Genomic DNA, 47,864 nt, shown 5'->3' on the forward strand with positions numbered 1-47,864 from the left:
CACGAACAAGAAGTAGAACCGACAAGATCAGTTACACCAGCTTCTTGACAGACCCTCAGGCGGGTTCCTCGCCGCTACTTTGGTGCGCTGCCGCACTTAGCGGTTTCGTTGCTGCCGCAATCAGCTTCTCGATGTACTTCAAGTTCAAAGAACGAGAAACCAATCTCTGCAGACCGCAGAGAGCGTCGAGGCCCAATAACCTCGTCTGGTCTTCAGCAATAGTTGATACGACAGCACCCTGCCGCTCTGATCGGATCAAGTCTGCCGTTGCTGCTCGAAGCTCATGCGGCCGTAAGGGTGGCAGTTAACGCACAGGCAGTCGCAATCTTCGGGTTCAGGCACACCGACGGGTCGGACGGGGCGGCCAATCTTCATTCCCACAGTGCGTCGTGGGATCGGCCTTGGAAGAGGCAGCCACGGCGTACCGGGTGCGCGCCACCAACGGCTGAGTCCTTCAAGTGTGTACACGAGTCCGACGAGCGGACCGCAGGGATCAGTCGGCTCGTACCACATCGGCACGTCGTCCCGGTGCGGCGTTGTGCGGACCTCACCACTCGAAGGGTCTACCCACCCAAGGTGACCTCGGTTCAAGATCGTGACGAAGTTGGGCCACAGTTCGTGAGGGTTTCGCCCGGCCCAGTCACGAATCCGCTCAGCAATGAGACTCAAGCGCAGATCACTGTGGTAGGCGAAAACGCCACCACTGATCGGCACATACGGAAACTCACGATCCCCGATGATCACCTGGAACGTGCCTTCGACATCACACCGCGCAGCGCGTTTGAGCTGGGCGAGGTGATCCAGGGAGGCAACCAGGCTCTTCGAATCCAAGGTGCTCTTGACCTCGATGGCTGCGTGCACGCTGCGTGGGACGATCAGTGCTCTGCCGTTTCGCAGGACGCGATGCGGCGGCACCTATGAATCTGCGAACACAATGTCGTGCTGTTTGTGCGACGTACCATCCAAGTTCTGGACGGTTGCGCGCTGGATGATCGGGTAGCCACGAAAACGAGCCTGCAGCAGTTCCAACAGTGCTGCTTCCCGCTCTGACCGTGTGTCGTCTGGGTGAAGGTTTGCGCTGAGGTGGTACTCGTGGTCAAGCCGGACCACTTCTTCCAGCAAGGCGCGCCAGTCGCCTAGCGCTTCCAGCTCCTCTGACGACAGGTCGGTTTCCTGCTCCATGGCTCCCTCGGCTCCGCTCGAACTCACCGTACCGGCGCACTAGAGCCAAGGATCGACCGCAGGACGGCTCGCCGCGAGATAGTCGTCCCCGTTCCAGCGGTAGTTGCTGACCTGGACCGGCTGGCCGAAGGTCGGGGCGTGCACCATCTTGTCGGCGCCGATGTACAAGCCGACGTGGTGGACGTTGCCGGGTGTTCCGTAGAAGACCAGGTCGCCGGGGAGCAGCGGTTGGCCGGCGGGCACCAGTGGACCGGCGTTGTACTGGGTTTGCGCGGTGCGGGGCAGGTTGATGCCGGCGGCGTTGTAGGCGGCTTTGGTGAGGCCGGAGCAGTCGAAGCCGGCGTGTCCGCCGGCTGGTCCGTTGCCACCCCAGACGTAGGGCAGGCCGAGTTGGCCGCAGGCGAAGTTGATCGCCATGATCGCGGCCGGGTTGGGTGCCTGGATCTTGTTGCAGTCGCCGGTTCCGACGGTGGCGGTGCCGTAGCGTTTTGCTTGTGCCAGAACGCCGTTGACGTACTCCTCGGAGTGGTTGTAGGCGAACAGTGCCTTGCGGATGTCTTTCTGTGCTCCGGAATCGCACAGGTAGAACGCGGCGGCGTAGATGGCGTCGTGTGGGTTGTAGCGTGACGGTGGGTTGGCGCCTCCGGGCGGGATCGTGTGGCGTGTGATGACGCCGTCGAAGGTCGGTTTCAGGAACTGCATGGGGCCGCCGGCTCCCATGTGGTTCTCGCCTTCCTTGATGCCGTCGCCGGAGCCGCGGCCGTGTTTGGATTCGGCGTCGCCGATGGCGGCGAGGATTGTCCAGTCCAGCCCTGGGCACACGGTGGCTGCGGCTCGGTAGAGCGACAGGTAGTCGTTGGGGATCTCGGCGATCGCGGCCTGGCTCGGCTCGGTGCCACCGGTGCCGAACAGGGCACTGACGATGGCTTTGCCGACACCTCCGATGAGGATGGGGATGGCGATGATGGCCGCGACAGCGGCAACGGCGATCTTCATGGGTCACCTCCGGAAGCGGCTGGTGGGGAGCGGTGGTGGAAGTGGGTCCGGTGCGGCCAGTTCCGTGGACGCCTGCTGGGCCTTGGCCGCGGTCGAGGACGGCGCCGTGGTGGGCGGGTCTGTGTGGGGCCAGAGCTGGGCGAGTTCGGCGAGCCGCAGCCGGCCCGGCCGTCGTGACGCCGGGCCGGTAATCGGCAGCCACCGGGCGACGGCGGGGTCGTTCTCGCTGGCCACACCCGCGACATCTGCAGCGCTGGTGGCTACAGGCACGAGCGCGGGCCGGTCCAACTGGGACAGTGCGTCGGCGAGCGCCCTGCGCGCGGTGGTTTCGCGGCGGTTGGTGGGCAGCCACACCAGGACGGGTGTGGTGATTCCTGTTGCGGTGGCGAGCTTTTCGTAGCCGTGCAGCTTGCGGCCGAGCTTGCCGAGGTCCTCGGTGCCGAAGTCGAATTCGAGGAAGAACTCGATTTGGTGGCCGTCTTCGCGCCAGCGGCCGTAGGCGTCGGGGCGGACCATGTCGCCGAAGAGCCGGCCGCAGCGCAGTTCGGACCACCACGCGGTCAGGCGTCCGCGGGCACCGGGCTCCCGGCTCAGTGCGACGAGGCTCGTGAAGAAGCCGTTGACGCCCACGGTGTGCGCGAGTCGCAGGGAGTGGGCGATGCCGATGGCGTCTTCGTGGCGATAGCCGAGTTGTTTGGGGTCGAGACCGTCCTCGTAGGCGAGCGCCACGGAGCCGGCGATGTCGAGCACGTAGTGCATCGGGGCGGTGCCGGAGCTGACGAACGGCTGGAAGCGGTCGACGACGCGCCACTTGAACAGGTCGAGCAGGCGGTGGTTGGCCGCGCGCATGGTCGGGTAGCAGAGCTCGACGATCTGCTGGGTGGTGAAGACCTTGTGTTCGTTCAGCATCCGGGCCAGCCACCGGTCCCGGAGGGTGAGCCGCCCGGCGAGCTGGGCATGGTGCTCCCCGGTGGTGGCCGCCCGTGGTGTGGGGCGCTGGGGCATGTGCCCGCGCAATGCCCTCTGAGGCGTGGGATTCGAGATCATGGGTAGGCACCTCCCAGGCGTTGGCCGGAATGGGGAAGGCGAAGGGCAACGCATGCGGGCATCACCGGAGCGGACGTGCGCAGTCAGTGAGCCCGCATGCGTTGCGGGAAAACGGGATTCGGCGAGTCAGGCCGCGCGGCGCGGGTCCACAGTGGGCTGATCCGCGTGGCGCGTTGCGGCGTCGGCGTCGGTGACGGGCGGGCGCGTGTTGACCCTGGCAGCTTTGCGGATCGCCTTGGCGCGTCCGGGAATCGCGGGCGGAAGCTTCTCGGTCACCGCGGTGAACGGCGGTGCTTCCTCGCCACCCAGGACGAGCCGGGCGGCGACGTGGTAAACGCCGAGGTTGGACAGGTCGTGATCAGAAAGCCGCGGCATGGTGTGCCGCGAGAGTCGTTTCGCGTCCTCGGGGCTGGCGTTGAAGAAGATCTTGCTGCGGGCGTTGGTGCTGATGCCCTCTTCGAGCTCCTTCGGTAGCTGCCCGAGGTACTGGTGCGCCAACGCCATGGAGAGCCGGTAACCACGGGCTTCGGCGAGCATGTCCTCCAACGGATAGGCCAAGTTCAAGAAGTTGTGGCACTCGTCCACGTACAGCCCACAGTCGCGGCGTTGACGCTGCGGGACGCGGGCCCGGCGGGTGGCCGCTTGCCAAGTGCGGGCCACGACGATGGAGCCGACCAATCGCGCGGTTTCCATCCCCAGCGCGTCGCGAGCGATGCGCACCAGGCAGATCCCGCCGGTGTTGAGCACCTCGTCCATGTCCATAGTGGACGTTCCACCGGCGATGGCGGCGCGGACGAACGGGCGCAGCAGGAAGCCGCGGATTTTGTTCATCAGCGGCGCGATCACTTGTGCGCGGCTGGCTTCGGACAGGTCGTCGTACCAGGACCAGAAGCCCTTGAGGACCTCGTCGTCGATCTGGTCGCAGGCTCGTTGCCGGAACGCCGGCACGGTGAGCAGCTTGGGCAGGTCGACCAGGGTCGGCGTGCCGGGCATCGCGGTCAGCGTGAGCAGCCCGGCGCGGAGGATGTCGTCAGTGCGCGGCCCCCACGAGGAGGCGTAGATCCGGGAGAAGATGCTGACGAGGTTGTCGACCGCGCGGGCCTTGTCAGCTCCCTCCAACGGGTTGAGCACCGGCGGGCGGGCTCGGGAGTCGGCGTCGAACAGCACGACTTTCTCGCCCAGTTCCTCGGGCAGGCGCATGAGGATGTCGCTGACCAGGTCGCCCTTCGGGTCGACCACGACGACACCGCGGCCGGCCTCGGCGTCGGCCAGGATCATCCGGGCCATCAGCTCGGACTTGCCTGAGCCGGTGGCGCCGAGGATGTGCAGGTGGTGGCGGGCGTCGGCGACGTGCAGGCCGACCGGGCGAGAGTGCCCGGAGTCCGACAGCCCCAGGGGCTTGATCTGCTCGCCGATCGTGGCGATGCCCGGCGGGGGCGGCACAGCTTTCGCGCCGGCCCGCTGCAGGCCGGGTGTGGACTCGTCGATCGGCAGGTGCGCGATCGCGGCCAGCTCCGGGATCGACAGCAGGTCGCCCTTGCCCAGGCGGCGTTCGGCCAACACGGCAACCGGGTCGCGGCGGATCCGAACCCGGCGGTAGTAGTTGTGCTCGGAGTAGGCGGCGAACGCCGAGGCGATCGCGTGCCCGCGGCCCCGCAGCACCTCCCGCACCGCCTGGACCTCGCCCGAGGTGACGTCCTCGGGCACGGTGGTGGCCACGGCGTAGCGGATGCGGGTCTCGAACTGGTTCGCCCGCAGCTTCTCCACGACCGCGCGGTCCTGGGCGGCGTACTCCAGGCTGGTCTGCCGATCCAGGCCCGGTGTCCGCGTGCTGGTCGACCGCTTCGGGGTCTTGCCCGGCGTGATGGCGTCGAGCAGCCGGCCGACCAGGTGGACCGACCCGCCCGCGTGCACCCGCCGCGCCGCGCGCCGGGCTTTGGTCACCCGGTGGCCGGCGACGGGGCGGGCGAGGATCTGCACGCAAGCCCGCTCGTGCGGGCCGAGCCCGACCGGCGCGCCGAGCATCGCCCGGATCGGGTCGGCCGGGTGCTCGGTGCGGATCGGCAGCGCCTCCGAGCGGGCCAACCGCAGTTCACCGCCGGCCGCTTCGACGCGCCGGCCCGCTGCCGCCGTGGTCGGGATCGGCGGCTTGGCGAGGGTGGTGCGGGTGTGCGCGCCGGGCCAGGCGGCCTCGATCGCGCGCTCGACCATGCCGGGCGGCACCAGGCCGGGCACCCACAGGCGGATCTGCACACCGTCGTCGGTGAACGTCAGCTCGAAGGCCAGGTGCGGCTGCCCGCCGAAGCGGCGCAGCCAACCGGGACGCAGCAAGCCGACGAGGTTGGACCACACGGTGATCGCGCCCGTGGGGTCGACCGTCGGTGGCGCGAGCACGGTGACCAGGCGGGCATCGGTGGCCAGGCGCTGGTGGTAGCGGCGGCGCCACCGGCGCCGCGCGACGACCGCGGCGGTGACGACGACCGCGAGCACCGGCCCGACGATCGGGCCCCACGTGAGGGCAAGGTCGCGCAGGTGCGCCAGCACGTTCTCGAAGGCGCCGAGCGGGTCACGCAGGTAGTCGCCGACCGGTGACGCGAGCCCGTCCGCGGCCTGCTCGACCCGCGGAGGGACGAGGGCGGACAGGGGTGTGGCAGTGGTTGGCCAGGACATCGGGAACCTCCCCACGCAAAGCGGTCGACGGGACGGGCGCGAGCTGCGGTCACGCAGCGCGTGGCTGGTCGGCCTGCGTCGTGCTGGCCTCGGCCGTGGGCTGCTGGCTCTGGTCGGGACGGGTGTTGTCGACGACGAGCCGCAGGTGCCGGCGGCCTCGGCGGGCGGCGCGGTCGGCGTCGACCTCGGCTTGCCACTCGGAGAACCGGCGCCCGGCCAGCCGCTTGAGATAGGTGGGAATGCGGTTGGCCGGCACACCGACCAGCCGCGGGCCCAGGACCGCGAGCAGGTCGCTGGCTTCCTGCGAGGCCCAGCCCGCCTCGGCGATCGCGGACTCGTCGGGAAACACATCCGCGACCCGATCGACGGCAGGATTCAGCGCGACATCCTGTGTCCCGCCATACGAGTAGACCCACAGGAAATTCGGCGGCGGGTCAGGCTCGACCAGCGTCCGGAACCGGGACACCTCTTTGGTGTAGGCGTAGAAATTCGTGTCAGGTCGAACCCGGCAAATATCCAGCCATGCCTGAAGATAGGAGTCGGAAAAGAAATCACCGCTGTCGTGAATTCTGATCCACGCGCCGCAGAACTTGGCCGCGCCGAGTTCGGCGACCATCGCGGCCTGCCAGCCGGCCAGATCGTCGAGGACGTACATCAGGTTCGCCTGGTGCTTGGCGCGGACGACCGGCCAGGTGTAGGTGCCGTGCCGCGCGTAGCACGCCTGAGCGCAGATTCCAGCGCTGAGACAGGTGTTATAGGTACGACCATCGGGCAGTCGCCCGGCCCAGGCCGGCAGCGACCAGTTCCACACGCCGATCTGACGCATCTCGCTGTTTTGCGTCAGCAGCCGAGCGGGCCGGCGAACAGTGGCGGAAATGGGCAATGACGTAGACATGGGATCCCCTAGGTGCGATTCGATGTGAACGGATTAGCGCTTGCGAGCGAGGCGGTCAGGCGGCGTCGAGTTCGATCTGCGACGCGTCGCCGTCGTCGAACGAGTCCGCAATTCCTGCGGTATCGTCCGCGCCGAGTTCGACGAAGGAGTTCTCGATTCCCGACGAGGCGTCGGAATACCCGGCGATTTCCGCGGGGTTGGACGTGACCAACTCGTGCTCGACCGGCGAGGCGATGGACTGGAACGCCACCCGCTGCGTCCCGGTGCTGAGCAGACCTTGGCCGCGGTCGGCGGAGAGCAGGAACTGGCGCTCGCCGAGCGAGAGGTCGAAGGTGCGGGTGATCTCGTCGATCGCCTGGGAGGCTTGCCGCAGCAGGATCTGCGTGGCTGCGTTCGCGACGACGGCTTTGCCGAGGTCCGAACCCAGCACGTCCGCGGTGTCCTGGGTGGCGACCGTGAGGCCGGCCCACTGCTTGCGGCTCGCCTTGGCCATCCGGAACAAGAACTCGGCACCGGCGGGCTCCTTCATCAGCAACCACGCCTCATCGACCACGACCAGCCTGGGCTTGCGGATGGCCGGGTTGGAGACCTGCCGCCACACCGCATCCAGGGTGAGCAGCGTGCCGATGGGCTTGAGTTCGTCGGCGAGATCGCGGAGCGAGAACACCACCAGGTGCCCTTCGGGGCGTGTCGAGGTCGGGCCGGAGAACAGGCCGGAGAACGCGCCGGTGACGTACGGGTGCAGCCGCGCCGCGAGCTCCACCCCGGCGGGATCTCCGGCGTCGGCAAGGACCTCGGCGAGGTCGGCCAGCAGCGGAGCCGGGCGGGTCCAGGTCCGCGGATCCGAGGTGATCCCGGCGCGCTGATAGGTCGCGGTGATCGCCCGGTCCAGCGCCGCCCGTTCGGTCGCTTCGAGCTCAGCGCCGAGCAGTACCGCGATCACGGTGTGCAGGAACAGACTGCGTCGGATGAGCGCGTCGCGCGGCGCGGTGCGCCGGCCGTCCGGGCGGGTGTGGATCGGCAGGTCCATCGGGTTGAGCCGGACCTGCTCGGCGCCGAGGTGCACGTACGTCCCGCCGACCGCGGCGGCCAGCCGGGCGTATTCGTCCTCGGGGTCGATGACGTGGATCTCGATCCCGCGGTACAGCGACCGCAGCAACTCCAGCTTCACCAGGTAGCTCTTGCCCGCGCCGGAGCGGCCGAGGATCACGCTGTTGTGGTTGTCCAGAGCGAACCGGTCGTGATGCACGAGGCCCTGGCTGCCGACGTTGAAGCCGTAGAGCACACCGCTGGGTGCACCGACCGAGGTCGGGTCCGGAGGCGGCAGGTCGGGCGAGGTGAACGGGAACGCCGCGGACAGCGCACTGGTGTCGAACGTCCTGCGCATGCCGACCAGATCGAGGCCCATGGGCAGGCTGGTGATCCAGCCCTGCAGGCTGCGGTACGTGGTCGGTTTGCAGTCCAGCAGCAGCGACGCCGCCAGCGACCGGATCGCCGCGACCTCATCGCCGAGGGCTTCCTCGGTGGGGGCGTGCACGGTCAGGTACAGCCCGAGCCGGTAGAGCTTGCCTTCGCCGCGAGCGACTCGGGCGGACAGGTCGTAGGCGTCCTCGGTGGCGGCTTCGACGTGCGGGTCGATCAACCGTCCTTTCTCGCTCGTGTGCCGCCTGCCGGACTCCAGTTTCGACAGCTGCTTCTTGAGCCTGTTCGCGGCGGTGACCGGGTCGATCGGCTCGATGTGCAGCGAGACGTCGACCCGTCCGGGGTAGGTCAGCAGCGGCTGCAACCAACCGGGGTGGACCTCGCGCGGGTAGCCGACGACGGCGAAGCTGGCGACCCATTCGCCGCCGACTTCCAGCGCGCGGGGGCGCACGGAGATGGCGTCCGGGGTGAACGCGCTGGCCCGCCCGAGCGGCGGCTGCATGGCCTGGGCCTTCCGGCCGTGGCGCTTGGCTGTGGTCTTCATCGGCGGTACCTCCCCGCGGAGTTGGCGTAGTCGTCGGGGTCCTCGGCGGTGTCGTCGAAGCCGTCGTCAGGGCCGTCGTCCCAGGCGTCCTCGGCCTCGCCGAACTCGCCGTCGGCAGGGAACGCTGCGCGGCCGAACGCACCTGCGTCCCAGCCCTCGTCTGGGGCGGTGGTGATGACTTCGTCCGAGCCGGCGAGACCGGAGTTCGGCGGGATCACGCTGTCGGGGTTGCAGGCTGCGGCGAGCACCGCGGTGGCCTGTCCGGCGTCCAGCGGGGTGACCACGATCCCCGACGGGGAGAGCAGCTCGACCGCCTCGCCGAGCCGGCGGACCAGCCGGGCTTCGGCCGCGCGCCGGGTGGCGTCGTCGACCAAGGCGGCCTGCTTGGCGGCCCGGCGTTTCGCCGTCAACGCGGCCAGCGGTGAGGCGCCGCCGAGCCCGTCGGCTGGCCCCGTGGTCAGCAGCGGCTCACGCAGGATCAGCAGCACCTGACGGCGCAACAGATCGGTGGCGCGGCCGAGCTGGTCGAGGTACTCGGCGTGCTCGCGCGCCGCCCGTTCCAGCGCCGGGTGCGGCAGACCGCCGGCCTGGTCGCGGAGCTCGGCGATCTGCCCGGATAGGTCCAGCCGTTCCGCCCGCACCAGCACCTGCACCGGTGCCGTCAAGCTGTGCAGGTAGCGCCCGAAGGAGGCGACGAGGGACTCCTGCTCGGCCGGAGTGCGCAGCCCGAAGTTGATCGTGGAGCAGACCGCGACCACGGCGACGCCGTCCTTGCCGAGGTCGATGACACCGGTGTCGGTGACCGCTTCGGCGGGTAGCCGCAGCGCGGCCGGCGAGACCGTCGATGCCGCGGCATCCGCGCCGCCCGCGCTGTCCTTCCGCTTGGCGCGGCCCGTGCTGCTGGTGTTCGCGACCTGGCTGCCCAGCCACTCGGGGACGGGCCGGATGCCTTCCGGCGCGGCCACCCGGTGCTGCGGGCTCAACCGCTGCCGCAGCGCGGCCAGCACCAACCGGTCGAGGGGAATGCCGTCGCGCTGCCCGAGCGCGAGGAACGCGGCGGTCACCCCGATCGGGATGGCGACGATGAGGAACGCCACCAGCGGCACGAACTCGCGGGTGAGCGTGTACGCCCCGTACAGCACGATCCCGGTGACGGCGAGGATGAGCAGCTGCCGCGCGGTCAGCGGACCGATGACGCGGTCCTCGCGATCGACGTCGGCGGGAATCCTTACCGGCTGACTCATTTCCCTTCACCTCCTGGGGCGGGTTTCGGTGCGCGGAACACCGGCGGCGGAACCGATTGGGTACGCCGGTAGGCGTCCCCGATGCGCGGCTTGGGCTGGGCTTGCCGGAACACCGGCGCGGCAGGAGCGGACGCCGACCTGGGTGGCGACGACGGCTCCGGCGCGGGTGGCGTGGCGGGCCGGAACTGCAACTGCGGGGGCACCGACGCGGTGCGGATCGGGCGGGCCGGCGGTGGGGTGGCGCCGCGTCGACGTGGCCCTCCAGCGGCTTGGAACTGCGGCGCCGATCCGGGCCGAGGTCCCCGCCGCGGCGGTGAGATCGGCGTGGCGGGCGTGGGTGCGGAACTGAACTCAGGAGGCATGGCTGGTCCCTGGTTCGCCGGGGTGACGGCGGGGTCGTGAGTGGTGTCTTGAGGTGAGGGCTGCAGGAACTGCGGCGCCTGCGACGGCAGCCGCGACCGGCGGGCCGCGCGGGCGCGCTCGGCGTCATGGGCCGCCTTGAGCCGCTTGTTGACCATCTCCGGGGTGGGCGCGAGGCGTGGCTGCGCGGGCCACGGCGGGTCCGCCGACCCACCGCCACCGCGGCCCCCACCGCCGCCACCGCCCCCGCCGCTCTTCGCACCGACGGCGCCGCCGACCTTGCCGAGCGCGCCGGTCTTCCCGGCGACCATGCCGAAGGTCTTCGCCGCGATGTAGGCGCGGGCCAGACCGCCGAGGAACGAGCGGCCGTTGCTGACCTTGACCGCCTTCAACAGCCAGAACGGGATCTTGAACAGGATGAAGAACAGGGCGATCGCGGCGACCAGCGTGCCGAGCGCGGACAGCGTCGAGCCGAACAGATTCACGCCGCCGGACAGGAACGTACGTACCGCGGTGATCAGCACCAGGGCCTGAGCGACCTGGATCGCCAGCGTCGCGGTGATCGCCTTCCACCACCAGCGAGCCAGCGGGTCGGTGTGTGGCAGCGCGTGGAACATCAGGAACAGGGGGCCAGAGATGATCAAGACGAGGGTGATGACGATCCGGACCACGTAGACGACCAGCAGGCCCAGGCCGACCACGACGAGCACCAGGCCGACCAGGATGATGAACAGTCCGCCGGTCTGGATGCCGGCGACGGCGTCCTTGAGGGTGTTGCCCAGTGAGGGCGCGTTGACTCCGTCGCCGAGGATGCCCAGGGTCAGGCCGTTGGCCAGTCGGATGAGCTTGTCGGTGAAGAACAGCGACAGCGCCGAGGCGATGAACGCGATCGGGATCCTCGGCCCGATCTCCTTGATCGAGTAGCGCGCCTGGACGCTCTCGTGGCCCATCACGAGGATGCCGCCGAGGAGGATGAGCAGGCCGTAGGCGGCGACCACGAGCTCCCAGGAGTTGTTCCACAACTCGCCGATGCCGGGCAGGTCGCTGATCGTCGGCGTGGACAGCGCGGTGTGCCCGATCAGCTCCAGGATCGGCGAGAGCGCGGCGTCGACGATGCTGCGGAACGCGCCGTTGATGGCCTCGGTGATGCAGGCCCCGATGTCCGTGATCCCACAGTCCGAGTCGCCCTCGCCGCTGCCCGTGCCCGGCTGCTGCGGACCAGTGCTCGGTGGTGGCGTGGTCGGCTGCGGGATGCAGTCCTCACCCGTGCACGGCTGGCTCGGCGTCGTGGTCGGCGTGGACGAGGTGCAGCCGACCTGGCCGGGGAAGCTGCATGTCGTCGGCGCGGGCACCCCGGTCGGGAGTGGCAGCGGCGCGGTGGGCAGCGGCTTGGTAGTGGTCGGCGCGGGCAGTTGGCAGACCGGCAGCGGCGAACCCGGCGTGCACGGATCCACCGTCGGGATCGGCAACGGTGGTTGCGGCGGGGGCTGCTGCGGCGCAGTGGGCGAGGCCCACGCGCTGACCGCGAGGACGCCGACCAGGAGCACGACGATGCTCAGCGCCAGCATCCAGCCCGCGCGCCAGCGCCGCGGCCGACCAGCCGGCGGCCGGTCGGCGCTGGCGTCGGAGACCGGGGAGAGCATCGCTCGGTCCCCGTCGATTCGTCCGGCGGCAGCGGTCGCGACCGGGCCGCCGGACCGGCGGTACGGGCGAACCGTGGGCGGGGTGCTGACGGCCATCGGTCAGGCCCCCACGATCCCTTTGAGGATCTCCACGACCAGCGGCGCGAGCGCCGCAAGGCCGTAGCCCCACCCGGCGGACTTGAACGCGGTCTTGGCCTTCTCGACCTCGCCGGGGTCGCCGCCGCCCATCACGTAGCGGACGCCGCCGATGGACAGGAACACCGTGGCCAGACCGGCCAAGATGCCCATGATCCAGTTGCGGACGTTGTTCAGGACCGTGGTCACCGAGTCCGCGAGGGCGACGACCATCGTGTCGGCGTGCGCCGCCGACGCCGACGCCAACAGCGCGAGGATCGCCAGCTCGACGATCAGCACCACGTGCGACCAGCGGCGGGGGCGGACCGGGGTCCAGTCCTCCGGCGTAATGATCGGAGCACTGGTCGACTCGCTGCCGGTGACATGGTCCGGCGTGCTCGACGCTGGGGCCTCGGCTGGCGGCTGCGGATTGCCGTCGAGGCGGGCGCTGCGCGGTCCGCTCGCGGCGGGGAAGAATCGATCGATCAGGCGCATTGGGGCACCTCCGAAGGTCGGGCTGAGCGCGGGTGTGTCCCGCAGCCCTGAACTCCGGATTTCGCGTCCGTTTTGGACACGCGACCCTGAACTTTCTGCCCCGATTCCGCGTCAGCGACGGACACGGACAGTGACGACAGCGGCAAGTCGCGGACCGGCGAGACCGGGCGCGCGAGGGCCAACGCGGTGGCTACCTGGTCGGTCAGCGGGTCGGTCGGATCGGTCTCGGCGGCACCGTCGCGCAGGTACGCGGCGAGCCGGAGCTCGGCGCGTTTGCGCGTCTTGTAGACCGCCCACTCGCCGGTCTGGTGCGCCGCAGCCCAGTCCGCGACGGACACCTCTTCCAACCGGGTCGCCCCGATGAGTGCGGCCTCGGTCTGGGTCAGGACTCCGTCCGCGACCGCGCGAGCGAGGACTAGATCCGGGTGTCCCCACGGCGTGTGTGGCGGGGTGGATCGGAAGCCCGGCGCGACTGGAGTCGGACCCGCCAGCGCCTCGGCGAGCGCGTCGTAGCCGGACCGGTAGGCGGCCCACCGCAGTCGCAGCATGATCCGCGGCGGACGCAGATCGATGGTCGACAACGCGGTCAGGAAGCCGCGCAACACCTCGGCGTGAACATCGGCCGGATCGCCGGCGAACCGATCGGACAGGGTGGCCGCGACCGAGGTCAGCGCGGGCAGTGCGACCCCGACCGCGGCGACCGTCCAGGTCGCTCCTTCAGTACGGGAGCGCAGCACCAGATGCGCCCACACCGCGTCCCGCGTCGCCTGCGGGCACCGGCGCGCCAGCAGCCGGTCGCGGACCTCGTCCAGCGGGATGTGCCGGTCGGGCAGGCCGGGGAAGAGCCGGCCGTTCAGCGACACCGGGTGCGGCCCGGTCACCAGCCAGGTAAACGTGTCCCGCGCGATATCCAACGAGTTCGGGACAGCCTCGTCGCCACGGCGACGAAAAACGGATTGTGCTGCCATGTCGTGACTCCCACGGCGTCGATGCGAACAACAACGCCGTCAGGAAGCCACGACCGATACCACGGAAATACCACGCCATTACTAGGCGCCAACTAGCAAACCGTTCCGGGGCTACTAGCGAACTACTATTTCGCCTCGCGAACGCGTCGATCCAAGATCAAAAATGGGCTTGGTCAACTACGATCGTTGATCAACTCTAGTAGCCGTTGAGCTGGGGTTATAGTCGCTCGCTAGTACGGCGCTAGTAGTCACGAAGGGCTCCGATGCGGACCAGCGGCGAGATCCACATCGCACCGCCGGAAAGATCTTGAAAAATCTGGCCGCGACTGGTCCAGGAAGCGGTTCGCGGCGGCGCGGGATGACCGGACAAGCGGTTCCTCAGTCACGGCTTTGGCAGAACTGTCCGAATCGCGTCGAGTCGCGCTTAGCCCGAGTGGGCGGTGCAAAGAAATTTGGCGGGACGTGTCCAAAACGGGGTCGAAATACGGAGTTAAGGGGCGTCAGAACGCACGGCACCCATCCGTCGGAGGAGACCCGCGATGACCCCGACACACGGCCACGACTCACCGGGAGACGGCTCCCAGGAGCACAGCCCGACCGACCCCCCGACCGTCCCGATCCCGCTACCGCACAGGCGGCGAACACCGCGCCTGCGCACCCTGCGCCTCAACCTGCGCCACCGGCGTCCCGCTCGGCCGAGCACCGTCTGGCCGTGCGCGCAAGACGACCTCCGCGAGGGCACCGGACTGCTCGCCAACTGGCTGCTGACCGCGGTCATCAAGCTCGTCACCACCTACACCCAGCCCGGCCAGCGGGTGCTCCTGCTCGACCCCGCGCCCTACCTCGCCCCACCCTCGTCGTGGTCGCCAACCGGGGGCCGCAACCAGTCCCGGCCCGGCCCGTACGCCGGACTACACGAAGCGGGCTGGACGGTGGTCCGACTCGGCCGCGGCGTCCAAACCCAGACCGCAGTCGCGCACCCCGACCCGGTAGACGAACACTCCGCTGACGCGTCGGTCGAGTCCGAGTCCGGACCCCGACCGCGCACCGACAGTCCGACCACCGACCAGCCCGCCGGGCCGTCGACACACCGCCGTCCCGGACCGGACTCGACCGCGACCGGCGCGGGTCCGGACCGCTACGACCTCGTCATCACCGCGGCCGACCCGCGCACCCTCGACTGGTTCCGTCCGGCCGACTGGGCCGGTCTGCTCACCCCGACCGGCACCCTCGCCGTCATCACTCACAGTGACCGGTCCCGTGATCGGCTCACCGACCCCGCCGGCTCGTTGGTGCGCGCCGCGCAGCACGCCGGACTGCACTACCTCGATCGCATCGCCCTGCTGCGCGTCCCCGTCCGCGACGGCGCCCTCGCGGTCGCGACCCCGGCCCCGCACCCCCGACCGCAGGGGCCAGCGCGCCCGCTCGCGACGCCCGCTCGGCACACCCAGGTGCATGACGACCTCTTGGTGTTCACCCGCCAGCCGGCCCTGACCGACGCCGCCGACGGGGAGGAGACCTCCGATGACTGACCGCCCCACGTCGCCTTGGCCGCTCCCCCTGCCGCCGGGGGAGGAGCCGCCGATGCCGCCGCTGTCGGTCTGGCCCACCGGCCAGCGCGACCCGCTCGCGCAGCTGCGCGACGCCGGCTGTGTGTCCGGCACCGAGACCGACATCGACCGGATTCCGCCCGCCGTCGCCGCCCACGCGATCGCCACCTACACCCGTCCCGGCGACCTCGTTCTCGACCCGGACTGCGGCGCCGGCACCGTCCTCGTTGAGGCACTGCGCGCCGGCCGTCACGCGCTCGGACTCACCTCCCGCACCCGGTGGTGGACGCTCGCTCGCGCCAACGTCACCGCCGCTAAGACCGCGGGCGCGTGGCGCGACGGCTCGGTCCTCGACGCCCGACCGAAGGTGCTCGCGACCGTCCGGGCCGCCGGGTTGATCGGGCGAGTCGGACTCGTCCTGACCACCCTGCGCACCGCGCCGGACCGCGCGAACGGTCCGGACCGCGACCCGGTCGAGTCCGCCCTCGCCGACCTCGCCACGACACTGCTCTACTGCGAGCCGCTGCTGCGCTCCGGCGGACACGTCGCCATCGTGACGCGACCCCTGCGGAACCCGGACGGCGCGCTGGTCGACCTGACCACCCCGCTCATCGCCGCCGCGACCTCGGCCGGGCTGTCCCCGGTCGAGCGGTGCATCGCACTAACCGCCGGACTGCGCGGCAACCGACTGGTCACCCGCGCCTCACTGGCCGAGCGCCGCGCCGCCGCCCGAACCCGCGCCGCCGGTACGCTGGCCGCGCTCACCGCGCACCACGAGGTGCTCGTCTTCCAACTCGCCCACGACGCCGAACTCGCCGCCGCCGCGGCAGCCGGCACCCCGTGGCCGACCGAGGACGAGGTCATCCGGCCCGCCGTCAACGGCGCCGAGTACCCCGGCTGGAGGCGAGCGGCATGACCACCCGCCTGTACTGCCGCGAGTGCGGCTGGCACCCCGAGTTCCGCCGCAAGCGCACCGCGCTTCGCGCCGCCGCATACCACCATTGCACCGGCACACCGGTGGCCGAGACCCGTCCACCATGGTGGGCCCACCTGTGGACAAACCTGTGGACAAGTCAGTCGGGTGCAACCGCCGTCGACCCCGAAGCACGAGCGGATGACCAGTCCGATGACGACGTATTGGTCGATGCCCGCGGCAACCGAATCCAGTGGGCCCCACTCGCCGCGCACCACGCCGAGACCACCCGCCGCGCCCGTCAGGCGATGGTCGAACTCGTCCGCGCCGGCTACCAAATCGGGCCGCCGCCCTACGGCTACCGAGCCCTGCGCATCCGGGTCACCGACCCCAGCGGACACAGCAAACTACGCGCGGTCCTCGTCCCGGACTGGCAGACCGCCGCCGTCGTCAAACAGATCTTCACCTGGCGCGCCGACCACGGCATGACGTTCGCCGTCATCGCCGCACGACTCAACAGCGACCCCCACCAGTACCCCGCCCCTGTGCCCAACGGGCGCTGGACCGCCAAGGGGGTCCGGCGGGTTGTCACCAACGTCAAGTACACCGGGCGCCAGGTCTGGGCTCGCACCGTCGCCGGCCGCCCGGCGCCCATCGAGCAATGGGTCACCTCGGCGCCGAAGGTGCACGAGCCACTCGTCGACGAGCGCACCTTCCACCGCGCCCAGCCCGGCGCTGCTGAAGGTCCGTCCGGCGCGGCGGACTCGGCCGACTCCCCGCCGAGCGCGGCATGACCTCCCGTCGGTGGACCCTCGCCGTCGCCTTACGCCGACTCAGCGTTCTCATCTATCTGCACGCGAACCCAGTCGGTGGTCACCGACCAAAACAGTGCCTTGTCCCACCGCCCGAGGATGCCCGCCCACACACCGGTGATCCCGTACTTCTCCACGTCCGGGGCACGGCTGGGCAACTCGTCCATCCGCAACGCGCGCAGCGCACTCCACCGACTCTGCCGGGCCCAGAAGAAGACCTGCCGATCAGCCTTGCCGGGTACTTGGAGCTTTCGCCAGTTGTCCGGCTTGTCCGCCAGGCATTGCTCGATCGCTTCCGGCAGATCGTTGGGGCCATGGCACACCTGCCCGTGAGCCAGAGACATGAAGATCTCCGGCGGACGCAGGCCCTTCACGTCGAACGCGGTTGCCGAGACCACCCTCAACCGCGCCAGGCCGTGAAACGGGCACGACGGATCATCACAGAGGCCCTGGACACGAGAAGACCAACGACTCATCTCCGACTCGCCCCGGCGCTCCATCTCCACGAGTTGGTCTTCGATCCGGTCAGCCAGCCCGCGGAACTCGGTGTTCCGCTCGTCAGTCCGAAGTTGTTCGGCATGTCGACCATCACCAGCCAGGTCCTGGTCAACCGAGACGAGGGCCTCGATGTCGTTGCGCGGCTGGCACGCCTCAACACGACCTCCGCGCCTTCATCAGCCAGGCTGGTTACCTCCAGCGCGCCGTCCTTGCCGATGTTGAAGTCGTACCTGGAGCCGCGACCACCACCTTCGTCCCAAGGGGTTACCGGCACGCCGCGCACCGACTCCACCAGCCGTCGAGCTTCTTCCTCGCCCTCCTTGGACATCGCACGCTTCGTCATGGCCACCATGCTGGCATCCAGCCAGCCGCGCACGCACACCACTTCCTCATCTTCGGAGTCCCCGGCGGACTGTCTGCGCTTCGCGCTCAGCTGGTATCGGCTGATTCGAACCACGTTGGTTCGGCAGGACTGTTTGCGGACAGCGTGTCCCCCGCAGGTATTGGGGAGGGCCGCGTGATGGCCGTCGCCGCATTCGCCGCCGCGGGCTCACTGCTCGCCGCGGGACTCCGTGGTGTCCGGTTCGACGAGCGAGACATCGCGTGGCGTGTCGATTCCGAACAGCTCGTTGGGCGTGCACCGCAGCGTCGTGCACAGCGCCTGCAAGGTCGCCACTTTCACCTGGACCGGCTGCTTCTTGATCAGCACGTCAACCGACTGGAGGGACAGTTCGAACCCGGCGCGTTGGATGAGGAGTTCGCGCAGCTGGGTCGCCGTCCAGACGTCGCGGGAGGCCATGACTTTCCGCAGCCGCCACTCGATCTGCACCCGCTGCCGTCCCGTCCCCGTCGCTCCGAGGCGCTTCGCGCCGTCGCCAACCGACGCTCAGTGTCCCCGATGGCGACCGAAGCCGGCCGCCGCACGTTCGGCGTGTTCAGCAGACACACACCCATGCACAGATGACACTTGAGATACACAGGCTGCACTAGATCTATTCAGGTGTTACCTTAGTTGAATGGCGCACCTGTCCCCGGTTCAACAGAGAGGAGGTGCTTCGGCACCCATCACGTTCATCGCCATGCCGACGCGCCGCCGTTCGCGGTCAGCGCCGGTAGCGATCTTCTGGACTCGCGTCGACCGCCCACCTCGTGCTGACGAGGTGACCCAGCACCAGTTCGGCAAGGCACACAGTCCTACCGAACGGCAAGAGTCCAACACGGCCACGAGCGCCGGCCCCACACAGACGCATGCGGGGAGTAGAGGCCCGTTGGTCGTGACAGCTTTGGCGGTCCCAGCTCATTCAACGCACGTCATGGTGCGTGCCCGCATCGCCGCGAAACCCGCTTCGCGCGGATCGGCGACCGCAGGTGTCGGCAGCTGGGAGTGCCCGCTGTGTCGACGGTTCCTGTCGCCGACCAGCAGCCCTGTGAACCTCCGCCAGCCGCGGGCTTCACGGGCACGAAGGGGGCGCTCATGTGCGCTCAACCTCGCAACCCCGATCAGGCCGACAACAACTGCGCCGACGTTCCTGCTCCGGCCGACCAGGAGCAGCAGGGAAGCCCCGTCAACGCGCCGAGCAGGCAACCCCGACGGCGCGTTGGCGCGAGCAGAGCTGTGCGCAACGTGGTGGTGCGCGGTGTCCGCCGCGATCCCCCCGACATGCGCAAGCTCGCGCGGGTGGTCGCCAGCCTCGCGGCAGACCTGGCGCAGGCCGAAGCCAGCGAGCAAACACTGCCCGCCGAGCCAGGCACCTCAGACGCCAGCCACCCCGATCACCGCCGCGACGCGGCATGACGTCGCGCGTTCGCGTTCGCGCAACGAACCCAGCGGATCGAAGCCACTCGCCAATGACTCGAAAGGAAGGTTCACCACAATGCCGCCTGCCACTTGCGATCCCCGCAGCCGTCGGGCCGCACACCCACGGACTCGACGGCTGGTACGCGTCGGCCTCTACCCGCGGTGGCCCACGCTCCGCGAAAGCGATCACCTGCAGACCTACGTCGCGGCCCAACCCGGTTGGCACATCGCTCTCCGCAGCAGCGACTACGCATCAGGCGGCACGCTGAAGCGTCCTGGGCTGCAACGGGTATTGGCGGCAGCCCGATCCGGAGTCATCGACGTGCTCGTCGTCAACCACCTGTACAGCCTTTCCCGCAAGACGCAGCACCTCGCCTTCGTGCTCAACGAGCTGACGTCCCGAGGCGTGCGGGTCGTCTCGGCCGCTGATCCCGCCCTCGACACGGAGACCGCGCACGGCCTCTTCCTCGTACGCGTGGTGAGTGCCGTCGCGGAGATCGAGCAGACCGGCGCACTCGCAGATCGTCGCGACCGTCGTCGCCACGACCAGCAATCCGCCGACGAGTCACCGCTCGCCGGGTAACTGCAAATCCCGCCGGGGCCCACTGCGCCGACCAGCACATCCCCATCCAGACCGACTCGTAACGAGGTGTCATGACCACCGACTACGCCAACTCGGACAACGAACTCCAGCCGTCGGATGCCCCTGCGCCCACCACCCGCGCGGTGATCTACACGCGCGTGGCCTCGCTCGGACGGGCCGAGACCGACCACAGCGTCACGGCCCAGCGTGCGGCATGTCTGCGCAAGGCCAGGGAACTGGGCGTCTGGCTCATCGACGAGTACGTCGACCCAAACGCTCGACTCTGGCGACGGCCGAAACGCCAGCTGTTCCGACGCATGCTCGCGCGGTTCCGCAGCCGTCGAGAAACAGCAACCCGGCCATGAATTCGCCGCTCGCCGGGAGCGCGCGATCCAGCCGCCAGGACCCACTCGCCGGTTGCACGGTCCTCCGTCCAGGCCGCCCTCAGAAGGAGGTGTCATGACCAGCGCCTATGCCGACTTCATCGATGAACTGCAGCAGGACGTCACCATCCCCATCCAGCCGCCGATGGACGACCTTGCCCCCGGCACTCGCGCAGTGATCTACCTGCGCGTGTCCTCGACCGGGCAAGTCCGGACCGACTACAACCCGGAAGGCATCTCCATTCCGGCCCAACGGGAAGCGTGCTTGCGCAAGGCGCGGGACCTGGGCGTCACGGTCATCGACGAGTACGTCGAGCCCGGACGCTCAGCCATGGAGATGACTAAGCGCGAAGCATTCCAACAGATGCTCGCGCGGGTGCGCAGCCAGGGCGACGTTGACGTCATCATCATCTACCAGCTCTCGCGCATGGCGCGGAACCGCTACGACGACGCGATCGTCATGGCAGACCTGCGCAAGCGCGGCGTCACCCTGGTCTCGGCCACCGAGGCCATCGACGACACCCCGGTCGGCCAGCTGATGCACGGCATCCTGGCCACGTTCAACGAGTACCAATCCCGCCAGTCCGGTGCCGACATCGCCTACAAGATGGGCCAGAAGGCCCGCAACGGCGGCACGCTCGGCCGCGCGAAGCTCGGCTACCTCAACCACATCGACCACTCCGACGGCCGCGTGATCCGCACGATCATCGTCGACCCCGAACGAGCGCCCTTTGTCCAGCTGGGTTTCGAGCTCTTCGCCACCGGCGACTACACGCAAGAAGAGCTGGCTGACGAGCTCTACGACCGCGGCCTCCGCACCAGGGCCACCCGGCGACACCCAGCCAAGAAGGTCTCCGAGAACAAGATTTCGCAAATGCTGCGCGATCGCTACTACCTCGGATACGTCGAGTACGACGGCGAAGAAATCCAGGGGCGACACGAGCCCCTCATCGACGAGGACCTCTTCGACACCGTCCAGGAGATCCTCGAATCGCGCATGACGGCACAAGAACGCCGTCGCGTCCACCACCACTACCTCAAGGGATCGCTGTTCTGTGGACGCTGCCAACGCGACGGCATCAAGCGGCGGATGATCATCCAACGGACCATCAACTCGAAGGGTGCCGAGTACCTGTACTTTTTCTGCCGCGGCCGGCAAAAGGGGCTGTGCCAAGCACCCCACGTCAACGTCACACTCGTCGAGGACGCGGTTGAGCGCCACTACTCCGCGATTCGCTTCAGCCAGCCGTTCATCGCTGACATGCGCGACCAGATCGATGCCGTGCTCGGCGAGCAGGAAAAGTCCGCACGCCTGCTGCGCAAGCAAATCACCACACAGCTCAAGGAACTCGACACGAAGGAGGAGAACTTGATCGACCTCGCCGCCGACAGCACGCTGCCTCGGACCAAGGTCAAGGAGAAGCTGCGCGACATCGCCCGCGAGCGCCGCCGGCTGGAGGAGCGCCTCGACACAGCCAACGCCGACCTCACCGACAGCGCCCAGCTCGTCAACGCCAGCCTTGCCCTCCTCGAACAGCCCGACCAGCTGTACCGACGCTGCAACGACCAACAGCGCCGCCTCCTCAACCAGGCGATCTTCCACGCCCTCTACATCGAGGACGACAAGATCACAGACGGTGAGCTCCGTGAACCCTTCGGCGAACTCCACGCCATCCAAGGTCAGCGGACCGCCGCATCCAACGCGGAGGACACAAACAAAAGGACCACCCGCAACGCGGGTGGTCCTTGCACGCCGTCAAGCGTCACGGTCCTACTTCGTGGCCTTCATTCAGGCACTTGTTCTAGTAAGACCCCTAGGGTGGAGCTGAGGGGAATCGAACCCCTGACCTTCTCGATGCGAACGAGACGCGCTACCAACTGCGCTACAGCCCCTTACTGGACTTCCCGAAGGAAGCTCCAGAAGCATAGCAAGTGCCCGGAGGCGGTCGGCGAGGGGGTCTACTCTCCGACCGCGCGCCGGAACGGGAGCTGGTCCGGGTCGTCCAGGTCGTGGAACGCGGGGTCTTCGTCCTCGAGGTCGACGACCACCGCGCGGCCGCGGAGGCGCGACGCGGGCGAGGGGCGGCGCTCGACGCCGGGCACCTCGCGCGGCGGCTCGACGACGTCGAACTCCTCGGCGGGGCGCTCGCGGCGGGCGGGGCGCGCCGCGGGGCGGGAGCCGAGCCGGGCCATGCGGCGCTGGCGGATCTCGGCCTCGATGCGCACCTGTCGGCGCAGGTAGGCGAGGTAGCCCACCAGGACGAGGTCGACCGCGCCGTGCAGCCACCACAGCGACGAGGTCAGGAACCCGGCTCCGGCGGCCGTGACGACCGCGAGCAGGAACAGGCAGAGGACGACCCGCTGGCGGAACGCGTACTTGGCGCGCGCGGCGATCTCCGCGGCCTCCGGGTCGAACCCGCCGCGACCGGGGCGGTAGCGGCGGTCGGACACCGGCTCGTACCGGCGCGCCGGCTCCTCTTCGTACTCTTCGACGTCGTCGTAGTCGACGCGGTCGTCGGCCTCAGCGACCTGCTGGGTGGTTTCGGACATCGCGAACTCCTCCTCCACGTCGTCTGCGCCGCCGCCACTGCGGACCACGCGGGCGGCCAGTTCGGCGTCGGCCGTCTGCGTGACCGCCTGGCGCTTGCGGGCGACCATGGGCACGAGCACGACGAGCCAGGCCGCGGCCAAGGCGACGATGATCAGCGAGCTGGGCAATCCCCTCTCACCTCCCCCGTTCACTGCTACATGTCGTCACGCTAGTCACAGGAGTAACAGATGGGACGGAGCCACGCCGCTCGGAAGCAGAAAAAGGGTCACGCCATCCGGTGAAAAACTCGCCGTTAGGTAACGGACCCGGTCACAGGTATTCGGCGCGTCCGGCGGCGACCAGGCGCGCCACCAGCCCCGGTCCGCTCTCCTCGACCGTCATCGCGTAGCAGTAGTGGTCCCGCCAGTCGCCGGCCACGTCCAGGTACCGCTTGAACAGGCCTTCCTGCCGGAACCCCGCCTTGGTCAGCACTTTGATGCTCGCGGTGTTCTCCGGCCGCACGGTCGCCTCGATGCGGTGCAGGCCGGCGGAGCTGAACGCGTGGTCCACGACGAGCGCGACTGCCGCCGTGGCGACCCCGCCCTTCACCACGGAGGAGGACACCCAGTAGCCGACCCACGCCGAGCGCAGTGAGGCCCGGATCACGTTACCGACAGTGATCTGACCGGCGAACTCACCGTCCAGGGTGATCGTGTACGGCAGGCACTGGCCACGCCGGGCGAGCGACCGCAGCGCCGTCCACTGCGCGGGCCACGACCAGTAGCTGTTCCGGTCGCGCCACGGCCCCGGCCCGGTCGGCTCCCACGGCTCGAGGTGCTCCTGGTCGCGCAGCCGGATCCGGCTCCAGTCGCCCGCGTCGCGCAGGCGGATCGGCCGCACCGCGACGTCACCGGCCGCCACCCGGATCGGGCCCAGCCGGGCCGGCCACCCTGGGTGGCGGGACTCCAGGTCATACGCTGCTGGCTGCACCGGACAGTTCTAACCCCGCTGCGCCAGGAAGGTCACCTTGACCTGCTCGCCCGCGGGCACCTCGGTGAGGTCCTCGTCCACGTTGACCAGGCAGTTCGCCTCGGCCAGCGACGCGAGCAGGTGCGCGCCGGACGTGCCCAGCGGCTGCACCAGGTACTCGCCGGTGCTCTCATCGCGCAGCAGCTGCCCGCGCAGGTAACCGCGCCGGCCCTTGGTCGAGGACACCGGCGACAGCAGCCGCGCGCTCACCGTGCGGCGGTGCGGGTTGCGGGTGCCGCGGGCGGCGCGGATCAGCGGCCGGATCAGCACCTCGAACACGACCAGCGCACTCATCGGGTTCGCCGGGATCAGGAAGGTCGGCACGGAGTCCGGGCCGAGCCGCCCGAAGCCCTGCGCGGACCCCGGGTGCATGCCGACGCGGGTCATGTCGATCTCACCGAGGTCGGACAGGGCCGCCTGCACCTCGTCGCCGGCGGTGCCGCCCGCTCCGCCCGCGACCACGACGACCTCGGACATCAGCAGCCTGCCCTCGACGACCTCACGCAGCCGTTTCGGGTCGCTCGGCACGATCCCGACGCGGCTGACCTCGGCGCCCGCGTCGCGCGCGGCGGCCGCCAGCGCGTAGGAGTTGACGTCGTAGACCTGGCCGGTCGTCGGGGTGCGGTCGATGTCGACCAGCTCGTCGCCCACCGACACGATCGACACTCGCGGCCGCGGGTAGACCAGCACTTTCGAGCGGCCGACCGCCGCGAGCAGGCCCACCTGCGCCGCGCCGATCGTGTCGCCCTGGCGGACGGCCACGTCGCCGATCTGCACGTCCTCGCCGGTCCGCCGCACGTAGGCCGCGGACGGCACCGAGCGGTGGATCGTCACCTTGGCCGGGTGGCCGTCGGTGAAGGCGGTCGGCACGACGGCGTCGGCGAGGGTCGGCAGCGGCGCCCCGGTGGCGACCCGGACGGCCTGCCCGGGCTGCAGCCGCCGGGGCTGCCGTGAGCCGGCCGGGATCTCCCCCACCACCGGGAGCTGGACGGGCTCCTCGCCGTCGGCGCGCACGTCCACGCTGCGCACCGCGTAACCGTCGACGGCGGCCTGGTCGAAGCCGGGCAGCGCGTGCTCGGCCACGACCTCCTCGGCGCAGAGCAGGCCCTGCGCTTCGGAGATCGCGACGCGGACGGGGCGCGGGCGCACCGCGGCCTGCAGGACGCGGGCGATCTGCTCGTCGACCGAGCGGAGGTCCTGCTCGGCCTGGTCGGGCTCCGGGGTGGGGTCGGTCATCAGCGATCGGTCCCGAGTCGTTCGGTCAGCCAGTTGCGCAGCTCGGGCCCGTAGTCCGGGTCGTCGAGGGCGAAGTCGACGGCGGCCTTGAGGAAGCCGCCCGGGTTGCCGAGGTCGTGCCGCCCGCCCCGGTGGACCACGATGTGCACGGGGTGGCCCTCCTCGATCAGCAGCGCGACGGCATCGGTGAGCTGCAGTTCACCACCCGCGCCCGGCTCGATGCGACGCAGGGCGTCGAAGATCGCCCGGTCGAGGAGGTAGCGGCCGGCCGCGGCGTAGGTGGACGGCGCTTCCTCCGGCGAGGGCTTCTCGACCATGCCGTGCACCCGCTTGACGTCGGCGTCGCCGGTGTCCGTGACGTCGAACACGCCGTAGGGCGAGATCTGCTCCTTCGGGATGTCGAACGCGCACAGCACGCTGCCGCCGTGCTTGGCGCGCACCTCGGACATCTTCGAGAGCACGCCGGCCGGCAGCACCAGGTCGTCGGGCAGCAGCACCGCGACGGCCTCGTCCTCGTCGGTCAGGTTCGGCTCGGCCTGGGCCACCGCGTGCCCGAGGCCGAGGGCCTCCTCCTGGATCGCGACCTCGACGTCGATCAGCTCCGGCCCGCGGCGGACCTTCTCCAGCAGCGCGGACTTGCCCTTGCGCTCGAGGTTGGCCTCCAGCTCGGGCGACGGCCGGAAGTAGCTGACCACGGACTCCTTGCCCGGCGAGGTGACGATCACCAGGCGTTTCGCCCCGGCCTGTGCGGCTTCGCTCGCGACGATCTCGATCCCCGGGGTGTCCACCACCGGGAGCAGCTCCTTGGGTATCGCTTTCGTCGTCGGCAGGAACCGGGTGCCCAGGCCCGCGGCCGGGACGATTGCGGTTCGGAACGAGTGGTTGTCGAAGGCGCCCGTCATAGGCGCCAAGCCTAACCTGCGTACATGGGTGCGCAGCGCAATGACGAGGTGACGAAGGCCGAGTGGCGCGCGAAGCTGTCGGCCGCCCGCGCGGCCGTCTCCGTGCAGCAACGGGTCGCCGAGGCCGCCGCGCTGGTCCGCGCGGTGTCCGCGATGTCACTCCCGGACACCGTGTGCTGCTACGTCCCGTTCGGCTCCGAGCCGGGCTCGATCGGCCTGCTCGACGTGCTGCGCGAGCGCGGCGCGCGGGTGCTGCTCCCGGCGATTCCCGCCGAGCCCGGGCCGCTGGACTGGGCCGAGTACACGGGCACCGGGAGCCTGCGCGCGGGACGGCTGCGGCGCATCCTCGAGCCGACCGGTCGGCTCCTCGGCCCGGACGCGCTGGCCGGCGCCGGGCTGGTCCTGCTGCCCGCTCTGGCCGTCGACCACCGCGGCGTGCGGCTCGGGCGGGGCGCCGGGTTCTACGACCGGTCCCTCGCGCACGCCGCGCCCGGCGCCGACCTGGTGGCCGTCGTCCGGGACGCTGAGCTGGTCGAACAGCTGCCCGCGGAGGACCACGACGTGCTCATGACCGGGGCGCTCACCCCCGGCCGCGGGCACGTCCGGCTGCCACTGTGACCAACCCTTGTTTGCGCTGGGGGAATGGTCTCCAGCACAATTGCGTTAGCACTCTTGCGGATCGAGTGCCAATGCGCGAAGGAGCACCTGTGCCCACGTACCAGTACGCCTGCAAGGAGTGCGGCCACCGTTTCGAGGCCGTGCAGTCGTTCTCCGAAGCCAGCCTGACCGAGTGCCCGGAGTGCACCGGCCCGCTGCGCAAGCTCTACGGAGCGGTCGGCGTGATCTTCAAGGGCTCCGGCTTCTACCGGACCGACTCGCGCTCGTCGTCTTCGTCCTCGTCGTCGAAGTCGTCCACCTCCTCCTCGTCCAGCTCGTCGAGCTCCTCCGGCGAGAGCAAGAGCAGCTCCGTCTCTTCGTCATCCTCGTCGAGCGGTACGACGACAACCGCGGCCGCGGCTTCCTGACGGCCGAGTTATCCACAAGTACCCAGTTATCCACAGCTGCCAGATCCGCGTCTTTTCCGCCGGGTGTCAGCACCCCTAGCGTCGATCTCGTCGACGGCACTCCGCCGTCGCGCTCGACGACTGGGGGTGCTTCGCCATGCGCTTCGATCCGCGTGCCCGTTGGAACCGGCTCCGGCCCCGCTTCGGCGGCCGCCGATGGCACCGGCTGCGCAAGCTGGTCGCCGCCGGCCTGCTGATCACCGCGGCCGTGCTGGCCGCACGCCCGGACGCGGCCCAGCCGCGGGCCGCGCCGCCGCCACCCTCCGCACCCGTCCCCTTCACGGGTGATCTTGCCCTTGCCGCGGTCCCGGTCCGCCTCGCGGACACCGGTGTGGCCGAGCTGCTGACCCCCGGCATGCGGGTCGACGTGGTCACCTTCGACGAGTCCGTGGCGGGCAGGAAAGTGCTGGCCAGCATGGCAAGTGTGCTGTCGGTGCGGCCGCCGCCCGCCGCGGCCGGACGTCTCGCGAGCGCGCGGGACGGGCCGCTCGTCGTCCTCTCGTTGCCCGAGGAGACGGCCAGGGAGGTGGCCGCGATGTCACTCCGGAACCCGGTAGCCGTTACCCTCCGTTAGCCGTTTCCGGACGAGAGGAGTGCACATGCTGAAGGGCTTCAAAGACTTCCTGATGCGCGGCAACGTCATCGAGCTGGCGGTCGCGGTCGTCATCGGGACGGCGTTCACCGCGATCGTCACGGCCTTCACCAACGGGCTGATCAAGCCGCTGATCAACGCGATCGGCGGTTCGGACGCCGCGAAGGGCCTGGGGTTCAACGTCCTGCGCGACAACGACTCCACGTTCCTCGACTTCGGAGGCGTGATCAACGCGGCGATCAACTTCGTGATCGTGGCCGCGGTGGTCTACTTCCTGCTGGTCCTGCCGATGAAGAAGATCCAGGAGCGCCGCAAGCGCGGCCAGGAGGAGGGCCCGTCCGAGCCGACGGACGTCGAGCTGCTGACGGAGATCCGCGACCTGCTGCGCCAGCAGAGCGGCTCCAACGGCCAGGTCAGCAGCCGCGCTGAAAGCCGCGACTGAGGCTCGCTCGTGCTCCGGGGCTCCGGTCCCGGAGCAGGCAGTGAGCCGAAGCCCGCCGAGCCGGCTTAGGACACGTACGAAGGTCGGCGCGCCCGACGCACCGCCCGAGGCGCCAGGCTCAACCCGATGCCCCACCCCCGACGCCAGCCGCAGCCAACAGCGGACACCCAGCCAGCGCACCCCGACATCAGCTCGGCAGCAGCCCTGAGCGGGGGCCAACAGCACACACCGCGCCCACACGGCACCCTGTCGGTGCCTCAATACGGAACCGCGGGCAGCCTGGTTTTGTCCGGTAGCCGGTCAAGGCCGGACATCGTCGGCAACCAGCTGCCGCGGCCTGCTGGGCTGACCACCGCCCCTTGGAGAACCCTCTCCCCGGCCTAACCGCCGTGGTGGGGCGGCCGGTTCTCGCGGTACCAGGCGTCCTCGTCGCGGGCCGGGCGTTCCGGCTCGCGCTCGTCGGACGTTGTTTCCGGGAGGACCTCCCCGAAGATCTCGTCCAGCTTGCGCCGGTCGCGGGGAGGCTTGCGCTCCCGGTCCTCCCCGGGCATCAGGACTCGTCGAGCCCGGAGAGCTGGTCGATCACGTACGGCACGAGCGAGGACAACGTCGCCATGCCGTCGCGCACCGCGGCGCGGGAGCCGGCGAGGTTGACCACCAGCGTGCTGCCGGAGACGCCGACCAGGCCACGCGAGATGCCCGCGTCGACCGCGCCTGCGGCGAGCCCGGAGGAGCGCAGGGCCTCGCCGATGCCGGGGATGGGCCGGTCGAGCACGCCGATCGTGGCGTCGGGGGTGACGTCGCGCGGCGACACCCCCGTGCCGCCGACGGTGATGACGAGGTCCACACCACCGATGACGGCGGTGTTGAGCGCGTTGCGGATCGCCACGGTGTCGGCGTGCACCAGCACCACGCCGTCCACGATGAAGCCGGCTTCCTCCAGCAGCTCCTGAACCAGGGGGCCCGAGGTGTCCTCATGCTCGCCGTGCGCCGCGCGGTCGTCCACGATCACCACGAGCGCGCGGCCCAGCCGCTGTGCACTGCGTTCCATGAGCACACGGTATCCGGTGGTTACCGACCTTCGACGAGCACGTCGCCACTACTGAGAGGTAGGCCGGGCACGCACGACCGCGCCGTCCCGCCCGAACGCCTCCGACGCAGCCGCGACGCTCCCCGACCCGGCCCGCGGCCGGTTGCCTTCCGCACCAAGCCGCCGTCCGAAGTGGACAACTTCCCACGGCTGGTCGCCGCAGCCCCCAGGGCGACCCCGGCTTGGCCAGGTTCTGCGCCCCATCCCGCGACAAGCGCAAAGAGAAACCGCGCGCGACCGGAAAACATCCAGTCGCACGCGGCTTGGATACCGGCTCAACCCCGTGAGAGCCGGTCAAGTGGTCTCGGCCGCCCCGAGCGGCCGAGCGCCTGTTCATTCCCTCCGACCGCCCCGAGCGGCCGAAACCCACCAACCCCGGCCGCCCGAGCAGCCGATCCCAAAAGCCCCACCACGCGCACCGTCCGAGCCGGCCACCTCGGGTTGGCCACCACCCCGGCCCGCCCAACCTCCGGCCACCTGGCCGGCCGAGCCCTCGTCCGCCCGCTCGCGCGGGAGCGGCCAACTCCTCAGCCCAGCCACCCGAGTCGCCGAGCGCCCCTCACGCAGCCGGCACTCAGTTCGTCGGCACCGGTTGGCCGCCCAGGGTGACCTGCACCGTGCGGCCATCGCTCAGCGTGAAGGTCACCTTGTCGCCCGGGGCGCGGGTTCGCACGGCCGCGATGAGGCCGTCCGCGTCGTTGATGACCAGGTCTTCGACCTTCGTCACGACGTCGCCCTGCTTCAGGCCCGCCTGCTCGGCCGGGCTGCCGGACTGCACGCCGGCGATCTGCGCGCCACCCTGCTGCGCGTCGCTGACGTTCGCCCCGATGAACGTCTGCGTCGCCTTGCCGGTGTCGATGATCTCCTGCGCCGTGCGCCGCGCCTGGTTGATCGGGATCGCGAAACCGATGCCGGCGTTCGTGGCCTCCGTCTGGCCCATTCCGCTCGACTGCGGGCTGTAGATGGCCGAGTTGATGCCGATCACCTGGCCGGACAGGTTCGCCAGCGGGCCACCCGAATTGCCCGGGTTGATCGCCGCGTCGGTCTGGATCGCGCTCATCACCGTCGTCTGGTCGCCCTCGCTGCCACCGGCCCGCACCGGGCGGTGCAGCGCGCTCACGATGCCCGACGTGACCGTCCCGGCCAGCTCGAACGGCGACCCGATCGCCACCACCGACTGGCCCACGTTCAGGTCGTCCGAGTTGCCGAGCGCCACCGGCGTCAGGTTCTTCACGCCGTCGACCTTCACGACCGCGATGTCGGTCGTCGGGTCGCGGCCGACGATCGACGCGGCCGCCTTGGTGCCGTCCTGGAACACCGCCTGGATCGACCCGCCCTCCGCGGCGACCTCGACGACGTGGTTGTTGGTCAGGATGTAGCCGTCCGTGGACAACACGAACCCGGAGCCCTCACCCTGCCCGCTCCGGCCGGACACCTGCAGCTCCACCACGCTCGGCGACAGCTTCTGCGCCACCGCCTCGACCGAACCCTCCGGCGCGGTCGCCGTCTGCTGCGCCGGCACCGGCTGGTCGAGCGCGTTGTACGACGCGCCGCTCCCGCTGTTCTGCGCGGTCAGGTACCCCCCGGCGGCACCCGCTCCGCCACCGACGATCAACGCCAGCACGGCGACCCCGGCCACGAGCTTGCCCGGGCCACGACGCTGCTGCGGCACGGCCGGCGCGGGCATCGTCGCGGTCGCGTACGGCGACTGCTGCTGCGCGCCCGGCGGCGTCCACGGGTACCCGCCGGACTGCCCTGCCTGCTGCGGCCCGGTCCCCTGCCCGGCCGGCTGCTGCCCCGTCTGCGCATACGCGCTCTGCTCGTGCCCCCCGGCCTGCCCCGGCTGGGCGGCGTGCGACTGCTGCTGCGCGGCTCCCTGCGCCGACCACGGACTCGGCTGCTGCTGCGGCCCCGAGCCGAGCGGCGTTCCGCGCGGTGGCGTCTTCGCGTCCTCCGGCGACTGCTGCGCGCCGGGCTCCCGCTGGGCACCGCCGTCGTGCGGTGCGCTGGGGTCGTTCTCGGTCATGTCCCTACCATGCGTGTCGGTCCTGAGAGCGGGCTGAGCCCAGCCTGAGGGTCACGCATGAGTATGCCGCCGGACTCAGCCCACCGCGCGGAGACGTTCCGCGATCTGCTCCGGCGTCGCGTCGTTGATCCACACCGCCTCGCCCGATTCAGACCCGGCCAGGTACTTCAGCTTGTCCGGCGCGCGCAGGATCGAGAACAGTTCGAGGTGCAGCCAGCCCAGCTCGCGGTCGATCCGGACGGGCGCCTGGTGCCAGCCGGCGATGTAGGGCAGCGGCCGGTTGTACAGCCCGTCGCAGCGGCGCAGCACGTCGAGGTAGACCTCGGCGAAGTCGTCCCGCTCGGCGTCGGTCAGCGCCGGGATGTCGGGCACCTGGCGGTGCGGCACGACCTGCACGTGCACCGGCCACCGCGCCGCGGGCGGGACGAACGCGGTCCAGTACTGCCCCTCCGCGATCACACGCGTCCCGGCCTTGCGCTCGGCGGCCAGCACGTCGCCGAGCACCGGGCGGCCGCGCTCCTCCTGGTAGGCGCGGGCCACGTCGAGCATGCGGCGCGTCTTCGGCGTGACGAACGGGTAGCCGTAGATCTGGCCGTGCGGGTGGTGCAGCGTCACGCCGATCTCCTCGCCCCGGTTCTCGAACGGGAAGACCTGCTCCAGCCCGTCGATCTCGGACAGCGCGGCCGTCCGGTCCGCCCAGGCGTCGACGACCGTGCGCACGCGGGACGGGCTCAGCCCCGCGAAGGATCCGTTGTGGTCACTGGTGAAGCAGACGACCTCGCAGCGTCCCTTGCCCGGCGCGGTCCGCACGAGACCCAGACCGTCCAGTGTGGACGACTCGCCGGTGGCGCCCTCCTCGAAGGAGGGGAAGCGGTTCTCGAACACGACGACGTCGTAGTCGGGCTCGGGGATCTCACTCGGCTTGCCCGGCTTGGTCGGGCACAGCGGGCACAGGTCGGCGGGCGGCTTGTAGGTGCGGGTCTGCCGGTGCGCGGCCATCGCGACCCACTCGCCGGTCAGCGGGTCGAGGCGGATCTCCGAGCTGGCGGCCACCGCGGGCAGGTCGCGCGTGTCCTCCGCCGTGCGGGGCGGCGTGTTCTCGCCCTCGTCGAAGTAGATGATCTCCCTGCCGTCGGCAAGGTGGCGAAGGGTCCGCCTCACTCTTCCTCCGTGTCGTCGTTGACGGGTGCGACCTCGAGGTCACCCACATGCTCTGCCAAGACGGTGCGCGCCGCCTCGCCAAGGCCGTCGTCGGTCACCACGACGTGCGCCTCGTCCAGTTCGGCGATGGTCGAGATGCCGACGACGCCCCACTTGGACGAGTCGGCGAGCACGACCAGCCGCCGCCCGGACTCGACCAGCGCGCGGTCGGTCTCGCTCTCGGTCAGGTTCGGCGTGGTGAAGCCCGCCCCCTCGGCCATCCCGTGCACGCCGAGGAACACCTGGTCGAGGTGCAGGCGGCGCAGGCTGTGCACGGCGACGGGGCCGACCAGCGCGTCGGACGGCGTGCGGACGCCGCCGGTGAGCACGACCGTGCGGTCCGGCGCGGACGACGCGCGCAGCACATCGGCGACCTGGATCGAGTTGGTGACGATCGTCAGCCCCGGCACGCCGTCCAGCGCGCGGGCGAGCGTCCACGTGGTGGTGCCCGCGGACAGGCCGATCGCGGTGCCCGGCTGGACCAGCTCGGCCGCGCGGCTCGCGATGGCCTCCTTCTGCGCCCGCTGCCGCACCGACTTGGCCTCGAACCCGGGCTCCTCGGTGCTGGGGCCGAGGACGGCGGTCGCGCCGCCGTACACCTTCTCCACCAGACCGCGGCCGGCGAGCACGTCCAGGTCGCGGCGGATGGTCATGTCGGACACGCCGAGCCTGCCGACCAGGTCGCTCACGCGCACCGCGCCGTTCCGCCGCGCCTCTTCGAGGATCATCGCCTGCCGCTGACGCGCCAGCACCATCGCTCCTATCGCCCACCAACTACACAAAATCCTACACGAATCAACACGCGCAGGACGTTGTGGTTCAGCCGGGCATTCCGGGCAGGCGCAGGCTCAGCAGGGCGCCGCCCTCCGGGGCGCGGCCGGCGTACGCGGCGCCGCCGTGGCGTTCGGCAGCCTGTTTGACGATCGCCAGCCCGAGGCCGGATCCGGGCAGGGTGCGCGCCTCGGACGAGCGGTAGAAGCGGTCGAACACGCGCGGCAGGTCCTCGTCGGCGATGCCCGGCCCGGAGTCGGCCACCTCGATGACCGCGGTGCCGTCGCCGAGCGGGTACATCCGCACGCCGACGCGCGAGTGCGGCGGTGAGAACTTGACCGCGTTGTCCAGCAGGTTCAGCACCGCGCGTTCGAGGGCGCCGGCGTCGCCGATGACGTGCCACGGCTGGAGCGCGACGTCGAACTCGATCTCTCCGGCGCGGCGGCGGGCGCGGTCGAGCGCGCGTTCCACGACCTCGACCATCTCGACACGTTCGAACGCGGTGCGCGGCTCGTCCTGGCGGGCCAGCTCGACGAGGTCGCCGATGAGCTGGGTCAGCTCGTCCAGCTGCGCCTTGATGTCGGTCTCGATCTCCGCGCGGTCCTTCTCCGACAGCGTCGGCGCCCCGGAGCGGCTGGCGGACAGCAGCAGCTCCAGGTTGGTGCGCAAGGAGGTCAGCGGCGTGCGCAGCTCGTGCCCTGCGTCGGCGACGAGCTGCCGCTGCCGGTCCTGCGACTCGGCTACGGCGCCGAGCATCGTGTTGAAGCTGTGCGTCAGCCGGGCCAGCTCGTCGTCGCCGCTGATCGGGATCGGCCGTAGGTCGCCGGTCCGGGCGATGTGCTCGGTCGCCGACGTCAGCCGTTCCACCGGCCGCAGCCCCGTGCGGGCCACGGCCGTCCCGGCGAGCGCGGCGACCACGATCCCGCCGCCGCCGATAAGCGCGAGGACAACCGCCAGCTCACGCAGGGTCTGTTTGGTCGCGTCGAGTGGTTGTGACAGGACGAGCGCCACGCCCGGCTGGTAGCGGTAGGGCACGGCGAGCACGCGCGAGTCGGTGTTCTGGTCGGTGCGGATCGACGACGGCTTCTGGCCGCTGGCGACCTCGCGCTCGTCCAGCCCGATCGGCGGCCGCATCGACGGCTCCGACTCGAACGCGGACGAGCCGTCGGCGACGATCAGGTCGAACCGCACGTCGACCAGCCGCGTGATGTAGGTGGGGATGCGCAGGCCGCCGGTCTGCACGACCTGCGGGTCGTTGATCACGCTGTTCGCCTGCTGGATCAGCTCGTCGTCGACCTGCTGGTACAGGTTGTTGTAGACCGTGATGTAGGCGCCGAGCGAGACCAGCGCCAGCACCCCCGCCACGCACGCCGCGGCCAGCAGCGTGACGCGTGCCCGCAGCGACACCCTCCGGGGGGCGGGGCCGCCTCCGTTGTCGACGCGGATCACGGGCACCGGTTCGGTCACGACATGGCTCACGGCGGGGTTTCCCGGAGGACGTACCCGACGCCGCGGACGGTGTGGATCAGGCGCGGCTCACCACCGGCCTCGGTCTTGCGACGCAGGTAGCCGACGTAGACCTCCAGCGCGTTGCCCGAGGTCGGGAAGTCGTAGCCCCACACCTCCTCGAGGATGCGGCCGCGAGTCAGCACGTGCTTCGGGTACGACATGAACAGTTCGAGCAGCGCGAACTCGGTGCGGGTGAGGCTGATGTCGCGCTCGCCGCGGCGGACCTCGCGGGTGCCCGGGTCGAGGGTCAGGTCGGCGAAGGTGAGCTTCTCGGCGTCCGGCGGCGTCTGGGCCTCGCGGGAGGCGCGGCGCAGGAGCGCGCGGAGGCGGGCGAGGAGCTCCTCCAGCGCGAAGGGCTTCGGGAGGTAGTCGTCGGCGCCCGCGTCCAGGCCGGAGACGCGGTCGGAGACCGTGTCCCGGGCGGTGAGCACGAGGATCGGCAGGTCGTCGCCGGTGCTGCGCAGGCGGCGGGCCACCTCCAGCCCGTCGAGTCTGGGCATCATGACGTCGAGGATCATGGCGTCCGGCCGGTCGGCGATGACGCGCTCCAGCGCCTGGGCGCCGTCGCCGGCGAGCTCCACCTGGTAGCCGTTGAACTCCAGCGACCGGCGGAGCGACTCCCGGACGGCCCGATCGTCGTCGACAACGAGAATGCGCATGTGGACAGTGTTGCGGACGGTGCTGAGACCCGCCTAAGAAGTCACTGGTCCAGCAGCCCGCCGCGGTAGGCGAGCAGGGCGGCCTGGACGCGGTTCGCGGCGCCGATCTTGGACAGGACCGCGGAGACGTAGCCCTTGACGGTGGCCTCGGACAGATGGAGTTTGCCGCCGATCTCGGCGTTGGACAGGCCCTGCCCGATGAGGCCGACCACTTCGCGCTCGCGGTCGGAAAGTGAGGCGAGCAACTTGCGCGCGGGCTGCGCGGCGCGTTGCCCTTCGCGGTGGGCGCGCACCATCCGTGCCGCGACGCCCGGGTCGAGGACGGCGCCACCACGCGCGAGGTCCCGCACCGCGCGGAGCAGCGCCGCGGGCTCGATGTCCTTGAGGAGGAAGCCGTTCGCGCCGAGCCGGAGGGCCAGGCTGACGTACTCGTCCATGTCGAAGGTGGTCAGCATCGCGGCGGCGGGCGGGCTGGGCAGTTCGAGGATCGCGCGGAGGGCGCGGATGCCGTCGTCGGGGGCGCGCATCTTGATGTCGAGCAGGACGACGTCCGGGTGCAGCCGACGGGCGGTTTCCACTGCCGAGCGCCCGTCGTTCGCCTCACCGACCACCTCGATGTCCGGCGCGCCCGCCATCATGCCGCGCAGGCTGGAGCGCACGAGATCCTCGTCGTCGGCGAACATGAGCTTGATCAACCTAAGCCCTCCGAACGGTCGGTGGAGCGGGGTTTCCGCGTCCCGGTCACGGAAGGTTACCCACTGGTAGCGCCGGCGTCGATACGCTGATCACCCGGGGCGGTTGCGCCTTTCGTCGGTTGATCGGTGGCCGCGCCGCCGGTGTTCGTGGCCGCTCGGCTGGGCGAGGCCGAGGTCACGCTCAAAGCCTGCGGCCGGACCCGCTAGTCTGGGGCAGCCAGCCCTCGTAGCTCAGGGGATAGAGCACCGCTCTCCTAAAGCGGGTGTCGCAGGTTCGAATCCTGCCGGGGGCACAAAACCCCTGGTAGTTCCGTTGACCAGGGGCTTTGTGCTGTTTTGCCCATGCTTAACCCTCGCTTGTCGGCTTCTCATCAGGGGAACAAGGCACCCCTGCGGGACGCGCCGCTATCGGCCGGCAGGAGCAGGGCCTGACCTACACGAGCGACCGACAGCTACACCGAGGGTCGCAGCCCACAAAGATAAAGAAGGCCCTCGCCGAACAGACATATCTCCGAGATAGCGGGGGAAAGCGGCGGTTGCGTCCGTGTGCGACGAACGCATCTTGGCGAGCTCCTGGCGAGCTATCGCCCTGCGTCGGGCCGACGAGATGACGAAAGGTCACCAATTCTCCTCATTATCCAGCAATTTTCCAACGCCACCCAAACGTCAACGGCACGATGAGCGGCTATCGACGCGAAGATCCACAACCGGTAACCTCCTGTAACTGTCACTGCCGTCACCCGTTGCACTCTCACCTGGGAAATAGCCGGTGTCAGGCGAACGACGAGGGTGTCACTCGCCGCGGGGGATCACGAGGAGGTTTGATGCACACCCTTACAGGCAAGCGTGTTGCGAAATTCGGCCGCGACTTTGGTTTCGAAGGAACCGACGCTGACAAGTTCGAACGATACGTCGCAGCGAACTATCTATTCCAGTACGTTCGCGACGACGTGGAATCGATTGAAAGAACGGTCCTCGGCGGCGGCGAAGACGAAGGCATCGACATTGCGGCAGTAATCGTCAACAACCGAATTGTTTTCGAGCCAGAGGAGATTGATGATCTAATTGCGGGACAGGGTGCAAATTCTTCAAAGGTGATCTTTATCCAGGCCAAGACAAGCGAGTCGTACGACTCGAAGCTCATTGCCAAGTTCCTTCACGGCGTTGAGGCAGTTACAAAGTATGCGATTAAGGCCAACTCGGTGCCACTCCCGCCAAGGCTGGTCGACCTGGCGATCCTCATCGACCGTATTGCGGAGAATGGTGACAAATTCCAGGACAGTCGCATTCCGTGTGAGCTTTACTATGTTACGACTAGTTCCAATGGTGGACAGAGTGCCCAGTCTCAGCTTCAAGTTACAGAAGCGATTGCGCGCATACGCGAACTTGGGGTTTACTCGGAGAGCCTCAGACTTCGCACTCACGGTCACGAAGAGCTCGCCGACAAGCAAAAGGAACGTCACGGGCCTCAGAACGTCCAATTCAACTTCGAGAAGCGACAGACGATCCCAGCGACAGAGAGAGTGAGCGAGGCTTACATCGGCCTTGTATCCGCAGCCGAAATTATGAAGCTGCTGAAAGATAATTTCGGCGAGGTTCGCGCCGGAATATTCGACGACAACGTGCGCCTGGACCTCGGTCCCGACAATACGGTGAACAGCCGGATTATGGGAACGTTACAGTCGGCCGAACGCGAGCATTTCCCTTTTTTGAATAATGGATTGACGATCATTGCGACTGGCCTCCGAGGAAACGGCGACCGATTCTTCATTTCGGGGTATCAAATCGTCAATGGCGGACAAACGAGCCATCAGCTCATCCGCTGGTCGGAAACCGACCAGGTGAAAAATGACCCTCAATTATTGGCCAATCTGTGGATACCTGTTAAGATCGTAAGTTCTAACGACCGTGACGTTCGGACAAGTGTCTCTATCGCAACCAATCTGCAGACTGCGATTGGATCTACAGACATCCAGGCCAGCTCACAAATAGCAAAAAACGTTGAGGAATACTTCGCACAGTCCGGCGCAGACGGCTTGCGCTACGAGCGCCAGAACCGTGGAGCAGCGCTTGAATTTGCCCGTACCCGCGTAGTCGCGACGCCGGAGTTGAACCGCGCTGTGGCCGCAACCCTTTTCGGCGAGTCTTCTCGCGCGATTGGATCACCTAAAGATCTCGAAGTAGAAGGTTCCTTCGTGTGGGGCAATTACCCTGTCGAAACTTATTACTACGCGGCCTGGATCATCTATCGCATTGATAGATATTTCGCGAGAACGCCGGAATCCGCGACACTAAAGGCGGCCAAGTATCACATTGCCATGATGGTGTCGGCGCTGGTTAATCCCGGCCTCATCCCCATCTTTGAGGCTGGCGATGCTGACGCTGCGGCCAAGAAGCTCGAAAATCCAAAAAAGCTCAATTTTCGCATATCCGAGAAGCTTTCCGAGGACATAGAAAATGCCATCACTTCTGCCGCAGAGGTTGCGTCCGCAGAATTCCGAGATGTGCTCGATGAGGGGCGGAGCCTGCGGAAAGATGACGTACGAAGCAGGCGAAGCCAGGAAGCGCTGCTGGAGAGAGTAAAGGCGGTTAGCTCACACTAGCACTAAGCCGGGATGCGATGGTCACCAACCACGGCGCGGCCTTCGCGGATTCTCTAGCTGGCCGAACTGGGCCCGCGACTAGGGGAACCGGCGGCGCGGACGACTCCGTCGAGCTGGCACGAAACCCGGCAATCGCGGCCCGGCGGGCGTCTTGCTCCACTAGAATTCGTGATCTTGAATCGAAGGGAGCGCCAGTGCCGGAATCTCTGGGGTTGTCGGTTGACGGGGACGACCCGGTGGGCGACATCGAGGTTCTCCGTGAGTGGTTGCGGGACGAACCCGAGCTGCGCAAGCACGTCAAGCGGGTCACCTCGCCGCCACCACCCGGTCACATGGGCGAGGTGACCGAACTGGTCATCGCCCTGGCGGGGGCCGGCGGGTTCGTCACGGTGCTCGCCGAGAGTCTCAAGTCCTGGCTGAGCCGGCCGCGCAAGCACGCCGTCACGTTGAAGATCACCAAGCCGGACGGGCAGTCGATCGAGGTCTCGTCCCAGCACGCGAAGGATCTCGACGACCTCCTGCCGAAGTTGCTGAACCAGGACTGACCGATGCGGCTGCCAGATCCGCACCGATCCCGGGCGGTGTTCATCGGCGTCGGCGGTTACCGCCACCTGCCCCAGCTGCGCGGGGTGCACGCGGGCGCGGCGGAACTGCGCGACGTGCTCACGGACGAACGGTACGGTTCACTCGCACCGCGACACTCGTTGCTCGTGCCGGAAAACGCCGGCCGCGAGGAGATCGGGCGGGCGCTCGCCACCGCCGCCGGGGAAGCGGACGACCTCCTTCTGGTCTACTTCGCCGGGCACGGTGTCTACCTGAACGAGCTGTACCTGACCTTCGCCGACACCCGCTCCGAGGAAGTTCGGTTCACCGGCATGGAGTACCGTGTCGTCGCCGATCTCGTCCGCGACAGTGACGCTAGCTCGAAGATCGTGATCCTCGACTGCTGCTACTCCGGCCGGGCGCTCGCGCAGCGGATGTCCGCCGCGACCGACCTGGTCGCCGAGGTGGACATCGAGGGCGCGGCGATCCTGACCTCGGCGCCACCCAACCGGTCCTCGAACGTCCTGGACGGCGAGCGCTACCCCGCCTACACGCTGCGGTTGCTCTACGCGCTCCGGAACGGCATCCCCGACGCCCCCGAACTGCTCAACATCACGGCCCTACACCGGCACGTCCGCCGGGCGGCGAAGGCTCAGGGGCTCCCGGAGCCACAAGCACTCTCACACCTGTCGCTCGACGAACTCGGGCTGGTCCGCAACCAAGCGGTGAGGCCGCAAAAACCGTCCGCGGCGCAACCAGGCACGCGAACGCCCACCCAGCCACTCGCCCCGGCGCCACCGAACACCGGTCCGGTGGCGTTCGAGGACATCGCCCGATCGGCCAAGAGCGCGCAGCCCGCGGAGCGGGCACAGGCGTACCAACAGCTCCTCGGTGAAATCGCCGCCGGGCGTGTCCACCCTGGCCAGATCCACCCCGCCCCGGCTCGTCCCCAGCCACAACCATCCCAAGCGGGGGCCCCACACAAGGGGCTGCGCGCGGCCCTGACGTTCGGCCTCCACCTCGCCTACGGTCCGCTGATGGCGTTCTTCGTCGTCGCCGTCGTGCACGATCTCGTGGCGGGCGACACCACCAGGAGCCCACTCGGCACGACAGGCTACGTCGTGGCCGGGGTGGTACTGATGGCCGTCGCAGCGGTGTTCGTCGGGCTGACCGAGTTCGCCGTACTCCCTCGGAACAAGACCTTCAGCAGCGCGGGAGTCGGCAGCTTCCTCGCCGGTGTGGGTTCGGTTCTGGCCGTGGACCTGACCTTCTGGCCACTGGCGATCAGCGCATTCGCAGTGGGCGGCTGCATCGGGATCATCCGAGCCCTGCGGAGATCTGTGTCGACCACCTAACGCACCACCTCGTACGCCAGGTGCGTCACCCCATTGCCCTCCACCACGGTTGGATTACTCAGCCGCACCGGGACCTTTGCCAGGTTCTCGAACCAGCGGACCCCCTCGCCCAGCAGCACCGGCACCTGGTCCACGTTGATGGCATCCAGCAGGCCCGCGTCCAGGGCCTGCTGCGCGATCTTCGCGCTCGCGATCACCACATCCTTCGAGCCGGCCAGGTCGGACGCCACCCGCACCGCTTCCTCGACGCTGGACACGAACGTGAAGCCCTCCGGGACCTCCGCGGGCGTCGAGTGCGAGACCACCACCACCGGGACCCCCATGGGGTGCTTGCCTCCCCAGCCGTGGGTGATGTCGTACAGGTGGCGGCCCGCGATGAGGGCTCCGACCCGCGCCATCGCCGCCTTCATGTAGTCCGCGCTCGCCGGCGACATGCGGAACGTCGCCCACTCCACGGCCGTCGGGACCTCCACCTCGCCGTTGCCCATCCACCCGAACAGCAGGTCGATGCCATCCCCGGGGTCGGCGATGAAACCGTCGAGGGACATGGACATGTTGGCGATGACCTTGCTCATCTTCGTTCTCCTCCGTCTCGTGAACCGGACACCCATGACCCTGCCGGTCGAACGAGCCGGAAATATCGGCCACCTGGCCACCATCCGGGGTGGCACACTGATCCGCGATGTCAGCCACCCCGCCCCCGCAGCTCACCCCCTTCATCGGGCGCTCCGAAGAGCTGCGGGCGCTCGCCGCGGAGCTCGCCGCCAACCGCCTGGTCACCGTCGCCGGGCCGGGCGGGTGCGGCAAGACGCGCCTGGCCCTCCAGGTGGCCGGCACCCACGACGACGTGCGCTGGGCCGACCTCACCGCCACCAACGACCCCACCGTCGTGCCGGAACTCCTCGCCGCGGCCACCGGCACCCTGCTCACCCCGGACCACGGCTCCCTGGCCCGCCAGATCGGCGACCGCCGGATGCTGCTCTGCCTCGACAACTGCGAGCACGTCCTCGCCGCCGCCGCGGACGCAGCCCTCGAACTGATCACCACCTGCCCCCACTTGACCGTCCTCGCCACCAGCCGGGAACCGCTGGGGGTGCCCGGTGAGCGCGTCTGGCGCGTGCCCTCGCTCAACGCCGCGGACGCCGCCGCGCTCTTCACGGCCCGGTCGGGCGTCCCGGACACCGGCGCGACCACCACGCTGTGCGCCCGGCTGGACGGGATCCCCCTGGCGATCGAGCTGGCCGCGGCCTGGTCCGGCACCCTCACCGTCGCCGAGATCCTCGACGGCCTCGACGACCGGTTCGCCCTGCTGGTCCGCGGACCACGCGGGGTGGCGGCCCGGCACCAGACGCTCGCGGCCTCCATGGCGTGGAGCCACGACCTGCTCGACGAACCCGACCGCGTCCTCTTCCGCCGCCTCGGCGTCTTCTCCGGCGGCTTCACGCTCGACGCGGCCGCCGGCGTGTGCGGGCCGCGGATGGAAGTCCTCACCGGCCTCGGCAGGCTCGTCGACAAGTCGCTCGTCATCGCCGACACCGCCGGACCCACCACGCGGTACCGGATGCTGGAGACGATCCGCCAGTACGCCCTCGCCAAGCTGGCCGCCGCCGGTGAAACCGACGACGTCCGCGACCGGCACCTGGACACGTTCGGCGCGATCGTCGAGGCAGCCGCGCCGCTGCTCGACACCGACAAGGACGCGTGGCGCGCGGCGGTGGGCCCCGACCAGGAGAACCTGCGCGCCGCCATCGAGCACGGCCTCGCCGCGGACGACCCGGACCGCGGACGGCGGCTGGCCGCCGGGCTCGCGTGGCTGTGGCACCTCAACGGCCGCGGCCACGAAGGCATCACGTTGCTGCGAGGGGCCATCGACCGCGGCCCGGACGGCACCGAACTGCAGGCCCGGCTGCTGACCGGGCTCGCACTCGTCGCCGACACCACCGGGCTGGACAACGACGCCGCCCGAACCGCCCTGGAGATCGTCCCCGACGACGGCCTGGCCACGCTCCTCAGCGCGCTCGGCGAACTGGCCAGGGACTTCGACACCGCGGCCAAGCTCGCCGAACAGGCCCGCGCGAACGAGAACGGCTTCGTGCGCGACGGCGCGACCGCGTTGCTGGGCATCATCGCCCACCTCCGCGACGACCACGCGACCGCCGTGCCGCTGCTGGAGACCGCGGTTTCCGGCCTGACCAGCCGACGGGACCGCGGGGTCGCGTCGACCGCGTTGTCGTTCCACGCCGCGAGCGCGCTCTACACCGGGCAGGTGGCGCAGGCCAGGGAACTCGCAGCCGAGGCCGTGCGCATGGCGCGGCCGCTGGAGGACTACCACCGCATCGGGTCCGCGACGAGCGTCTTCGCGCTGGTCGAAGGGACCGCCGGGAACCTCGACGCGGCGCGGGCCGCGCTCGATCCGATGGTCCGGCTGGTCTACGGCGCCAAGTCGCCGCCGTTCGTGCCGGGCCTGGCCAGGGCGAAGGGCTGCCTGCACCTGTGGTCCGGTGAACCGGCCGAGGCGGCTGACTGGTTCCGGCGCGACGGCACGCCGGCCGCGCTCGTCGGGCTCGCCGAGGCGCTGCGGCTCAGCGGCAACCCGGGAGAGGCGGCGGAAGTGTGCGAGCGCGCCCTCACCGCCGCCCGGCAGGCCGGGATGCCGAAGGTGATCGCCGACGCGCTGGAGCAGTCCGCGTTCCTGTCCGATTCCGAGGACCTGCACCACGAAGCACTCGCCATCCGCTTGGGCCACGGGCTGTGGCTCAACTGCGTCAGCAGCCTGGAAGCGCTTGCCGACGAGCCACTGCGGCAGGCGTGCGAACGCGCGAAGCGGGACATGGGCCTGCCGCACGGGCCGGTGGCCGGGAACGCGATGGAGCTGCGCGAGGCCATCGACTACGCCCGTCGCGCGCGGGGGAAGCGCGGCCGCCCGGCGAGCGGCTGGGCGAGCCTGACGCCGACCGAGGAGAGCGTCGTGCGCCTTGCCACGCAGGGGCTGAACAACCCGGAGATCGGGGCCCGGTTGTTCATGAGCCGCAGCACGGTCAAGACGCACCTGTCGCACATCTACGCCAAGCTCGGCGTCACCAACCGCACCGAACTGGCGGCGGCCAGTGCCGACCGCCCGGCGGCACCCGGCGCTCCGGTCAAGGGTTGACGGCCAGGAAGATGAAGCTCGCGAGCAGGGCGAGGTGGACGCCGCCCTGCAGGGGTGTGGCGCGGCCGGGCACGACGGTCAGCACGCCGGTCACCACGGTGAGCGCGAGCAGCACCAGGTGGGTGCTGCCGAGGCCGAGCACCAGCGTGCCGGGCAGCCAGATCGACGCGAGCGCGATCGCCGGGATGGTGAGGCCGATGCTCGCCATCGCCGAGCCGAGCGCCAGGTTCAAGCTGGTCTGGATGCGGTCGCGCAGGGCGGCCCGCACCGCGGCGAGGGTCTCCGGGAGCAGGACCAGCAGGGCGATCACCACGCCGACCACCGCGTGCGGGAGGCCGGCGTTGTCCACCCCGGCCTCGATCGCCGGGGACACCACCTTCGCGTCGCCGACCACAGCCACCAGCGCGACCAGCAGGAACGCCAGGCTGAACCAGGCGGCGCCGGAGCTGGGCGGCTCGGCGTGTTCGTCGGCGCCCTGCTTGACCGGCAGGAAGTAGTCGCGGTGCCGGTAGGTCTGCATCGCAACGAACAGGCCGTACAGCACGAGCGACGCCACGCCCGCGAACGCCAGCTGGGCCGGGGAGAACTCCGGGCCGGGGCGGCTGGTGGTGAAGGTCGGCAGGACCAGGCTCAGCGTGGCCAGCGTCGCGACGGTCGCGAGCGCCGCGCCTGCGCCCTCCGCGTTGAACACGGCGACCCGGTGCCGCAGCGCGCCGACCAACAGGGACACGCCGAGGATGCCGTTGCAGGTGATCATCACGGCGGCGAACACGGTGTCGCGTGCCAACGTGGCGCTCTTCGCCCCACCGTCAGCCATCAGAGTGACAATCAAGGCGACTTCGATCACCGTGACGGCGACGGCCAGCACGAGCGACCCGAACGGTTCCCCGATCCGGTGAGCCACGACCTCCGCGTGGTGGACCGCGGCGAGCACGGCCGCCGCCAGGCACAGCGCGACCACGATGACGAGCGGCAACGGGAGTTCGCGGCCCCAGCTCAGCACCAGCGCGACGACGGCGACCAGCGGGGCGAGGACGGTCCAGTCGGTCAGCCGGGATCGGATGCGCGCGCCCACGGGCCCACACTGCCACAGAGATCCGCAAGGGGCCGGGCTTGCGCGCGACGCCGGTGTGTGGTGCCCTTTCACCCCTGGGTGGGTTGTTCTCGCGCGCTGAAGCGACCTGTGTCACACCGGGGTACCGATCTTGGCCCCCGGGCCGATAGAAAGCGCGACGGCTCGACGCGGAACGACCTGGACGAGTGACGAGAAAGGTACGCCCTGTGACGACAGGTGCCCACAGCCTGGGAACCGGAAGCGGGGCGACGACGGTCGCCGAACTGCTCGCGCGCAGTGATCGCCCGGTTCGCCGGCGTCACAGCCGTGTCCCCGCGCCTTCTCCCGCCGAGATGACGATGCCGACCATGGTCGCCGCCATCTCCGTGCTCGACTCGAAGTCCCCACGGCGCCTGGAGCGCCCACCGGTGGCGAGCACCGCCGGGATGCGGGTGTTCGGCACCGGTTCGTTCGGTTCGGCAGGCACGGTCGGCGCCACGCTGCGCGGCTCCGACGAAGGCGGCGCCGGCCGGACCACGGCGCCCGGCTCGATGACCGGTGAGCAGACGCCCGCCGCGCTCGCGACCACGCCCGTCGCCCCGGCTCCTCCTGCCGCCCCGGTCCCGCCTGCCGCGGAGGTCGTCGCTGAGGTCAAGGCGGCGCAGACGATCGTGTTCGAGGCGTGCATCCCGGACGCCGAGCCGGCCGAGCCGCTGATCGTGCCGGTCGACGAAGACGCTGACGCGCAGCCCGCCAAGGAGCGGCGCAACCGGCCGCTGATCCTGGCGACCGCGAGCGCCGGGCTGACGCTGGCCGGCGCGATGCTGGTCGGCGGGTGGATCGCCGGGCCGGGTGGGACGGCCGAGCCGGTCAGCCTGGCAGGCGGGCACGCCGCGCCGCAGGAGCCGACCGTCGCCGGGCAGGACGACGCCGATGACGCCGTGCCGCCCGCGGGCCAGTTCACCGGCATCCTGCCGATCGCCGCGACGAAGCAGGCCGCGCCGCAGACGTCGACGCCGAAGGCCACCGCGCCGGCGACGAAGAAGACGACGCAGCAGGCGGCTCCGAAGCAGACCCGGCAGCAGGCGCCGCAGCCGCGGTACTCGGTGCCCCAGTACTCCGTGCCGCACTACGAAATCCCGGACTGGCGCGACTACGAGCACCACTACGAGTACGACTACGACTACGGGCACGACCGCGACCGCCACTACGACCGGGACGACCGGCGCCACCGCTGACCTGTTGACGCCCGCACCGGCCGCGGCGGATCATCGCCGGTGATGAGCGTCTACGACGACAGGCCGTGGCTGGCGCGGTACGCGCCGGGGCAGCCGGCGGGGATCACCGTCGAGCACGAGAGCGCGCTGGCCATGTTCCGGGCGTCCGTGGCGCGGGATCCGGACGCGGACATCCTGCGGTACTTCGGCGGCCGCATCACGCTGCGCGAGCTGGACGAGCTGACCGATGCGTTCGCCGCGGGCATCACCGACGCCGGGTTCCGTCCCGGCGAGCGGGTCGCGATCTACGCGCAGAACGTGCCGCAGTTCGTGATCGCACAGGTCGGCACGTGGAAGGCGGGCGGCATCGCGGTGTCGGTCAACCCGATGAACCGCGGACGCGAACTGGGGCAGCTGCTGGCCGATTCGGGCGCGACGGTGCTGGTGACGTTGCAGTCGCTGTGGCACGAGGTGGCGGCGGAGGTGGTGCCGGCGACCGCGGTGCGGACGGTGCTGACGACGTCCGAACTGGAGTACCGCGCGGAGCCCGGTTCGCCGGTGGAGTGCCCGGGAACCGTTGACCTGGCGGGGATGCTGGCGCGGTTCCGGGGCGTGACGCCGCCGCCGGTGACGCTCGGACCGGACGACATCGCGTTCCTGACGTACACCTCGGGCACGACGGGCCCGCCGAAGGGCGCCATGACGACGCACCGCAACGTCGTCTTCAACGCCCAGACCTACCGGGACTGGGTGGGGTTGGGCGCGGACGACGTGATCCTCGGGGTGGCGCCGCTGTTCCACATCACCGGGCTGATCGGGCACATCGCGGTGGCCCTGCTGGTCGGCGCACCGCTGGTGTTGATGCACCGCTTCGACGCGGCGCGCACGGTGGAGACGGTGCACGCGGAGCGGGCGACGTTCACCATCGGGTCGATCACGGTGTTCATCGCGTTGATGAACGTGCCCGACGTCGATCGGGAAGCGCTGGCTTCGCTGCGGAAGATCTACTCGGGCGGGGCGCCGATCCCGCCGAGCACGGCGAAGGCCTTCCAGGCGATGTTCGGCACCTACATCCACAACTGCTACGGCCTGACGGAGACGACATCGCCGTCGCACGCGGTCCCGTTCGGGGTGGAAGCGCCGGTGGACCCCGCTTCCGGCGCGTTGTCGGTCGGAGTGCCGGTGTACGACACGGTGGTGCGGGTCGTCGACGAGGACGGCCGGGAGCTGCCCGCAGGCGAGGTGGGCGAGCTGGTGACGTCCGGGCCGCAGGTGGTGGCCGGGTACTGGGAAAAGCCGGCGGAGACGGAGAAGGCGCTTCCCGGCGGACGCCTGCACACCGGCGACGTCGGGTACATGGACGCACAGGGCTGGTTCTACGTGGTGGACCGGAAGAAGGACCAGATCAACGCGGGCGGGTACAAGGTGTGGCCGCGCGAGGTCGAAGACGTGCTGTACGAACACGAAGCCGTGCGGGAAGCCGCGGTGGTCGGCGTCCCGGACGAGTACCGGGGCGAGACGGTCAAGGCGTTCGTCAGCCTGCGGCCCGGGTTTGCGGTCACGGCGGAGGAATTGATTTCGTTTTGCAGGGAACGCATGGCGGCGTACAAGTACCCACGCCAAGTGGAGTTCCTGGAGGAACTGCCGAAAACAGTGTCGGGCAAACTACTGCGACGCGCACTGCGCAGCAGTTGATCTTTGAACCAAAACCCGAGCTGGGTGGTCATCCCGTCGCCTGACACGTAACGATCACCTTGAGCCAGGGCCGCAACCCAGGCCGCCAACCGGCAGCCGAACATGCCAACCTTGCGGCCCTGGCTCAAGGTGATATGCACAAACCGGAAGGCGACGGGATGACCACCCGGCGACCACCCACCCGAGGTGAGGGGCGTGCCCTTGGTCATCCCGGAGCCTGCCCGTCCGGCGAGGACATCTTTTGATCTTTAAAACCCGCGCTGTCGCGCGGAAAAAGCGCCTCACGGCGCCAAATGGTCACCTTCCGACCACCCCCGCCCCCTCTCCTCGATTGTGTTTCAGTCGCCGAGCAACGGCGTCAAGGCGGGAAAGCGTGCCTTGACC

General features: G+C 69.6%; 44 protein-coding genes, 2 tRNA genes and 1 pseudogene. 19 read left to right on the forward strand and 28 right to left on the reverse strand.

All coding sequences use genetic code 11. The features are described from left to right. Positions 1-576 precede the first annotated feature (576 nt). Positions 577-921, forward strand: coding sequence for a hypothetical protein (locus L2C96_RS37925; RefSeq protein WP_146240090.1), 345 nt, complete (start codon positions 577-579; stop codon positions 919-921). On the opposite strand, the gene L2C96_RS37930 is transcribed toward L2C96_RS37925, so the two are convergent. The 10 genes from L2C96_RS37930 to L2C96_RS37975 form a co-directional block, all read right to left on the reverse strand. Beyond that, positions 916-1,182 carry a hypothetical protein gene (locus L2C96_RS37930; RefSeq protein WP_110341494.1) on the reverse strand — a complete coding sequence of 89 codons (267 nt, stop codon included), beginning with the start codon at positions 1,180-1,182 and terminating at the stop codon, positions 916-918. The two genes, L2C96_RS37925 and L2C96_RS37930, sit on opposite strands and share 6 nt — an antisense overlap. Positions 1,183-1,221: 39 nt before the next feature. After that, positions 1,222-2,178: a C40 family peptidase gene (locus L2C96_RS37935; protein ID WP_110341496.1), complete on the reverse strand. Its 957-nt coding sequence runs from the start codon at positions 2,176-2,178 to the stop codon at positions 1,222-1,224. 3 nt (positions 2,179-2,181) lie between these two features. Continuing rightward, complete coding sequence (locus L2C96_RS37940) at positions 2,182-3,225, reverse strand: replication-relaxation family protein (RefSeq protein WP_110341498.1); 1,044 nt, start codon at positions 3,223-3,225, stop codon at positions 2,182-2,184. Positions 3,226-3,351: 126 nt separating this feature from the next. Further along, positions 3,352-5,895 (reverse strand): DUF8128 domain-containing protein, encoded by a 2,544-nt coding sequence (locus L2C96_RS37945; protein ID WP_110341500.1) that lies wholly within the window; start codon positions 5,893-5,895, stop codon positions 3,352-3,354. Positions 5,896-5,944: 49 nt separating this feature from the next. Further along, positions 5,945-6,790 (reverse strand): GP88 family protein, encoded by an 846-nt coding sequence (locus L2C96_RS37950; protein ID WP_110341502.1) that lies wholly within the window; start codon positions 6,788-6,790, stop codon positions 5,945-5,947. 55 nt (positions 6,791-6,845) lie between these two features. Next, positions 6,846-8,756: a VirB4 family type IV secretion system protein gene (locus L2C96_RS37955; RefSeq protein ID WP_110341504.1), complete on the reverse strand. Its 1,911-nt coding sequence runs from the start codon at positions 8,754-8,756 to the stop codon at positions 6,846-6,848. Next, entirely contained in the window at positions 8,753-10,000 is a 1,248-nt protein-coding gene (locus tag L2C96_RS37960) for a PrgI family protein (protein WP_110341506.1), read from the reverse strand. Before L2C96_RS37960 ends, L2C96_RS37955 begins: the two co-directional genes overlap by 4 nt. After that, positions 9,997-12,003, reverse strand: a complete 2,007-nt coding sequence (locus tag L2C96_RS37965) for a TrbL/VirB6 family protein (RefSeq protein WP_236808377.1) — start codon at positions 12,001-12,003, stop codon at positions 9,997-9,999. The genes L2C96_RS37960 and L2C96_RS37965 overlap by 4 nt, the downstream gene beginning before the upstream one ends. Positions 12,004-12,102: 99 nt before the next feature. Next, positions 12,103-12,420: a pilin gene (locus L2C96_RS37970; protein WP_110341604.1), complete on the reverse strand. Its 318-nt coding sequence runs from the start codon at positions 12,418-12,420 to the stop codon at positions 12,103-12,105. Between the two features lie 182 nt (positions 12,421-12,602). Continuing rightward, complete coding sequence (locus L2C96_RS37975; protein ID WP_236808379.1) at positions 12,603-13,493, reverse strand: hypothetical protein; 891 nt, start codon at positions 13,491-13,493, stop codon at positions 12,603-12,605. A 626-nt stretch (positions 13,494-14,119) separates the two neighbouring features. Between L2C96_RS37975 and L2C96_RS37980 the strand changes: the two genes are divergently transcribed. Genes L2C96_RS37980 through L2C96_RS37990 form a run of 3 tightly spaced genes read left to right on the forward strand, consistent with a single transcriptional unit; the run spans position 14,120 to position 16,837 of the window. Continuing rightward, positions 14,120-15,112 (forward strand): hypothetical protein, encoded by a 993-nt coding sequence (locus L2C96_RS37980; protein ID WP_110341512.1) that lies wholly within the window; start codon positions 14,120-14,122, stop codon positions 15,110-15,112. Then, positions 15,105-16,046: a DNA methyltransferase gene (locus tag L2C96_RS44870; RefSeq protein WP_110341514.1), complete on the forward strand. Its 942-nt coding sequence runs from the start codon at positions 15,105-15,107 to the stop codon at positions 16,044-16,046. The genes L2C96_RS37980 and L2C96_RS44870 overlap by 8 nt, the downstream gene beginning before the upstream one ends. Next, entirely contained in the window at positions 16,043-16,837 is a 795-nt protein-coding gene (locus L2C96_RS37990) for a recombinase family protein (RefSeq protein WP_110341516.1), read from the forward strand. Before L2C96_RS44870 ends, L2C96_RS37990 begins: the two co-directional genes overlap by 4 nt. Before the next feature lie 29 nt (positions 16,838-16,866). On the opposite strand, the gene L2C96_RS37995 is transcribed toward L2C96_RS37990, so the two are convergent. The 3 genes from L2C96_RS37995 to L2C96_RS38005 all read right to left on the reverse strand — a co-directional run bounded on the left by L2C96_RS37995 (position 16,867) and on the right by L2C96_RS38005 (position 18,182). Then, on the reverse strand, positions 16,867-17,361 hold the full coding sequence (locus L2C96_RS37995) for a hypothetical protein (protein ID WP_110341518.1): 495 nt from the start codon (positions 17,359-17,361) through the stop codon (positions 16,867-16,869). Next, a complete protein-coding gene (locus tag L2C96_RS38000) occupies positions 17,328-17,729 on the reverse strand; it encodes a hypothetical protein (protein ID WP_146240091.1) in 402 nt (133 codons plus the stop codon). Before L2C96_RS38000 ends, L2C96_RS37995 begins: the two co-directional genes overlap by 34 nt. A 174-nt stretch (positions 17,730-17,903) precedes the next feature. Next, complete coding sequence (locus L2C96_RS38005) at positions 17,904-18,182, reverse strand: helix-turn-helix domain-containing protein (protein WP_110341522.1); 279 nt, start codon at positions 18,180-18,182, stop codon at positions 17,904-17,906. 786 nt (positions 18,183-18,968) lie between these two features. Here L2C96_RS38005 and L2C96_RS38010 point away from each other — a divergent pair. From L2C96_RS38010 to L2C96_RS38025, 4 genes and pseudogenes are all read left to right on the forward strand, one after another. Beyond that, positions 18,969-19,148, forward strand: coding sequence for a hypothetical protein (locus L2C96_RS38010; RefSeq protein WP_110341524.1), 180 nt, complete (start codon positions 18,969-18,971; stop codon positions 19,146-19,148). A 79-nt stretch (positions 19,149-19,227) separates the two neighbouring features. Next, entirely contained in the window at positions 19,228-19,734 is a 507-nt protein-coding gene (locus tag L2C96_RS38015; RefSeq protein WP_110341526.1) for a recombinase family protein, read from the forward strand. A gap of 71 nt (positions 19,735-19,805) precedes the next feature. Continuing rightward, entirely contained in the window at positions 19,806-20,099 is a 294-nt protein-coding gene (locus L2C96_RS38020) for a recombinase family protein (RefSeq protein ID WP_110341528.1), read from the forward strand. 163 nt (positions 20,100-20,262) lie between these two features. Then, positions 20,263-21,054: pseudogene (locus tag L2C96_RS38025) on the forward strand (recombinase family protein); the annotation flags it as partial. 883 nt (positions 21,055-21,937) lie between these two features. Here L2C96_RS38025 and L2C96_RS38030 read toward each other — a convergent pair. From L2C96_RS38030 to L2C96_RS38050, 5 genes are all read right to left on the reverse strand, one after another. After that, positions 21,938-22,010: transfer RNA gene (locus L2C96_RS38030), tRNA-Ala, on the reverse strand. 66 nt (positions 22,011-22,076) lie between these two features. Next, positions 22,077-22,835: a divisome protein SepX/GlpR gene (sepX, locus tag L2C96_RS38035; RefSeq protein ID WP_020421601.1), complete on the reverse strand. Its 759-nt coding sequence runs from the start codon at positions 22,833-22,835 to the stop codon at positions 22,077-22,079. A 142-nt stretch (positions 22,836-22,977) separates the two neighbouring features. Next, complete coding sequence (locus L2C96_RS38040) at positions 22,978-23,637, reverse strand: GNAT family N-acetyltransferase (RefSeq protein ID WP_027936383.1); 660 nt, start codon at positions 23,635-23,637, stop codon at positions 22,978-22,980. Positions 23,638-23,646: 9 nt separating this feature from the next. Beyond that, complete coding sequence (gene glp / locus L2C96_RS38045) at positions 23,647-24,912, reverse strand: molybdotransferase-like divisome protein Glp (protein WP_017984982.1); 1,266 nt, start codon at positions 24,910-24,912, stop codon at positions 23,647-23,649. Further along, positions 24,912-25,814, reverse strand: coding sequence for a UTP--glucose-1-phosphate uridylyltransferase (locus L2C96_RS38050; protein WP_237339579.1), 903 nt, complete (start codon positions 25,812-25,814; stop codon positions 24,912-24,914). The genes glp and L2C96_RS38050 overlap by 1 nt, the downstream gene beginning before the upstream one ends. 24 nt (positions 25,815-25,838) lie before the next feature. Here L2C96_RS38050 and L2C96_RS38055 point away from each other — a divergent pair, with 24 nt between their 5' ends. The 4 genes from L2C96_RS38055 (at position 25,839) to mscL (ending at position 27,912) form a co-directional block, all read left to right on the forward strand. Next, on the forward strand, positions 25,839-26,432 hold the full coding sequence (locus L2C96_RS38055; protein WP_027936384.1) for a 5-formyltetrahydrofolate cyclo-ligase: 594 nt from the start codon (positions 25,839-25,841) through the stop codon (positions 26,430-26,432). Between the two features lie 89 nt (positions 26,433-26,521). Next, positions 26,522-26,839 (forward strand): FmdB family zinc ribbon protein, encoded by a 318-nt coding sequence (locus L2C96_RS38060; protein ID WP_237339580.1) that lies wholly within the window; start codon positions 26,522-26,524, stop codon positions 26,837-26,839. A gap of 136 nt (positions 26,840-26,975) precedes the next feature. Further along, positions 26,976-27,452, forward strand: a complete 477-nt coding sequence (locus L2C96_RS38065) for a hypothetical protein (RefSeq protein ID WP_020421606.1) — start codon at positions 26,976-26,978, stop codon at positions 27,450-27,452. Between the two features lie 25 nt (positions 27,453-27,477). Continuing rightward, positions 27,478-27,912: a large-conductance mechanosensitive channel protein MscL gene (gene mscL, locus L2C96_RS38070; RefSeq protein ID WP_020421607.1), complete on the forward strand. Its 435-nt coding sequence runs from the start codon at positions 27,478-27,480 to the stop codon at positions 27,910-27,912. Positions 27,913-28,292: 380 nt separating this feature from the next. Here mscL and L2C96_RS38075 read toward each other — a convergent pair whose 3' ends face one another. The 8 genes from L2C96_RS38075 to L2C96_RS38110 all read right to left on the reverse strand — a co-directional run bounded on the left by L2C96_RS38075 (position 28,293) and on the right by L2C96_RS38110 (position 35,862). After that, on the reverse strand, positions 28,293-28,463 hold the full coding sequence (locus tag L2C96_RS38075; RefSeq protein ID WP_020421608.1) for a hypothetical protein: 171 nt from the start codon (positions 28,461-28,463) through the stop codon (positions 28,293-28,295). Then, positions 28,463-28,963 carry a MogA/MoaB family molybdenum cofactor biosynthesis protein gene (locus L2C96_RS38080; RefSeq protein WP_017984989.1) on the reverse strand — a complete coding sequence of 167 codons (501 nt, stop codon included), beginning with the start codon at positions 28,961-28,963 and terminating at the stop codon, positions 28,463-28,465. The genes L2C96_RS38075 and L2C96_RS38080 overlap by 1 nt, the downstream gene beginning before the upstream one ends. A 613-nt stretch (positions 28,964-29,576) precedes the next feature. Continuing rightward, a complete protein-coding gene (locus tag L2C96_RS38085) occupies positions 29,577-31,028 on the reverse strand; it encodes a S1C family serine protease (RefSeq protein ID WP_237339581.1) in 1,452 nt (483 codons plus the stop codon). A gap of 75 nt (positions 31,029-31,103) precedes the next feature. Next, the gene (galT, locus tag L2C96_RS38090; RefSeq protein ID WP_237339582.1) at positions 31,104-32,189 is read right to left on the reverse strand and encodes a galactose-1-phosphate uridylyltransferase; all 1,086 of its coding nucleotides are present in this window, start codon (positions 32,187-32,189) and stop codon (positions 31,104-31,106) included. Continuing rightward, positions 32,186-32,983, reverse strand: a complete 798-nt coding sequence (locus L2C96_RS38095; protein ID WP_020421611.1) for a DeoR/GlpR family DNA-binding transcription regulator — start codon at positions 32,981-32,983, stop codon at positions 32,186-32,188. Before L2C96_RS38095 ends, galT begins: the two co-directional genes overlap by 4 nt. Positions 32,984-33,047: 64 nt before the next feature. After that, a complete protein-coding gene (locus L2C96_RS38100; protein WP_020421612.1) occupies positions 33,048-34,466 on the reverse strand; it encodes a sensor histidine kinase in 1,419 nt (472 codons plus the stop codon). Positions 34,467-34,474: 8 nt separating this feature from the next. Continuing rightward, a complete protein-coding gene (locus tag L2C96_RS38105) occupies positions 34,475-35,167 on the reverse strand; it encodes a response regulator transcription factor (RefSeq protein WP_020421613.1) in 693 nt (230 codons plus the stop codon). Positions 35,168-35,208: 41 nt separating this feature from the next. Next, positions 35,209-35,862 (reverse strand): response regulator, encoded by a 654-nt coding sequence (locus tag L2C96_RS38110; protein WP_017984995.1) that lies wholly within the window; start codon positions 35,860-35,862, stop codon positions 35,209-35,211. Positions 35,863-36,082: 220 nt separating this feature from the next. On the opposite strand from L2C96_RS38110, the gene L2C96_RS38115 reads away from it, so the two are divergent. The 4 genes from L2C96_RS38115 (at position 36,083) to L2C96_RS38130 (ending at position 40,363) form a co-directional block, all read left to right on the forward strand. After that, positions 36,083-36,155 (forward strand) — tRNA-Arg (locus L2C96_RS38115). Between the two features lie 531 nt (positions 36,156-36,686). Next, on the forward strand, positions 36,687-38,465 hold the full coding sequence (locus tag L2C96_RS38120; protein ID WP_237339583.1) for an AIPR family protein: 1,779 nt from the start codon (positions 36,687-36,689) through the stop codon (positions 38,463-38,465). Positions 38,466-38,659: 194 nt separating this feature from the next. After that, positions 38,660-39,010: an effector-associated constant component EACC1 gene (locus L2C96_RS38125; RefSeq protein ID WP_237339584.1), complete on the forward strand. Its 351-nt coding sequence runs from the start codon at positions 38,660-38,662 to the stop codon at positions 39,008-39,010. Positions 39,011-39,013: 3 nt separating this feature from the next. Then, positions 39,014-40,363, forward strand: coding sequence for a caspase family protein (locus tag L2C96_RS38130; protein WP_237339585.1), 1,350 nt, complete (start codon positions 39,014-39,016; stop codon positions 40,361-40,363). Here L2C96_RS38130 and L2C96_RS38135 read toward each other — a convergent pair. Further along, positions 40,360-40,938: a dihydrofolate reductase family protein gene (locus L2C96_RS38135; protein ID WP_020421618.1), complete on the reverse strand. Its 579-nt coding sequence runs from the start codon at positions 40,936-40,938 to the stop codon at positions 40,360-40,362. The genes L2C96_RS38130 and L2C96_RS38135 overlap by 4 nt on opposite strands. Positions 40,939-41,045: 107 nt before the next feature. Between L2C96_RS38135 and L2C96_RS38140 the strand changes: the two genes are divergently transcribed. Next, a complete protein-coding gene (locus L2C96_RS38140; protein WP_237339586.1) occupies positions 41,046-43,514 on the forward strand; it encodes a helix-turn-helix transcriptional regulator in 2,469 nt (822 codons plus the stop codon). Here L2C96_RS38140 and L2C96_RS38145 read toward each other — a convergent pair. Next, positions 43,504-44,589: a calcium:cation antiporter gene (locus L2C96_RS38145; protein ID WP_020421620.1), complete on the reverse strand. Its 1,086-nt coding sequence runs from the start codon at positions 44,587-44,589 to the stop codon at positions 43,504-43,506. The genes L2C96_RS38140 and L2C96_RS38145 overlap by 11 nt on opposite strands. Positions 44,590-44,921: 332 nt before the next feature. Here L2C96_RS38145 and L2C96_RS38150 point away from each other — a divergent pair, with 332 nt between their 5' ends. Further along, complete coding sequence (locus tag L2C96_RS38150) at positions 44,922-45,806, forward strand: hypothetical protein (protein ID WP_237339587.1); 885 nt, start codon at positions 44,922-44,924, stop codon at positions 45,804-45,806. Positions 45,807-45,848: 42 nt separating this feature from the next. Next, positions 45,849-47,480 carry a class I adenylate-forming enzyme family protein gene (locus tag L2C96_RS38155; RefSeq protein ID WP_237339588.1) on the forward strand — a complete coding sequence of 544 codons (1,632 nt, stop codon included), beginning with the start codon at positions 45,849-45,851 and terminating at the stop codon, positions 47,478-47,480. The last annotated feature ends 384 nt before the right edge of the window (positions 47,481-47,864 follow it).

The organism is Amycolatopsis tucumanensis, assembly GCF_021654135.1.
Lineage (GTDB): Bacteria > Actinomycetota > Actinomycetes > Mycobacteriales > Pseudonocardiaceae > Amycolatopsis_E > Amycolatopsis_E tucumanensis.

Excerpts from the sequence above, each read along its gene's own strand:
- L2C96_RS38080 (WP_017984989.1), bottom strand. The coding sequence starts at position 28,963 with ATGGAACGCAGTGCACAGCGGCTGGGCCGCGCGCTCGTGGTGATCGTG.
- L2C96_RS37935 (WP_110341496.1), bottom strand. The coding sequence starts at position 2,178 with ATGAAGATCGCCGTTGCCGCTGTCGCGGCCATCATCGCCATCCCCATC.
- L2C96_RS38155 (WP_237339588.1), top strand. The coding sequence starts at position 45,849 with ATGAGCGTCTACGACGACAGGCCGTGGCTGGCGCGGTACGCGCCGGGG.
- L2C96_RS44870 (WP_110341514.1), top strand. The coding sequence starts at position 15,105 with ATGACTGACCGCCCCACGTCGCCTTGGCCGCTCCCCCTGCCGCCGGGG.
- L2C96_RS38095 (WP_020421611.1), bottom strand. The coding sequence starts at position 32,983 with ATGGTGCTGGCGCGTCAGCGGCAGGCGATGATCCTCGAAGAGGCGCGG.
- L2C96_RS38065 (WP_020421606.1), top strand. The coding sequence starts at position 26,976 with ATGCGCTTCGATCCGCGTGCCCGTTGGAACCGGCTCCGGCCCCGCTTC.
- glp (WP_017984982.1), bottom strand. The coding sequence starts at position 24,912 with ATGACCGACCCCACCCCGGAGCCCGACCAGGCCGAGCAGGACCTCCGC.
- L2C96_RS38075 (WP_020421608.1), bottom strand. The coding sequence starts at position 28,463 with ATGCCCGGGGAGGACCGGGAGCGCAAGCCTCCCCGCGACCGGCGCAAG.
- L2C96_RS37960 (WP_110341506.1), bottom strand. The coding sequence starts at position 10,000 with ATGAGTCAGCCGGTAAGGATTCCCGCCGACGTCGATCGCGAGGACCGC.
- mscL (WP_020421607.1), top strand. The coding sequence starts at position 27,478 with ATGCTGAAGGGCTTCAAAGACTTCCTGATGCGCGGCAACGTCATCGAG.
- L2C96_RS38055 (WP_027936384.1), top strand. The coding sequence starts at position 25,839 with ATGGGTGCGCAGCGCAATGACGAGGTGACGAAGGCCGAGTGGCGCGCG.
- L2C96_RS37950 (WP_110341502.1), bottom strand. The coding sequence starts at position 6,790 with ATGTCTACGTCATTGCCCATTTCCGCCACTGTTCGCCGGCCCGCTCGG.
- L2C96_RS37930 (WP_110341494.1), bottom strand. The coding sequence starts at position 1,182 with ATGGAGCAGGAAACCGACCTGTCGTCAGAGGAGCTGGAAGCGCTAGGC.
- L2C96_RS38140 (WP_237339586.1), top strand. The coding sequence starts at position 41,046 with ATGTCAGCCACCCCGCCCCCGCAGCTCACCCCCTTCATCGGGCGCTCC.
- L2C96_RS38085 (WP_237339581.1), bottom strand. The coding sequence starts at position 31,028 with ATGACCGAGAACGACCCCAGCGCACCGCACGACGGCGGTGCCCAGCGG.
- L2C96_RS37940 (WP_110341498.1), bottom strand. The coding sequence starts at position 3,225 with ATGATCTCGAATCCCACGCCTCAGAGGGCATTGCGCGGGCACATGCCC.
- L2C96_RS38105 (WP_020421613.1), bottom strand. The coding sequence starts at position 35,167 with ATGCGCATTCTCGTTGTCGACGACGATCGGGCCGTCCGGGAGTCGCTC.
- L2C96_RS37945 (WP_110341500.1), bottom strand. The coding sequence starts at position 5,895 with ATGTCCTGGCCAACCACTGCCACACCCCTGTCCGCCCTCGTCCCTCCG.
- L2C96_RS38135 (WP_020421618.1), bottom strand. The coding sequence starts at position 40,938 with ATGAGCAAGGTCATCGCCAACATGTCCATGTCCCTCGACGGTTTCATC.
- L2C96_RS38130 (WP_237339585.1), top strand. The coding sequence starts at position 39,014 with ATGCGGCTGCCAGATCCGCACCGATCCCGGGCGGTGTTCATCGGCGTC.
- L2C96_RS38050 (WP_237339579.1), bottom strand. The coding sequence starts at position 25,814 with ATGACGGGCGCCTTCGACAACCACTCGTTCCGAACCGCAATCGTCCCG.
- L2C96_RS37955 (WP_110341504.1), bottom strand. The coding sequence starts at position 8,756 with ATGAAGACCACAGCCAAGCGCCACGGCCGGAAGGCCCAGGCCATGCAG.
- L2C96_RS38020 (WP_110341528.1), top strand. The coding sequence starts at position 19,806 with ATGACCACCGACTACGCCAACTCGGACAACGAACTCCAGCCGTCGGAT.
- L2C96_RS37980 (WP_110341512.1), top strand. The coding sequence starts at position 14,120 with ATGACCCCGACACACGGCCACGACTCACCGGGAGACGGCTCCCAGGAG.
- L2C96_RS37990 (WP_110341516.1), top strand. The coding sequence starts at position 16,043 with ATGACCACCCGCCTGTACTGCCGCGAGTGCGGCTGGCACCCCGAGTTC.
- L2C96_RS38150 (WP_237339587.1), top strand. The coding sequence starts at position 44,922 with ATGACGATGCCGACCATGGTCGCCGCCATCTCCGTGCTCGACTCGAAG.
- L2C96_RS37965 (WP_236808377.1), bottom strand. The coding sequence starts at position 12,003 with ATGCTCTCCCCGGTCTCCGACGCCAGCGCCGACCGGCCGCCGGCTGGT.
- L2C96_RS38015 (WP_110341526.1), top strand. The coding sequence starts at position 19,228 with ATGCCGCCTGCCACTTGCGATCCCCGCAGCCGTCGGGCCGCACACCCA.
- L2C96_RS38120 (WP_237339583.1), top strand. The coding sequence starts at position 36,687 with ATGCACACCCTTACAGGCAAGCGTGTTGCGAAATTCGGCCGCGACTTT.